Origin of the sequence: Paraburkholderia sp. EG304 (assembly GCF_046543485.1) — a bacterium.
GTDB lineage: Bacteria > Pseudomonadota > Gammaproteobacteria > Burkholderiales > Burkholderiaceae > Paraburkholderia > Paraburkholderia youngii.
The window spans coordinates 1-57,671 of sequence record NZ_JBKGUA010000006.1 but is presented as its reverse complement, the minus strand read 5'-3'; the positions used below and the strand labels follow the sequence as shown (position 1 = coordinate 57,671).

The 57,671-nt window shown below is 59.9% G+C and carries 46 protein-coding genes and 2 pseudogenes (1 of these 48 running past the window's edge); 35 read left to right on the top strand and 13 right to left on the bottom strand.

Annotated features, from left to right (window positions below):
* From ACLFKU_RS09460 to ACLFKU_RS09445, 4 genes and pseudogenes are all read left to right on the top strand, one after another.
* Positions 1-716: the final stretch of a PQQ-binding-like beta-propeller repeat protein gene (locus ACLFKU_RS09460; protein WP_410848892.1), read on the top strand. Its footprint begins 3,574 nt before the window's first position; 716 of the gene's 4,290 nt are visible here — the last part of the coding sequence; its start codon lies beyond the left edge, outside the window; its stop codon occupies positions 714-716.
* Between the two features lie 28 nt (positions 717-744).
* Positions 745-1,602 (top strand): MBL fold metallo-hydrolase, encoded by an 858-nt coding sequence (locus tag ACLFKU_RS09455; RefSeq protein WP_368582789.1) that lies wholly within the window; start codon positions 745-747, stop codon positions 1,600-1,602.
* Between the two features lie 438 nt (positions 1,603-2,040).
* A pseudogene (locus ACLFKU_RS09450) lies at positions 2,041-2,568 on the top strand (IS30 family transposase); the annotation flags it as partial.
* 7 nt (positions 2,569-2,575) lie between these two features.
* Positions 2,576-2,884 (top strand): annotated as a pseudogene (locus ACLFKU_RS09445) (integrase core domain-containing protein); the annotation flags it as partial.
* A 279-nt stretch (positions 2,885-3,163) separates the two neighbouring features.
* Here ACLFKU_RS09445 and ACLFKU_RS09440 read toward each other — a convergent pair.
* Both ACLFKU_RS09440 and ACLFKU_RS09435 read right to left on the bottom strand, forming a co-directional pair.
* Positions 3,164-3,430 carry a hypothetical protein gene (locus ACLFKU_RS09440; protein ID WP_410848891.1) on the bottom strand — a complete coding sequence of 89 codons (267 nt, stop codon included), beginning with the start codon at positions 3,428-3,430 and terminating at the stop codon, positions 3,164-3,166.
* A 152-nt stretch (positions 3,431-3,582) separates the two neighbouring features.
* The gene (locus ACLFKU_RS09435; RefSeq protein ID WP_410849077.1) at positions 3,583-4,350 is read right to left on the bottom strand and encodes a 3-hydroxyacyl-CoA dehydrogenase; all 768 of its coding nucleotides are present in this window, start codon (positions 4,348-4,350) and stop codon (positions 3,583-3,585) included.
* A gap of 364 nt (positions 4,351-4,714) precedes the next feature.
* Here ACLFKU_RS09435 and ACLFKU_RS09430 point away from each other — a divergent pair, with 364 nt between their 5' ends.
* The 3 genes from ACLFKU_RS09430 (at position 4,715) to ACLFKU_RS09420 (ending at position 8,288) form a co-directional block, all read left to right on the top strand.
* A complete protein-coding gene (locus ACLFKU_RS09430; RefSeq protein WP_410848890.1) occupies positions 4,715-5,731 on the top strand; it encodes an AraC family transcriptional regulator in 1,017 nt (338 codons plus the stop codon).
* Between the two features lie 155 nt (positions 5,732-5,886).
* On the top strand, positions 5,887-6,621 hold the full coding sequence (locus ACLFKU_RS09425; protein WP_410848889.1) for a nitroreductase: 735 nt from the start codon (positions 5,887-5,889) through the stop codon (positions 6,619-6,621).
* A gap of 14 nt (positions 6,622-6,635) precedes the next feature.
* On the top strand, positions 6,636-8,288 hold the full coding sequence (locus ACLFKU_RS09420) for an AMP-binding protein (RefSeq protein ID WP_410848888.1): 1,653 nt from the start codon (positions 6,636-6,638) through the stop codon (positions 8,286-8,288).
* A 296-nt stretch (positions 8,289-8,584) separates the two neighbouring features.
* On the opposite strand, the gene ACLFKU_RS09415 is transcribed toward ACLFKU_RS09420, so the two are convergent.
* On the bottom strand, positions 8,585-9,481 hold the full coding sequence (locus tag ACLFKU_RS09415; protein WP_410848887.1) for a LysR family transcriptional regulator: 897 nt from the start codon (positions 9,479-9,481) through the stop codon (positions 8,585-8,587).
* A 126-nt stretch (positions 9,482-9,607) separates the two neighbouring features.
* On the opposite strand from ACLFKU_RS09415, the gene dld reads away from it, so the two are divergent.
* From dld to ACLFKU_RS09390, 5 genes are all read left to right on the top strand, one after another.
* Positions 9,608-11,377 carry a D-lactate dehydrogenase gene (gene dld, locus ACLFKU_RS09410; protein WP_410849076.1) on the top strand — a complete coding sequence of 590 codons (1,770 nt, stop codon included), beginning with the start codon at positions 9,608-9,610 and terminating at the stop codon, positions 11,375-11,377.
* Positions 11,378-11,679: 302 nt separating this feature from the next.
* On the top strand, positions 11,680-13,020 hold the full coding sequence (locus ACLFKU_RS09405; protein ID WP_410848886.1) for a 2Fe-2S iron-sulfur cluster-binding protein: 1,341 nt from the start codon (positions 11,680-11,682) through the stop codon (positions 13,018-13,020).
* 58 nt (positions 13,021-13,078) lie between these two features.
* On the top strand, positions 13,079-13,681 hold the full coding sequence (locus tag ACLFKU_RS09400) for a M24 family metallopeptidase (RefSeq protein WP_410848885.1): 603 nt from the start codon (positions 13,079-13,081) through the stop codon (positions 13,679-13,681).
* Between the two features lie 138 nt (positions 13,682-13,819).
* Positions 13,820-14,254: an acyl-CoA thioesterase gene (locus ACLFKU_RS09395; protein WP_410848884.1), complete on the top strand. Its 435-nt coding sequence runs from the start codon at positions 13,820-13,822 to the stop codon at positions 14,252-14,254.
* A 46-nt stretch (positions 14,255-14,300) separates the two neighbouring features.
* Entirely contained in the window at positions 14,301-14,990 is a 690-nt protein-coding gene (locus ACLFKU_RS09390) for a TetR/AcrR family transcriptional regulator (RefSeq protein ID WP_410848883.1), read from the top strand.
* Positions 14,991-15,084: 94 nt separating this feature from the next.
* Here the strand turns inward: ACLFKU_RS09390 and ACLFKU_RS09385 are convergent, their stop codons facing one another.
* Both ACLFKU_RS09385 and ACLFKU_RS09380 read right to left on the bottom strand, forming a co-directional pair.
* A complete protein-coding gene (locus ACLFKU_RS09385; protein ID WP_410848882.1) occupies positions 15,085-16,020 on the bottom strand; it encodes an alpha/beta hydrolase in 936 nt (311 codons plus the stop codon).
* Between the two features lie 43 nt (positions 16,021-16,063).
* Positions 16,064-16,468 carry a RidA family protein gene (locus ACLFKU_RS09380; protein ID WP_410848881.1) on the bottom strand — a complete coding sequence of 135 codons (405 nt, stop codon included), beginning with the start codon at positions 16,466-16,468 and terminating at the stop codon, positions 16,064-16,066.
* A 175-nt stretch (positions 16,469-16,643) separates the two neighbouring features.
* Here ACLFKU_RS09380 and ACLFKU_RS09375 point away from each other — a divergent pair, with 175 nt between their 5' ends.
* A complete protein-coding gene (locus ACLFKU_RS09375) occupies positions 16,644-17,465 on the top strand; it encodes a citryl-CoA lyase (protein ID WP_410848880.1) in 822 nt (273 codons plus the stop codon).
* 64 nt (positions 17,466-17,529) lie between these two features.
* On the opposite strand, the gene ACLFKU_RS09370 is transcribed toward ACLFKU_RS09375, so the two are convergent.
* From ACLFKU_RS09370 to ACLFKU_RS09360, 3 genes are all read right to left on the bottom strand, one after another.
* On the bottom strand, positions 17,530-19,200 hold the full coding sequence (locus tag ACLFKU_RS09370; RefSeq protein ID WP_410848879.1) for a 4Fe-4S dicluster domain-containing protein: 1,671 nt from the start codon (positions 19,198-19,200) through the stop codon (positions 17,530-17,532).
* A gap of 108 nt (positions 19,201-19,308) precedes the next feature.
* Positions 19,309-20,244, bottom strand: a complete 936-nt coding sequence (locus ACLFKU_RS09365; RefSeq protein WP_410848878.1) for an electron transfer flavoprotein subunit alpha/FixB family protein — start codon at positions 20,242-20,244, stop codon at positions 19,309-19,311.
* 21 nt (positions 20,245-20,265) lie between these two features.
* Entirely contained in the window at positions 20,266-21,015 is a 750-nt protein-coding gene (locus ACLFKU_RS09360) for an electron transfer flavoprotein subunit beta/FixA family protein (protein WP_410848877.1), read from the bottom strand.
* Positions 21,016-21,546: 531 nt separating this feature from the next.
* On the opposite strand from ACLFKU_RS09360, the gene ACLFKU_RS09355 reads away from it, so the two are divergent.
* From ACLFKU_RS09355 to ACLFKU_RS09340, 4 genes are all read left to right on the top strand, one after another.
* The gene (locus tag ACLFKU_RS09355) at positions 21,547-22,338 is read left to right on the top strand and encodes an electron transfer flavoprotein subunit beta/FixA family protein (RefSeq protein WP_410848876.1); all 792 of its coding nucleotides are present in this window, start codon (positions 21,547-21,549) and stop codon (positions 22,336-22,338) included.
* Positions 22,338-23,321 (top strand): electron transfer flavoprotein subunit alpha/FixB family protein, encoded by a 984-nt coding sequence (locus ACLFKU_RS09350; RefSeq protein WP_410848875.1) that lies wholly within the window; start codon positions 22,338-22,340, stop codon positions 23,319-23,321. Before ACLFKU_RS09355 ends, ACLFKU_RS09350 begins: the two co-directional genes overlap by 1 nt.
* An 8-nt stretch (positions 23,322-23,329) precedes the next feature.
* Positions 23,330-24,835, top strand: a complete 1,506-nt coding sequence (locus tag ACLFKU_RS09345) for an FAD-dependent oxidoreductase (protein WP_410848874.1) — start codon at positions 23,330-23,332, stop codon at positions 24,833-24,835.
* Between the two features lie 66 nt (positions 24,836-24,901).
* Positions 24,902-26,059 (top strand): NAD(P)/FAD-dependent oxidoreductase, encoded by a 1,158-nt coding sequence (locus tag ACLFKU_RS09340; protein ID WP_410848873.1) that lies wholly within the window; start codon positions 24,902-24,904, stop codon positions 26,057-26,059.
* Positions 26,060-26,149: 90 nt separating this feature from the next.
* Here ACLFKU_RS09340 and ACLFKU_RS09335 read toward each other — a convergent pair whose 3' ends face one another.
* Positions 26,150-26,935, bottom strand: coding sequence for an SDR family NAD(P)-dependent oxidoreductase (locus tag ACLFKU_RS09335; RefSeq protein WP_410848872.1), 786 nt, complete (start codon positions 26,933-26,935; stop codon positions 26,150-26,152).
* A 72-nt stretch (positions 26,936-27,007) separates the two neighbouring features.
* Positions 27,008-28,432 carry an aldehyde dehydrogenase family protein gene (locus ACLFKU_RS09330; protein ID WP_410848871.1) on the bottom strand — a complete coding sequence of 475 codons (1,425 nt, stop codon included), beginning with the start codon at positions 28,430-28,432 and terminating at the stop codon, positions 27,008-27,010.
* A gap of 452 nt (positions 28,433-28,884) precedes the next feature.
* Between ACLFKU_RS09330 and ACLFKU_RS09325 the strand changes: the two genes are divergently transcribed.
* The 18 genes from ACLFKU_RS09325 (at position 28,885) to ACLFKU_RS09240 (ending at position 55,212) form a co-directional block, all read left to right on the top strand.
* Positions 28,885-30,573: a choline dehydrogenase gene (locus ACLFKU_RS09325; RefSeq protein ID WP_410848870.1), complete on the top strand. Its 1,689-nt coding sequence runs from the start codon at positions 28,885-28,887 to the stop codon at positions 30,571-30,573.
* Between the two features lie 79 nt (positions 30,574-30,652).
* The gene (locus ACLFKU_RS09320) at positions 30,653-31,801 is read left to right on the top strand and encodes an alcohol dehydrogenase family protein (protein ID WP_410848869.1); all 1,149 of its coding nucleotides are present in this window, start codon (positions 30,653-30,655) and stop codon (positions 31,799-31,801) included.
* Positions 31,802-32,067: 266 nt separating this feature from the next.
* On the top strand, positions 32,068-33,180 hold the full coding sequence (locus ACLFKU_RS09315; protein WP_410848868.1) for a nitronate monooxygenase: 1,113 nt from the start codon (positions 32,068-32,070) through the stop codon (positions 33,178-33,180).
* Between the two features lie 7 nt (positions 33,181-33,187).
* Positions 33,188-33,907, top strand: a complete 720-nt coding sequence (locus tag ACLFKU_RS09310; protein ID WP_410848867.1) for a nitroreductase — start codon at positions 33,188-33,190, stop codon at positions 33,905-33,907.
* 146 nt (positions 33,908-34,053) lie between these two features.
* Positions 34,054-35,484, top strand: coding sequence for an amidase (locus ACLFKU_RS09305; RefSeq protein WP_410848866.1), 1,431 nt, complete (start codon positions 34,054-34,056; stop codon positions 35,482-35,484).
* Between the two features lie 244 nt (positions 35,485-35,728).
* Positions 35,729-36,547 (top strand): polysaccharide deacetylase family protein, encoded by an 819-nt coding sequence (locus tag ACLFKU_RS09300; RefSeq protein WP_410848865.1) that lies wholly within the window; start codon positions 35,729-35,731, stop codon positions 36,545-36,547.
* Positions 36,548-36,576: 29 nt separating this feature from the next.
* The gene (locus tag ACLFKU_RS09295) at positions 36,577-37,071 is read left to right on the top strand and encodes a MaoC/PaaZ C-terminal domain-containing protein (protein WP_410848864.1); all 495 of its coding nucleotides are present in this window, start codon (positions 36,577-36,579) and stop codon (positions 37,069-37,071) included.
* Between the two features lie 25 nt (positions 37,072-37,096).
* Positions 37,097-38,608 (top strand): class I adenylate-forming enzyme family protein, encoded by a 1,512-nt coding sequence (locus tag ACLFKU_RS09290; RefSeq protein WP_410848863.1) that lies wholly within the window; start codon positions 37,097-37,099, stop codon positions 38,606-38,608.
* 109 nt (positions 38,609-38,717) lie between these two features.
* Positions 38,718-39,803 carry a tartrate dehydrogenase gene (locus tag ACLFKU_RS09285; RefSeq protein ID WP_410848862.1) on the top strand — a complete coding sequence of 362 codons (1,086 nt, stop codon included), beginning with the start codon at positions 38,718-38,720 and terminating at the stop codon, positions 39,801-39,803.
* Between the two features lie 308 nt (positions 39,804-40,111).
* The gene (locus ACLFKU_RS09280; protein ID WP_410848861.1) at positions 40,112-41,593 is read left to right on the top strand and encodes an APC family permease; all 1,482 of its coding nucleotides are present in this window, start codon (positions 40,112-40,114) and stop codon (positions 41,591-41,593) included.
* Positions 41,594-42,059: 466 nt separating this feature from the next.
* Complete coding sequence (locus ACLFKU_RS09275) at positions 42,060-44,075, top strand: methyl-accepting chemotaxis protein (RefSeq protein ID WP_410848860.1); 2,016 nt, start codon at positions 42,060-42,062, stop codon at positions 44,073-44,075.
* Between the two features lie 36 nt (positions 44,076-44,111).
* Complete coding sequence (locus ACLFKU_RS09270) at positions 44,112-45,095, top strand: NADPH:quinone oxidoreductase family protein (RefSeq protein ID WP_410848859.1); 984 nt, start codon at positions 44,112-44,114, stop codon at positions 45,093-45,095.
* Between the two features lie 470 nt (positions 45,096-45,565).
* On the top strand, positions 45,566-46,948 hold the full coding sequence (locus tag ACLFKU_RS09265) for a DUF1329 domain-containing protein (RefSeq protein ID WP_410848858.1): 1,383 nt from the start codon (positions 45,566-45,568) through the stop codon (positions 46,946-46,948).
* 267 nt (positions 46,949-47,215) lie between these two features.
* On the top strand, positions 47,216-49,003 hold the full coding sequence (locus ACLFKU_RS09260) for a DUF1302 family protein (protein WP_410848857.1): 1,788 nt from the start codon (positions 47,216-47,218) through the stop codon (positions 49,001-49,003).
* A 55-nt stretch (positions 49,004-49,058) separates the two neighbouring features.
* Positions 49,059-51,419 (top strand): efflux RND transporter permease subunit, encoded by a 2,361-nt coding sequence (locus ACLFKU_RS09255; RefSeq protein ID WP_410848856.1) that lies wholly within the window; start codon positions 49,059-49,061, stop codon positions 51,417-51,419.
* A gap of 13 nt (positions 51,420-51,432) precedes the next feature.
* The gene (locus tag ACLFKU_RS09250; protein ID WP_410848855.1) at positions 51,433-52,431 is read left to right on the top strand and encodes a WD40/YVTN/BNR-like repeat-containing protein; all 999 of its coding nucleotides are present in this window, start codon (positions 51,433-51,435) and stop codon (positions 52,429-52,431) included.
* 132 nt (positions 52,432-52,563) lie between these two features.
* Positions 52,564-54,255, top strand: coding sequence for a carboxylesterase/lipase family protein (locus ACLFKU_RS09245; RefSeq protein ID WP_410848854.1), 1,692 nt, complete (start codon positions 52,564-52,566; stop codon positions 54,253-54,255).
* A gap of 199 nt (positions 54,256-54,454) precedes the next feature.
* A protein-coding gene (locus ACLFKU_RS09240) for an IS5 family transposase (protein WP_342944260.1) occupies positions 54,455-55,212 on the top strand; the annotation gives its coding sequence in 2 pieces (ribosomal slippage) (positions 54,455-54,770 and positions 54,770-55,212; 759 coding nt in all).
* On the opposite strand, the gene ACLFKU_RS09235 is transcribed toward ACLFKU_RS09240, so the two are convergent.
* From ACLFKU_RS09235 to ACLFKU_RS09225, 3 genes are all read right to left on the bottom strand, one after another.
* A complete protein-coding gene (locus ACLFKU_RS09235) occupies positions 55,205-56,230 on the bottom strand; it encodes a TRAP transporter substrate-binding protein (protein WP_410848853.1) in 1,026 nt (341 codons plus the stop codon). The genes ACLFKU_RS09240 and ACLFKU_RS09235 overlap by 8 nt on opposite strands.
* A 114-nt stretch (positions 56,231-56,344) precedes the next feature.
* Positions 56,345-57,133, bottom strand: a complete 789-nt coding sequence (istB, locus tag ACLFKU_RS09230) for an IS21-like element helper ATPase IstB (protein ID WP_410848852.1) — start codon at positions 57,131-57,133, stop codon at positions 56,345-56,347.
* A 6-nt stretch (positions 57,134-57,139) separates the two neighbouring features.
* The coding region (locus ACLFKU_RS09225) for a Mu transposase domain-containing protein (RefSeq protein ID WP_410848851.1) at positions 57,140-57,671 on the bottom strand (532 nt) is incomplete at its 5' end.

Here is a 57,671-nt window from a genome sequence, read left to right as displayed (position 1 = left end):
TCAGCCCGGACGGCCGGCGGGTGGTGACCGCGTCCGCGGATGGGACCGCGCGGGTGTGGGACTCGGTCACGGGCAAACAGATCCTGGTGCTCAGCGGGCATCAGGAGCCGGTAGATTCCGTCGCCTATAGTCCGGACGGCCAGCGGGTGGTGACTGCCTCCTGGGATGGGACCGCGCGGGTGTGGGACGCGGCCACGGGCAAACAGATCCTGGTGCTCAGCGGGCATCGCGGGACGGTTTTTTCCGCCGTCTTCAGCCCGGACGGCCGGCGCGTGCTGACCGCTTCCGCGGATGGGACCGCGCGAGTGGGGGACGCGGCGACGGGCAAACGGATCGGCCAGTTCAGCGGGCATCAGGGGGCGGTGGGTTCCGCCGCCTTCAGCCCGGACGGCCAGCGGGTAGTGACCGCGTCCGCGGATGGGACCGCGCGAGTGTGGGACGTGGCGACTGGCCAGGTGATCGCGCAACTCACCGGGCATCACGGAGCCGTGAGCTCCGCCGCCTTCAGCCCGGATGGCGAGCGGGTGGTGACCGCGTCCGCGGATCAGACCGCGCGGGTGTGGCCGATCCCTTGGCTTATGCAAAATCGAGGGCGGAGTTTGGCGATGGCGGTGTGCAAGGAAAGGCTTGTGGGAGCAAACTTGCTCACAACCGGTGATGGAGCCGCCCTTTCTCCCGTGCGCGGGCGCCAGGGCGAAAACGTATGTGGATCCTGATTTGCCGACCGGACGACAGGAGCATCGAATGAAGCCGACACGCAACGCCGATTCCGTCCCAGGCGAGTGGTACATCGACACAGCGTGCATCAATTGCGGTGCATCGCGTCACGTCGCGCCGGGGCTGATCGTCGAACGAAACGACAAGAGTGTCTTCTTGCGGCAGCCGGTTACGCCCGAAGAGCACGTCGACGCCTGGCGCGCGGTGCTCGTGTGTCCTACGGCCTCGGTACGGAGTGAAACGAAGCAGCCTCGTCCGGGTGCCGTGATCTTTCCACAGCCGATCACGTCGGCGGTGTGGCGCTGCGGATTTAACGCGCGGTCGTCGTTTGGCGCGCACTCTTACTTTGCGAGGCGCCCGGACGGCAATCTGCTGATCGACTCACCGCGCTACGCGGCGGAACTCGTGAAATGGTTCGACGACAACGGTGGTATCGCGCATATCCTTCTGTCGCATCGTGACGACGTCGCGGACGCGGATAAATACGCCCGTCATTTCGGCGCGCGCGTCTGGATTCACCGGGAAGACATGTCGGCTGCGCCTTACGCAACGGACTTGCTCGACGATGCATCGGCGACGGATATAGCCGCCGGCGTGCGCGCGATTCCTGTGCCCGGGCACACGCGCGGGAGCGTCGTGTACCTGCTCGACGACAGTGTGTTGTTCGCGGGTGATTCGCTTGCATGGAGCCCGCGCGCGCGGGACCTCGTCGCGTTCAGGGACGCGTGCTGGTATTCATGGTCTGAGCTCACCGAATCGCTTGGCAAGCTAGCCGCGTATCGCTTCGACTGGTTGCTTCCTGGTCACGGCTGGCCCACGCACTTGCCGGCCGAGGAAATGCGCACCCGCTTGCTCGCGTTGGTTGTTCGCATGCGGAAGGATTGAGGTTGACGGGCTTTCGTGGCGAGAAGTGCCGCAACGCAGGTAGGGCTGAGAGTGTGGTCTCGCGCTCCGCGCAGACCAGCCGTGAAAAACAAAAAACCCCGTAAGACTTTGATCTTACGGGGTTTCTCGAACTACATCGGCTTACGCCGGAACAACTTGTGGTGCCCAGGAGAGGACTCGTATGTTATTTATAGATGATTGATTTAACGAGAGGTTTAGGAAAATATTTCTTGTCGGTGTACTCATTGATGTACTCATCTCGCACTGGCTTGCAAACGACGTTCGTTTGTCGCGTAAACGCAACCCTCGGAGCGGCAAATGATCTGATGCCGACGGGGAATCTGCTTTCGATGGGCGAAGCTTCGCGGTCATCCGAATCTGTGTGACAAAACGGGCGAGCACGATGAGTATGCAAGGATGCAGCGGGCCCCCTTGGTCCCGGCGGAGGTTGCCGATCGCGCTGTGCCAGGCCACTGGGAGTGGTGATCTCATTATCAGGCTGAATAGCTCGGCGATCGGTATTCTGGTTGAGCGAACGACTGGCTTCACAATGCTGCTGCACCTTCCCCCGATGCCAGGCCACGGTCCCGGCGCCGAAGCCGTTCGCAATGCCATCGCTGCGAAGATCACCGCGCTGCCTGAACATCTACGCAGATCGCTGACCTGGGATCAAGGTGCGGAGATGGCTCAACACGCGCAGCTAAAGATAGATACAGGGTTGGAAATCTACTTCTGCGACCCACAAAGTCCTTGGCAGCGTGGCACTGACGAAAACACCAACGGCCTGCTGAGACAGTACTTTCCTAAAGGAACAGACATGAGCAAGTATTCCGAGCGCGATCTCGACGCGGTCGCAAACGCGCTTAACTGCAGGCCTCGCAAAACCCTCGATTGGAAGACATCAGCCGAGGCGCTTGAAGGGTTACTATTCACAGCTTGAGTTGCGGTGTTGCGACGACCCCTTGAACCTAAGCAATACGTCAACATTCGCTACAGCGAACGGCTGGCCGGGGCCGGCATCGAGCCGTCGGTCGGCAGCCGGGGAGACAGCTACGGTAACGCACTGGCTGAAACGATCAACGGCTTGTACAAGGCTGAAGTGATTCATCGTCGTGCGCCCTGGAAAACGCGTAAGTCCGTCGAACTGGCAACGCACGAATGGGTCGCCTGGTTTAACCACCATCGGCTCATAGAACCGCTCGGCTATATCCCACCTGCTGAAGCTGAGGCAAACTACTACCGGCAACTCCGTAACGCAGCCGCAGTGCCGGCATTAACTTAAACCAACCAGCCTCCACGATTCCCAAGGCGGTTCAATCATATTAAAGTCGTTCGAGAAACACAAGGCGTTTAATCTTCGCCATCCGATCAAGGGCATGTTCATGCATAGGGTAGGCAAGCGCTATATGCGTTCATGTGGACGGCACACACAACGGCATCCAGGATGGTAAGCGCATCAACTTCCGATGGCGTCAGCGCCATCTCGGCGAATTCCTCCCAACGGTCCCGTTAGTCAATCACTTGGTTTGGATTCTCCGTAGCTCTCTGTACAATCGTTCGCCTAGGAGAGGACCATAGTTTCGTATCCACGTTTCGGCAGGGCTAGCCGCTGGTACAGCTCGATCCGCAGGCGTTGCGCGGCCTCAAGCTTGTCCATGCGCAAATTCCGACGGTTGACCAACGCCAGTATATGCGCGGTGACATGGCGGGCCACACAGGTGGCCCGCCATGTCACCGCATCGCGAAAATGGTTGGCAGTGGCTCTCAGTGGCGTACGGGCTGCAGCGACGATCGAGACGGGATCGTTGAAAATCGAAGAAGCGCGCATGCGAGTCTCCATCCGCCGCTTCGTGCCGGCGTTGCACGGGGTGATGAGTTTTTCGTCGCAGATGAATCATCTGAGCTGATCGGGGTTCGGCGCATCAGGGGGATCGAGGCAAGGCGGCAGCAGCATAACGATGCGCATTGCTGGCGCTGAGTTCATTTGGGTGCCATACGGATGGCGCCGTCAAGGCGAATCACTTCGCCGTTGAGGTAGGCGTTTTCGAGAATGTGCATCACAAGTGCCGCAAATTCTTCTGGCCGGCCAAGGCGCGGGGGAAAGGGGACCATTTTCCCAAGGGCTTCTTGTACTTCCGCAGGCATGCTTTTGAGCATCGGCGTCTCCATGATCCCCGGCGCGATGGCGAGCACGCGAATCCCGTGGCGGGCCAATTCCCGTGCAATAGGCAGCGTCATAGCCACGACCCCGCCTTTCGACGCGGCATAGCCTGCTTGCCCGATCTGACCGTCAAAGGCGGCGACCGAGGCAGTATTGATTATGACCCCTCGCTCGCCATCGTCCTCGGGCGTATTCTCGGCCATGCACGCCGCGGCGAGCCGTACCACGTTGAACGCGCCAATCAGGTTGATCTGAATCGTGCGTGCGAAGCTCTCCAATTGGTGCGGGCCTTCACGCCCGAGCACTTTCTCGGCCGGGGCCACGCCTGCGCAATTGATCAGGCCGTAGAGTGGGCCGAAGGTGTCGCGGTACGTGGCCAGCGCACCCTCGACGCTTGCTGAGTCGGATATGTCAGCTTTGACGAATAAGGCGTTGCGGCCCAATTCCGCCGCCACAGCAGTACCGCCTTCGTGGTTCAGATCTATGAGCAGCACGCGAGCGCCGCCTGCTATGAGACGACGCGCCGTGGCTGCGCCGAGTCCCGAACCGCCACCTGTGACGATGAAACCTTTTCCTCGAATCTGCAATTCTCTCTCCCGCAAGTGATCACCCTGGTGGACGAGGCACAGGGCGCGTGCTTCGCTGTAAGCACCGAATGCCGGATCCATGCATCCCGTTGGACGGTCGTGTGACGTGACCGCACGCTGCATGACCCGGCCGAACAAGCCGTGTCCGCAACGATCGACCAGCTGGTTATCGTAAGCTGCACACCGAAGTCCGCCTATGCCCGTAGACCTCTTCATGCATGCGCGTTTGGACATGTCGTGCCGGGTTGTGCCGGACGCCGGCCTTCGTTGGCCGATAGAAGCTTGCTCTCGGCCGTATGAAATTTCACTTGCGGGCTGCCGCGGTTAACATCGCTGGCATGCACTTCCGTCTGGAACCCTGGCCATGAATGATGCTCGAGACAAGGGCACAACCTCTATCGGCTTGGTACATGAAGCCATTCTCGTTGCCACGCAACGCAATCTCGATGTGCCGAGTGTTCTGCAGCGCGCGGGAATCGCGGCGGAATTGTTGAATGCGCCGAAGGCCCGGGTGCCGGCATTGGCGTTTTCCCGCCTATGGACGGCTCTGGCCGATTTGATGGACGATGAGTTCTTCGGTCTCGACAGCCACGCGATGCGGCGCGGCAGTTACGCGCTGATGTGTCAGGCCGCGCTGCATGCCGACAATCTGGAACACGCGCTGCGTCGCATGCTGAAGTTTCTGCGATCGGTTCTCGACGACATTCATGGCGAGTTGCGCTACGAAGGAGAGCATGCACTGATCATCCTGCGTGACGATGGAAGGACGCGCCGCCTCTTTGCTTACGGGACGTGGTTCATCCTCGTGCATGGGTTTGCATGCTGGCTCGCACGCCGACGGATTCCGCTAATCGAAATGAGGTTTCGTGCTGCGGCGCCGATCGATGACAGCGACTACCGTATGCGCTTTTGTGAGGCAGTGACGTTCTCGGCGGAGGAGACACTGATCAGGTTCGATCGGAAATTCCTCGACCTGAAGCTGTCCGAAACGGAAAAGACCCTGCGTGTTTTTCTGCGCAATGCGCCTTCCAATATCCTCGTCAAATATCGCAACGAAGCGAGCGCGACGGCCGTGGTGCGACGCCAACTAAGAAACCACAGCCCCGACGATTGGCCCGACCTCGAAGCGCTTGCGCGATTGCTGAATCTCTCCGCGGCTACGTTGCAACGCCGCCTGCTGGCAGAAGGCTCGAACTACCGGCAATTGAAAGACGAATTGCGTCGCGACATCGCCATCGAGTTGTTTTCCAATAGTTCTTTGACAGTCGCCGAAGTCGCTTCAAGGACAGGATTTCAGGAAACGAGCGCTTTTCATCGAGCATTCAGAAAGTGGACCGGCGCCAGCCCGGGGATGTACCGCCAGGGCAGGGCAAACCCTTAACGTGTCAACTCGCAGGGCCGTGAGCGGGACCACACGAGGCGCAACGACAAGGCAGCGTGGCTGTGCGCCTCATGCAATTTGAGGTCGGAGGACATGGATTGGTGTCGCAATCACGCTGACACTGCGAAGACCTCTATGCACGGCCCATTCCTAAGATGAAGACAGCGGACCGTCTATCTCCTTCTCCTTTCCACTCGTTGATCGACGTGAGTCGCGCTGTCGACTGGGCGCTCGTCAGCCGGCGCAGCGTCCGTGCCTTTTTGCCCACTCCCGTTGCCCGGGACGAAGTCGAATCCATCTTGGAGGTCGCTCGCTTCAGCGCAACGGGCGTCAACATGCAGCCCTGGCACGTGCATGTCGTCACAGGCACGGCTAAGTCCCGCCTATCCGCCGCCATTAACGCGATCGATGACGATCCGGCTCGAAGCTCGCACCTGGACGAGCCCTACGATTATTACCCCCGCGAATGGACCTCTCCCTATGTGGACCGCCGCCGCGAGGTCGGTTGGGCCCTGTATGGGTTGCTCGGCATCGAGAAGGGCGACAAAGAGCGGATGCATGTGCAGCACGGCCGTAACTATCGCTTCTTCGATGCGCCGGTCGGCCTGTTTTTCACGGTGGACCGAGTCATGCGCGAAGGAAGTTTGCTGGACACTGGCATGTTCCTGCAAAGCGTAATGCTTGCTGCCCGCGCACGCGGCCTCGGCACTTGCCCGCAGGCGGCTTTCAACAAATTCCATCGCGTCATCGCCGACGAACTATCGATTCCCGATAGTCAGATGCTGGTCTGCGGCATGAGTCTGGGCTATGCCGATCCCGACAGTATCGAAAATTCGCTCGTGACGGACCGAGCCGCAGTGAATGATTTCACCACTTTCTATAACGAATGAACGGAGACTGTGTCATGAGTGCCAACGCCTACTCTCGGGGGCTCGAGAAGAACCCGGCGAACCATGTTCCGTTGACGCCGTTAACGTTTCTGGATCGAACCGCCGACGTCTATCCGCACCGAACCGCGATCATTCATGGCGAATTCCGGCAGACATGGGCGGCGACCCGCGAGCGTTGTTATCGCCTCGCGTCGGCACTCGTTCAGTTGGGAATCGAGCCCGGCGATACGGTATCGATCATCGCACCGAATACGCCAGCCATGCTCGAGGCCCACTTCGGCGTCCCGCTCTCGGGGGCCGTGCTCAATGCCATCAATTGTCGGCTGGACGCCGAAGGTGTCGCGTTCATTTTGCGTCACGGCGAATGCAAGCTCCTGCTGGTGGATCGCGAGTTCTCAGCACTGGTCGAAAAGGCATTACAGTTGGTCCCCAATCCGCCGCGCCTCATCGATATCAACGATCATGAAGCGCCTGAAGGCGCTGCTATCGGCGAAATGGATTATGAGTCGTTGCTGGCGAGCGGTGACCCTGCATTTCCCGGTCGACGCCCAACCGATGAGTGGACGCCCATCGCCTTGAACTACACCTCGGGCACGACCGGCGATCCGAAAGGCGTCGTTCCTAGCCACCGCGGCACGTATCTAATGAGCCTCTTGCAGATGACGAACTGGCCTCTGCCGCGAGCGCCGATCTATTTGTGGACGCTACGCATGTTTCATGCGAACGGCTGGTGCTTCACATGGGCCATTACGGCGGCGGCGGGAACGCATGTCTGCATGCGCAAGGTCAATGCAGCCAATATCTTTTCGGCGATCGCAAAGCATGGCGTCGATCATTTTTGCGCGGCGCCCATCGTGCTCGCAGGCATCGCGAGTACGCCGCAATCGGAACGGCAGCCGCTGCCGCGTCGTGTGCGGGTCCTCACCGCCGGCTCGCCGCCGCCGGCAGCGGTTTTGGAGGCTGTCAGCACGATGGGTTTCGACGTCGATCACGTGTTCGGTATTACCGAAATCTCCGGCACGCCCATCAGCTGCGCATGGCAGGACGAATGGGATGAATTGCCGTCGGAGCAGCAGAGTAAATTGACGGCGCGCCAAGGTGTACGTGCGGCAGCGTTCGAGCAAATGTCCGTCGGCGATCTTGCGACGCTCCAACCGGTGCCGGCCGATCGCCAGGCCTGTGGTGAAGTGCTGGTCCGCGGGAATACGGTGATGATGGGCTACCTGAAAAACGCCGAGGCAACAGCGAAAGCTTTCGCAGGCGGTTGGTTCCATACGGGAGATCTTGCTGTCGTCCATCCGGACGGCTATGTCCAGATCACGGACCGCTCGAAGGACGTCATCATCTCCGGTGGAGAAAACATCTCGTCTGTCGAAGTGGAAGAAGTGGTCTATCGCATGCCGGGCGTGCTCAACGCAGCCGTGGTCGCGCAACCGGATGACAAGTGGGGCGAGACGCCTTGCGTCTTCATCGAAATGAAGCCCGATGCTGCGCCGCTAACGGAGCAGGACGTCATCACGTTTTGCCGAGAGCGACTCGCGCATTTCAAATGCCCGCGCCGCGTAATCTTTGGCGAATTACCTAAAACCGCCACAGGGAAGATACAGAAATATCTTCTGCGCGAGCGGGTGGGTAGCCGGGCTGCGATTACCCGCCTCGCCGGATGACCCAAGCGTTGCGGGCGAAGGCCGGCATCGACCACGGCGTCGATCGATGCCGGCATTGGCTGGTTCGGTTAACTGCGGGCTCGCTTCGGCGTACGCATCAGCGAAAGATGGTGTTGAACACGCTTGCGACAGCGCGAGGGCTTCCTGCGCGCGCTGCGCTCGCAGGAAGCCGCCGCCTTGGCGCAGGGCATATCGACGACGCCCGCGCCGAGCACGCTTCCCGACGAGCACTAAACGACGAAGAAGGGGATCATCACGCGCAGAGTAAGTGGCGCAGTCGGAAGCGCCGGCCCGAATTAATGGCGATGGCTCGCATAGTATTCATGCACGATTCGGGCGAAGTTCAATACCGCGGGCGCCTTTTCGTCGGGCCGGTAGACCAATGCGATGGCGGTCGATAACGGTTTGCCTCGCAGTTCGTGGTACGAAACGCCGGCAACCTGCACTTGGCGCATCGAGGACGGTACGAGCGCCACGCCAAACCCGGCGGAAACGAGATTCGCGGCCGATGATATCTGAGGCGACTCCATGCGGATGGAAGGTGCGAATCCCGCCGTTTGACACGCCCCAAGAATGGAATCGTAGAGATTAGGCCCGATCGATCTCGGGAAGAGGACGAACATGTCGTGAGCGAGATCGGCCAGCTTGATCTGCTTTCGCTGGCCCTTGGGGTGCTCTGATGGCAGCACTGCAAGCATCTCTTCCTTGACGAGCGGTTCGACGATGAGCTCGCCACAGTGCAGAGGCAAGCGTACCAGCGCGGCATCGAGTTGCCCCAACGCCACCTTGTCGAGCAGCGCGATGCTGTTGCTCTCCTCGCAATTGATCGTTACGCGCGGATAGGCGCGTCTGAATTGTTGCATCGTCAAGGCCATGGCGGGATGAAAAACCGTTGACCCCGCGAAGCCGAGAGACAGACGCCCCATATGTCCCCGGCCGGCATTTTGAGCGTCTGCCAGAGCCTGCTCCGCATCGCTGACGATTTTCCGCGCTCGCTCGCGGAACAGATGACCTGCTTCGGTCAGTTCGACGCAACGCGCGTGCCGGATGAAGAGCGCCGTCCCTATCTCGCGCTCGAGTTTCAATATCTGCTGGCTGAGCGGCGGCTGAGCGATGCCAAGATGAAACGCCGCTTCGGTGAAGTGGAGATGCTCGGCCACCGCGAGGAAGTAGCGTAGCTGTCGGAATTCCATATGTTTTTCGTCTTCAAGTCGGCCAATCAAGATATTGGACTAATAGCAGCCTGCATTCTAAGCTCCCGGCACTCGACGCATGCAACCGAATGTCGAATGCACGAATGGGAGGGAGCGATGGAACGTATGAGGGAAGTAGCAGCAGAAGCGGAAGCAGCGGGCCGCGAACCAGGCGAGGACCGACAGGCGTTGCTGTCTTCATTGCGCCATATCGTTGGCGGCAAACACGTTTTGACGGGCGACTACGCTACGCGTGCCTACCGAAAGGGCTTCCGTTTCGGAAATGGGCGCGCGCTGGCGGTGATCCGGCCAGGAACGCTCGTCGAGCAATGGAAGGTGCTAGAGGCTTGTGTTGCTGCAAACATCGTCGTGATCGTGCAGGCATCGAACACCGGCCTGACTGGCGGCTCGACGCCCGACGGCGACGATTATGATCGCGACGTCATCATTGTCAGCACCACCCGGCTAAAGAAGATCTACGTCATCGACGAGGGCAGGCAAGTGATCTGCCTGCCGGGGGCGACGCTCGACCAACTCGAAAAGATTCTGAAACCGCTCGGACGGGAGCCGCATTCGGTCATCGGTTCTAGTTGTATCGGAGCATCGGTTCTCGGGGGAGTGTGCAACAACTCGGGTGGGGCGCTAGTGCGCCGAGGGCCGGCGTACACGGAACTGGCGCTTTTCGGCAGAGTGGAGGCCGATGGCGAACTGCAGCTCGTGAATCATTTGGGGATCTCGCTGGGCACACGCGCACTCGAGATCCTGGAGCGCCTCGATCGCGAGGCGTTCACGGATGCGGACCTGCGGGATGACACCGGTAGGGCGTCCGATCACCGCTACGCCGAACATGTGAGAGACGTCGATGCGGATACGCCCGCGCGCTTCAATGCAGACCCACAGCGGCTGTACGAGGCGTCCGGTTCGGCGGGAAAGCTCATGGTGTTTGCCGTGAGACTGGACACCTTCCCGATCGAGGTCGATACCAAGGTGTTCTATATCGGAACGAACGAGCCAGACGAACTCACCGAGATTCGCCGACACATCCTTCGCGAGTTCGAACCGCTGCCGATCTCCGGCGAATACCTGCACCGGGACGCATTCGATATCGCACAGACGTATGGGAAAGATACGTTCATCGCTATTGATCGGCTCGGTACGCCACGCGTCCCTGCCTTTTTTGCGTTCAAGAGCCGTCTCGACGGGCTAATGGATCGCCTGCGCATATTTCCGTCGAACACGACGGACCGGCTCTTGCAATTGGCGAGCCGGCTGCTCCCCAGCCCGGTGCCGCATCGCATTAAGCAGTTTCGCGACGCTTACGAACACCACTTGATGTTGAAGGTCAGCGCGCAAAGCGTCGACGAAACGCGCACGTTTCTCGAGAACTACTTGTCGGCCGCTAGCGGAGCCTTCTTCGAATGTACCGCCGACGAGGGCCGAAAAGCGTTTCTGCTTCGCTTCGCCGCGGCTGGCGCGGCCGTGCGATATCGGGCCGTCCATGCGCGGGAAGTCGAGGATATCGTCGCGCTCGATGTTGCATTGCGTCGTAATGAGCGGGAGTGGGTCGAGCGGCTCCCGCCCGAATTGGACCGGCAGATATCCATCAAGCTTTACTACGGCCACTTCCTTTGCCATGTGTTTCATCAGGATTACATCGTGAAGAAGGGGAGCAACTGCATCGATGTCGAGCACAAGCTATGGAAGCTGCTCGACGATCGGAAGGCGGAATACCCGGCCGAGCACAACGTCGGGCATCTGTATCTTGCGAAACCCGCCCTCGCTAACTTTTACCGGGAGCTCGATCCTTGCAACTGCTTGAACGCGGGTGTCGGGAAGATGTCGAAGTTCGCGCACTATCGAGATCCGCCCGGAGATCCCGCCGATTGCGGTGTCTAGTTCGACGCGGCAGCGCAACGCAACGACGCTTCGCCGCCGCAACCTCACCAAAAAAGTTGACGCCGCCCGGATTTCGTTCATACTGACTGGTCAGTGAGAAATTTAGGTCTATTGGTATGGTCACGGTGGGAATTCCTCTGCTTCGAAAGAGGGGCTACATCAGAACCGGCCTGCCACTCGACTCGTCTAGCGATCAATGTTTTGTCTGAGGATGTCGTGGTTCGCCTCTGGGTTACGCTTGCATCAGCGGGTGGTTCCGGGGTCGATAGCCAGCTTATCGGCCTTGTAGGCCTTGTATCTGCATGAAAATTGTCAACGAACTGAACGGTGTCGAATTCGAAGCGCGCGGCGATGTGGACATCGTAAGTGCGTCGATTCAAGCGCACCATGTCCTGAGCCATTCTTGCCGTCGCGGTATTTGCGGGCAGTGTGCTGGGCTAGTGCGCGACGGCGCGTTCTCGAACGGTATCGACGGCGAGACCCAAATCGTTTCGCGGGACGGTAAGCCTGTCAGCGTGCTGATGTGCCAAACGTTCGCGCGCTCCGATTTGTCGGTGGAATGCAATGATTACGGGACCGCGCCCCCAACCCGGGCCGTGCAGGTGCGTTCCATCGCATTCCCCACGTCGGAGGTCGCTATCGTCGATCTCGACTTCATGGACGGGCAAGCGTTCGAATTTCAGGCAGGTCAATTCGTGTGGATTCGCTGGACCGGCGACCGCCAGAAGTATTTTTCGATTGCGAGCAAGGAACGCAGCTCCAACGGCATCCAACTACATATCAGACGACAGGCTCAGGGAGAGTTCACTGGTTGGTTGTTCGAGGCAGCGAGAGCGGGCGATGTCTTCGGGCTCGAAGGCCCTTTGGGTAAGTTCACATGGACGACGCCCGACGAGCGCCCCGTCGTCTTGATGGCCACGGGCACGGGGTTCTCCCCGATTCAGTCGATGGTCGAAACACACGAATTGTGGCGCCGCAGATCCCCGGTCTATCTGTATTGGGGAGGGCAAACGGAGCATGACGTCTATCGCCCGGACCTTGCTCGTCAATGGTCGGAGATGGGAGAAAATTTTCACTTCGTTCCGGTCGCCGCGGCGCCGATAGGCGAGTGGTCGGGAAGAATCGGCTATCTGCAGGATTGCGTCGCACAAGACCATCCGAGTCTCGCAAGCTTCGATGTTTACGCTTGTGGCTCGCCGATCATGATCGCGCATGCACAGCAAAAGTTGATTCGCGACCTTGGCCTCCCGAGCGAGCGCTTCTTCACCGATTCGTTTAACGTGAAGCCGCCTCAAACGGACGGCGCCCCGAAGCTCGTCGATTTCGTCGTGAAATTCAAGGGCGTCAAAGAAGGGCGTCTGCATGCCGAAAGCGGATGTACGCTCCTTCAGGCGCTGATGCGCGCGGGCCTGAACCTCGATCACTATTGTGGCGGCGGTGCGGTGTGCGGCACTTGCAGAGTCAGGGTCGAGCCTGCGCTCCTTGGCGGAATGAACGAAGACGAGAAGGATCTTCTCGAATGCTTGCCTTCCCCGTGCGACGAGCATCGGCTCGCCTGCCAGTTCGAGTTGACCCGAGACGTCGAGTCACGAACCGTTTATCTGCCGGGTACGCCCGGACGAGTTTCCGCTTTGAAGGATTGAGATGAGCAACGGACCCATTCAAAGCGAGCACGTCGGCAAAGCCTTCAAGCATGAGGGCATGCTCGAGGCGCGCGAGAGAACGTGGCTTGCCGTCGACGACATCGCGGCCGCGATCGAGCCCGGCATGACTGAACCTCAGGCCACCCAGCTCGCGCGCAAGACGCTCAAGAAGCATGGGCTGTTGCAGGGATGGCACGCTATCTGCATCCGGTTCGGCTGCAACACCATGCTCGAGTACGGCGCACCATCGAAGCCGGATGTCGTACTCGGAGAGAACGACATCTTCACGCTCGATATCGGTCCTTTGTGGGACGGGTACGAAGCGGATTCCGGCGATACGTTCGTGGTGGGAAACGATGCGGAAATGTTGCGCGCAAAGACGGACGTGAAGGTGTTATGGAACCGCGTGCAGGACGTGTGGCGAGAGCGGGAATTGACGGGCGTCGAGCTCTACGACTTTGCTGCGGCAGAGGCGGACAAGCTCGGCTGGATCTTCGATTCGGTCATGTCAGGCCACAGGGTAGGCGATTTCCCGCACCAGTATCATGGAACGCTCCGGTCGATGGACGGCGTGCCGACTCGCAACATCTGGATCTTGGAAACGCTCATCCGACATAAGACGCGACCGTTCGGCGCGTATTTCGAGGACTTGTTGACCTAGCGCCGGCGCAGGTCGTACAGCGGCATGCGGGGCAGCGCAGCGCCGGACGAACTGGTTGACTGATGGGTCAAAAAAAAAGACAATACATCGAGCTCGATGGGCGAGCGCGATGCGTCGGCGTATCCGTCAAGGAGACCAATGGCAATCCCAACGTTCAATGGCGTTGTCTATCCATCGCAAACGGATGCGATGGGGCATATGACCGTCCAGTACTACATCGCGGCGTTTGATCAAGCGATGTGGCATCTCGTGTCGCGCCTCGGGTATGACCCTGAGTGGCGAAATGCTAGAGACGAGGGTTGGGCCGACGTTCGCTATGAGATCGACTTTCGCTCGGAACTTCGAGTGGGCGATCTTTACACAGTAGAGAGCGAAGTCGTCGATCTCGGCAGGACCTCGCTCAAGTCCAAGCACCGACTGCTGGCAAGAAGCGGCGAATTGGCCGCCGAAATCCTGATGACTTCGGTCTACTTTCATCTGAAAGAGAGAAAGAGCATAGCGATACCTGATTCCGTTCGGTCGGGGGTTCGCGCGCTGACCGTATCGTCCGACGCAACGAATGTTTCCGCGTGACGCGAAGCACCGAACTAGAACTTAATGCTGATTCTGGGAAAACATTATGAAAATCGATCGTAGAGAACAGCTGAAGGCGAAGAAGCAGGCTTACGTACAGGACGAAATTATTGCTTCCGCCGTCGTTTTGTTCGCGGAGAGAGGTTTCCGCGCCGTCACGATCGATGATGTGGCAGCGAATCTCGGCTATACGAAATCGGTGGTTTATTACTATTTCAAAAGCAAGAACGAAATCCTGTGGCAGATTTTCAATCGTATCTACGATAGCTACTTCGAGATGATTTCATCGGTGGTGGCGAAGAACTTGCCTCCCGATCTCGCCCTGAGAGAGCTTTTGAAAGGCCACGCTCTGTTGGTCATGGAGCGCCGAGATTGGACCGCGATCTACAACCGCGAAGAGAGCGAGCTTGACGAGAAGCAGCTCAAGCTGCACGTTCAGCGTCGGCGCGAGTACGACGCCGTCATCAATGGCGTCTACAAGGACGGCGTGAAGAAAGGGGTGTTCCGCGACATCCCGCCCAGTGTCGCCGTCGCGGGATTTTTGGGGATGTGCAATTCTTTGTATCGCTGGTACAAGGAGCAAGGTCCTATTTCGGCGCCGGAGATCGCCGACTACTACGTGGATATCTTGACGAGCGGTTACATGGTCCCTGAAGCCGCTAAGCCGGCCGCAAACAAGGCGACAACCGCGCGCAAAACCACGACGAAGGTCGCGAGGGCTGCTACCACTGCGTAACTCCCTCGGTTGACGAGTAGGAGCACGTTCGAAGCTATCGTGCTCACGCTGAGGCCGAGCGCAATGAGCGCAGCTCGGCCTCGTTCTTGCAAGCTCAGTCGCCTACCGCCCGCTTCAGCGCCGAGATCGAATCGCGAACATAGGCTTGGGCGACTTGAGCGGTATCGACCAGATCGAACGCGTGCGGGGCGCCCGGATAGATGTGAAGCTCGGTGGGCACGCCCGCTAGCATCAGCCGGCGTGCGTACTCCATGTTCTCCAGTAGAAAAAGATCGATCGCCCCGCAGGCGATGAAGGTGGGCGGAAGTCCCTCGACATTGTCTGCGCGCGCCGCCGCGGCGTAGGCCGACACATCCGCGCCACCCGGCGGCCCGCCTAGCAGCGACGTCCATCCGAAGAAGTTGTTCGCTTGCGTCCAAACGAACTGGCCCAGATAGGGCGACGGTTCAAGGCACACGGCCGTTCGATCATCGAGCATCGGGTAGAGCAGATGCTGGAAAGCGACGGGGATTTCACCTCGGTCGCGGGCAAGGAGTACCAACGCCGCCGCAAGGCCGCCACCGGCGCTCTCGCCCGTAACCACGATCCGACGCGCGTCGGCGCCTAACGATTCTGCCTCGGCGTTGAGCCAGCGCAGCGCGGCGTAGCAATCCTCCACCGGTCCGGGATGCGGGGTCTCGGGTGCTAACCGATAGCTCACGGATACGACAGTCGCGCCTAATTCGAGCGCATATGCCGCGTCGGTGGCAAGGTTGATCTCCGGCAAGCCCATGACGTAGCCGCCACCGTGGATGTGAAGAAAAGCCGGGCCAACGCTACGGCCCCCTTTTGCCCGTGTGATGATCACACGCACATCCGGCGCACCGGCCGGCCCAGGGATCATGCGCTCGACGATTTCCACCGCATCCGGCGGCGGGGGAAACCACACGCCGATGCTTTCCGCCATCACGGCCCGCGACTGCGGCAGCGTGCCGAGATCCACCGGGGACGAAGCCTCTTCCCCAATTAGCGCACTCAGTTCCGGATCCACGAGATGTCTTGACGGCACGACCGGCCTCCTTTTGATATGGCGTTTAGCCGATGCGAGTCTTGCTGGGGACGACCGCAATGCCATCGACCTCGATTCGTGCTCGCGAATCGAAGAGCTTAGCAACGGGGATGAACGTGCTCGCCGGCGGATTTTGACCGGTGATGAACTCCGCGCGGACCCGCTTGAAGACCGGAAGCAGACGCTCTTCGAAATCCGGCACGTAGTACGTGAAGCGGGCGACGGCTTCAAAGCCCACGCCCGCGGCTCGCAACGTTCGCTCGAGCGCCCTAAACGTGTTTCGCACCTGCGTTTCGAAGTCACCATCGACAAAGTTGTCTTTTTCGTCCGACGAAACGTGGCCGCCCAACACCAGGACATCGCCGGAACCCTGAATCGCTTGAGAAATGCCGGGATAGGAGATCCCGGGCTGATTGATTGCCGTAAGCATTGCTTGCCCCTACGTTGATGAGAGAAGTCTTGGCGTGCCGCGCAGCCGATTATAGACCACGTGGACAAAAATTTGTCCAGGCAGTATATTTTAATCCTAGACAGTCTATTTGCCGGGATCGCTTAGAACCATGGCACATAGAATCGGCCAATCAAACTGAGGGATGGGATAGAGGATGACAAGTTCTGCAAAGCCGGCGTGGGAATCGTCGGTCAGCCACGTTGAAGAATCGAGCGTTTTCATTCGTGGCTACGATTTGGGGGAGCTGATCGGGCGACTGTCCTTTGCGTCGGCCTCCTATTTGCTGATCCGCGGCAGGCTGCCGACACCGGGCGAGTCGAAGATGATGGACGCGATTCTTTGCTCGGTGCTCGACTATTCGCTGAAGAAGCCCGGCACCGTGGCCGCGCGCTATTGCGTTTCCGGCAATCCGTCGATGGTGGCGGGGCTGGCGACGGCGGTGCTGTCGGCTGGCGAATACACGCTCGCGCCTGACGCCACCGGCGAGTTCATCTTGTCTACGTTCGCCTCATACAAACGGCAAGACGGCTCGATGGCGGATGCGGCTGACGTCATCGTCGCGGAGCTTCGGGCGAAGCAGCAGCGAGTCCCCGGCTTCGGGCATCCCAACTTCCGCTACGCGGATCCGCGAGCGCAAAAGCTGAAAGCCATTGCGCGGGAGAACGGTGTCTGGGGCGAGCTGTGCGATTGGTACGAAGCCATCCATGCGTCGTTTATCAAGCAGGCAAACAAGCCTGATCTCGTGATCAACGAGGTGGGGTTGATGGCGGCAATCTTGGCGCAGATGCAGTTCACGCCCGCTGAAATGACGGGGTTGGCGTTGGTGTCGACGATGCCTGGCCTCATTGCTCATATCTCCGAGGAGCTCAGGTCGAAGATCCGCATTCGCGGCGTGGCGGATGGCGACGCGTCGTATGCCCAGGAACGGAAGAACCTCAAGGAAGATCTGCTGGGCGCGGGCTGGCGAGCCGTTTAACCCCTGCTTGATGTGCGGGCCCGACATCTCGAGGAGGTGTCGGGCCCGTATCGCGTTTGCGTCGTCACATATTGGGGTAGTTGGGCCCGCCGCCGCCTTCAGGGGTCACCCAGACGATGTTCTGGGTCGGGTCCTTGATGTCGCATGTCTTGCAGTGCAGGCAGTTCTGCGCGTTGATCACGAGCCGTTCGCCGCCGTCGTCGTTTTTCGCGAACTCGTATACCCCGGCCGGGCAGTAACGGCTTTCCGGGCCTGCATACGTCGCGAGGTTCACGCTAATCGGTACCGTCGGATCCTTGAGCGTGAGGTGAGCAGGCTGATTCTCTTCATGGTTCGTGTTCGAGATGAAGACGGAAGAGAGGCGGTCGAACGTCAGCTTGCCGTCCGGCTTCGGATACTCGATCGGATCGCACTCGGACGCCGGCTTGAGCATCTCGTGATCGTGATGTCGATGACGCAGCGTCCACGGCACATTGCCGCCGAGCAGCTTCTGCTCGATGCCGACCATGAGCGTGCCCAGGTACAAGCCCTTGCTCATCCACTGCTTGAAGTTGCGTGCCTTGTAGAGCTCGGTGTGAAGCCACGAGTTTTCGAACGACTCCGGGTAGGCCGAGAGCTCGTCGTGTTCGCGCCCGGCCTGCACGGCGTCGAATGCCGCGTCTGCCGCCAGCATGCCGGTCTTGATCGCGGCATGCGAGCCCTTGATGCGCGAGGCGTTCAGGAAGCCCGCATCATCGCCGACGATGGCGCCGCCCGGGAACGTCAGCTTCGGCAGCGACAGCAACCCACCCGCGGTGATCGCGCGCGCGCCGTAGGAGAGCCGCTTGCCGCCTTCGAGGAATTTGCGGATTTCCGGGTGCGTCTTGTAGCGCTGGAATTCGTCGAACGGAGAGAAGAACGGATTCGAATAGCCGAGGCCGACGACGAAGCCCACCATCACTTGGTGGTTGTCGATGTGATAGAGGAACGAGCCGCCATAGGTTTGGGTATCGAGCGGCCAGCCGGCGGTATGAATGACGAGCCCAGGCTTGTGTTTCGCCGGATCGATTTCCCACAGTTCCTTGATGCCGATGCCGTACACCTGCGGATCGGCGGCATCGCGCAGCCGGAACTTGTCCTGGAGTCGACGGCCCAGATGGCCGCGCGCGCCCTCGCAGAACAGCGTGTACTTCGCGTGCAGTTCCATCCCCAACTGGAAGTTTTCCGTCGGCTCCCCGTTCTTGCCGATCCCCATGTTTCCCGTTGCGACGCCTCTCACTGAGCCGTCGTCGTTGTACAGCACTTCCGCTGCGGGAAAACCCGGGAAGATTTCGACGCCGAGCGCTTCCGCTTGTTGGCCGAGCCAGCGCGTGACATTCGCCAGGCTGATCACATAGTTGCCGTGATTCTTGAAGTTGCCAGGCAATGCCCAGTTCGGCACGGCCTTCGCGCCGGTTTCCGACAAAAACAGAAAGCGATCTTCGGTGACCTCGACGCTCAAAGGCGCGCCTTTTTCTTTCCAATCGGGGATCAACTCGTTCAGTGCGCGCGGATCCATCACGGCGCCCGAAAGAATATGCGCGCCGACTTCGGAACCCTTTTCGAGGACGCACACGCTGATCTCGGTGTCGAGTTCAGCGGCACGTTGCTTGAGACGAATCGCAGCTGACAACCCAGCCGGGCCGCCACCCACAATCACAACATCGTATTGCATCGACTCTCGTTCCTGAGCCTGGATGGCGGCTTCAACTGCCATGATTGAACAACTCCGTCGGTGAATGAGATTAGTAGGGGGCGGGGGTCTCCCCGCGTGAGATCGGTCGCACGCCGATGGCCGCCCCAGTTTGACGCTTTCGCTTTTCGCTTAATGCAATGCTTTCGCCAGTTCCGGCACCAGTGCGAACAGATCGCCGACGAGCCCGTAATCGGCAACACTGAAGATCGGTGCGTCGGCGTCCTTATTGATCGCAACGATGACGTGCGAGTCTTTCATGCCGGCCAAGTGCTGGATGGCGCCCGAGATGCCCACTGCGATATAGAGGCGAGGCGCCACGATCTTGCCCGTCTGCCCGACTTGATAGATGTTCGATGCGAAGCCGGCATCGACGGCGGCGCGCGATGCGCCGACCGCGGCGTTCAGCGCGTCCGCCAGCGGCGTCAGCACCGACTCGAAGTTTTCCTTGTTGCCAAGGCCGCGCCCGCCTGACACCACCACGCTCGCGGTCGTCAGTTCGGGGCGTTCCAGCTTGGCGATTTCGCGCGAAACGAACTTTGCACGGTCCGTCGCCGGGGCCGGCGTAATGGGCTCGATTGCGGCGTTGCCGCCCTCGCTTGCCGCCGCCTCGAACGCAGTGGAACGAACCGTGACGACCTTGATCGGATCGTGCGACTGCACGGTGGCGATCGCATTGCCGGCGTAAATGGGGCGTTGGAACGTATCGGGGGCATCGACGGCGATGATGTCGCTGATCTGCGCGACGTCGAGCTTTGCCGCAATCCGGGGCAGGACGTTCTTGCCGTACGCTGTCGCGGGTGCGAGCAGGTGAGTGTAGTTCTGTGCAATGCCAAGGACCGTCGCCTCGACGTTTTCGGCGATGCCCTCCGCCAAGTGCGGGGCATCCGCCAGCAACACCTTTGTCACGCCGGCGATTTTCGCGGCGGCGCTGGCCGCGGCTTGCGCATTGTGACCGGCGATCAACACGTGCAGATCGCCACCGATCTTCTGCGCGGCGGTGATGGCGTTCAACGTGGCGGGATTCAACGTTGCGTTGTCGTGTTCAGCGATAACCAGGATGGTCATGTCATTAATCTCCGCGTTGTCTCAGATGACCTTGGCTTCGGTCTTGAGTTTGTCCACCAGCGTTGCAACGTCCGCCACCTTTTGCCCTACCGCGCGCTTGGCCGGCTCGGCAACGCGCAGCGTCTTGAGACGCGGTTTGACGTCGACGTGCAGTTCCTCCGGTGTCGTGACCGCCAGAGGCTTCTTTTTCGCCTTCATGATGTTCGGCAGCGTCACGTAGCGCGGCTCATTCAAACGAAGATCCGTCGTCACCAACGCGGGCAGCGTGAGCTTCAGCGTCTCGGCGCCGCCGTCCACCTCGCGAGATACGGTCGCTTTGCCGTCTGCAATGGTGATTTTCGCTGCGAAGGTCGCTTGAGGGATTCCCGCAAGCGCTGCGAGCATCTGACCGGTCTGATTGGAGTCGTCGTCGATGGCTTGCTTGCCCACGATGATGAGGTCGGGTTTTTCTTCTTCGACGAGCGCATAGAGGAGCTTCGCGACGGCGAGCGGTTGGAGTTCTGTCTGCGTTTCCACGAGAATGGCGCGATCGGCGCCGATGGCAAGCGCGGTGCGCAATGTCTCCTGACATTGAGCCACGCCGCACGATACGGCAACGACCTCGATCGCGACGCCCGCCTCTCTCAAGCGCACGGCCTCTTCAACCGCAATTTCGTCGAAGGGATTCATCGACATCTTCACGGCGGCGATATCGACGCCCGTATTGTCCGATTTGACGCGAACCGAGACGTTGAAGTCGACAACCCGCTTCACTGCTACTAGTACCTTCATCCTGACCTCCAATGCACCGATGATGGGGTGGCTCGATGTCTTTATTTCGTTATCAGCGACAGGCGTATTGCTCGCCTGTGAAGCGGTGCGCTTTGATGCTCCTTAGCGCCTTGCCGATCGCTAGAGCGTGCGTCCGTTGACGACGTTTTAAAAACTGCTGATAATAAAAAACTGACCGCCTAGTATATCCCGCGGAAATTGCGATGCGCAAGGAGGGACGATGGCCTGGCGTACGCGACGAAGGTCGCCGTGAAGCGTCGCCGTCCTACGTACAACGTCCCACCCCCATGTGCCAATGTGAACGCCGGGCCGAGGGAAGAAAGTTTTTTGACTTTGCGGCCCGTTGGTGCATACTGACCGAAGGGTCGAATTATTCTATCTTTCGGTCGTATTTTGAGTGCGAGGGGCTCTCTCGTACCACGGCAACCGCAGGTTGTCGGTCCAGAGCAATCGGGGGTTCTTCGGGGGAATGCTGGACGGGCGGCTGGTTGAGATAGCTTGGCGGGGCGACTTATTCGGATGGAGAGACAAATGCATATCGTAGTAACCCTGAAGCAGGTCCATGACCCCAATACGCCACCGGAGCGCTTGGTCCTCGGTGCAGACGGAAAATCGCTGACCAATCCGGCCGGTGTGAGCGACGTGGCGAACGGGTACGACGTCAACGCCGTCGAAGAGGCGCTCAAGATACGTGAAGCGCTGGGCGGATCGGTTACCGTTCTGGGTGTGGGCGGCGAGGCGCTGAAGGGGCATCTTCGCCGTGCGATCGCCATGGGCGCGGATAAGGCGATCCACATCGAGGGCGCCGGCGGGATCGATTCCGATCCGGCCCCCGTTGCGACGCTGCTCGCGGCCGCGATTCGTACACTCCCGGCCGTGGACCTCGTTTTATGCGGCAGGCAATCGTCCGACACCGATAACGGGCAAGTGCTGTTTCGGCTCGCGGAGCAACTCGGGTTGAGCGCGGTATCGCCGTTAAAACGCATGGTCGAAGTCGCGGCGGATTCCGTTCAGGTCGAGCGTCTGACAGACGATGGCGTCCAGCGCGTTCGGTCGGCGTTGCCCGTGTTGCTGGGTATTTCGAACGAGGCGAACAAGCCGCGTTCTCCTTCGCTCAAGGGTGTCATGGGTTCGAAGAAGGCCGAGATACCAACGTTGAGGGCGGCTGATCTGGGCGTTGATCTGCCCGCCCCGAGTATGGTGCTTCGGCGAGTCTACTTCCCCGAGGTCAGCACGGCGCGCGCGGAAATCGTTTCTGCTGCGGACGGCGCGGCGGCAGGCAGAGCCCTGGCCGATCGGTTGCATGAAGAAGGAGTGATCTGATGGCGGGCGTCTTGTTTTTCGGTTGCGCGGCGAACGGCGTGTTGCTGCCCGGCGCTCGAGAGGTCGCTGCTGCGGCGCGGCAGCTCGCACAGGCGCTCGGTACGTCGGTGGCCGGAGCCATTTTGGGCACGGGCGTCGAGAAAGCGGCGTCCGAATTGGGCCAAGTCTCGGGTTCGGACGTTTATTTTGTCGATGATGAGCGCCTGAAGTCGTATCTTGGCGATGCATACGTCGCTTCCGTGAGCGCGATCGTCGACGCGGCGGCGCCGGAATTCGCGCTGTTTCCGCAAACCTCGGAAACGAATGAGTGGGTGCCACGGCTGGCCGCGCGATTGGATGCGGCACTGGTTACGTCGTGCAGCGGTCTTGTCGTCAGCGACGGCGAAGTCATCGCCACGAAGCCGGTCAGCGGTGGCGCTGCGAAGGCGGAGTACACCTTCAATCGTCCGTTGAGGATGGCGATTGTCGCGCCCGGTAGCTATGAGCCCATCGTGGAGGATGTGGTTGCGGGTCGGCTCCACCGAGTCACTGCGCCGGAAATCAACACGCGGGTTCAAGTCCTGGACGACATTGCAGACCCGGTTGGCGCCGGCCCGCAGTTGAAGAGTGCGCGAGTCGTGATCTCGGGCGGGCTTGGCATCGGCAGCAAGGAAAACTGGAAGCTGATCGACGACGCGGCGGCAGCCTTGGGCGCCGGCGTGGGAGGGAGCCGAGCCGTGGTCGAACTCGGCTGGATACCGCCTTCCAAACAGGTCGGCTTCAGTGGTGTGAAGATTCGGCCGGATGTGTACCTTGCCGTCGGAATCTCTGGAGCGGTTCATCACCTGGCCGGTATTTCGGGCGCAAAGACCGTGGTCGCGATCAACAACGATCCGGACGCGAACATTTACCGAATAGCGCGTTTCGGGGTAGTGGGCGACGCGAAGGATGTCCTGCCCGCATTCGTTGCGCGGGTGAAGGAACTGCGCGCTCAGAACGGATAAGTGTGGGTATGGAAACGAATAAGCACGTGATAGTGGTGGGCGCGGGCGCCGCGGGTTGTGCAGCCGCTCTTGAAGCCGCCAATGCGGGGTTGCGGGTGACGATCATCGACGAGCACCCTCAAGAGGTATCGGCGATGAGCCTCGACGCGCCTTATTTTTATGGCGCTCGGCTCCCTTCGGTCCTATCGGATCCGGGCCTCATCGCAGAGCGGGTTTTGGGCTCGAATGAGCCCCTGATGGCGTGTCTCGAAGCAGGCGTCGATGTGGTGACGGGCACCGCCGTTTGGGGCAGCTTCCGCCCGAGCAAAAACAACACGCATCAGAAGACGTATCAGATCGGGGTGGCGGATGCCGAACGCAGCTCGCTACTCGATTACGACTATCTGATCGTCGCGCCGGGGTCGCGCGATCTCGTGTTGTCTTTTCCCGGCTGGAATTTGCCGGGCGTTCTGGGCGCCAATGGCGCGAGCGCGCTGCTGTCGCGCTATGAAGCGCTTGGTGGTACGAAGATCGTCGTGCTCGGCAGCGGCAACCTCAGCCTGCGCACGGCTCAGCTGGCGCTTTCCAAGGGCATCGCTGTCGCCGCCATCGTTGAGGTCGCGGCCGAGATCAAAGGCGATCGGGAGTTGGCGCGGGAGCTCGAGAGCGCCGGTGTAGCCTTCCATCTCTCGACGGCAGTCCTGCGCGCGACCGGCGATACCGAAGTCAAAGGAATCGAACTCGTTGCCTTGGACGAGTCGGGGCAAGCTGTGGCGGGCGGCGCCGTCGAAGTGCCGTGCGACACCATTTGCATGGCGTTTGGCGCGGTGCCGAATATCGAGCTGGCGTCGATCACGGGCTGCAAAACCGAGTTCCATCGCGAACTCAACGGATGGGTGCCCGCCGTTAGCGCCAACATGCAAACGAGCCTGCCGAACGTTTTCGTCGTTGGAGATGGCGCGGGTGTGACGGACCGAATGGTGCTCGATCCGAGCGAAGCGGAAGCGCAAGGTCGCCGGGCCGCACAGTACATCGCGACACACGCCGATAGCGATTCGCTGCCGATCGATTCGCAGCCGCGAGCGCTGCCGTCGGAAGCGGCTGCCGACTACCCTGCCGACGCATGGCTCGACGCGTTCGTTCGCGTGCAGGGGCTCGATGTGACCGTGTGCCAGTGCGAAGAAGTGTCGCGCCAGGAATTGCTCGATGTCAGCCCCCCGGGCTACTTGAAAGCCGAAAACCGGGCGCCGTGCGGCGGCCTCAAAGGGTTGTCGGAAGTCGGACAGGCTAGCCAAGATCTCGTAAAACGACTGACGCGCGTCGGTATGGGCCACTGCCAAGGAAAGCGTTGTCGCGACCAGTCTTCGATGCTGCTCGCGAAGGCGGCGGGCAAGCCGCTCGAAACCATTACGCCCGGGTCCTATCGCTGCCCGGTTCGCCCCATTCCCTTGCAAGTCATTGCGGAATACGAAGAGACGCAGGAGATGCGCGCCGGCTGGCTGTACTGGCCCGCTCCGCCGGTCGACCACGAATGACGTGAGTCGAATCCGACTGATCGGCGCAGTAAAGAACGGTGCGAATGGATTAGCAAGAGGAGTTTCATGGAAACCGCTGACGTAGCTGTTGTGGGTGCTGGGGTCGTTGGCTTGTCGACCGCATACTGGCTGGCAAAGGCCGGGGCGAAGGTCGTCGTATTGGACAAAGGCAGGACTGCTTGGGAGGCCTCCGGCCGGGCGAGCGGGTACTTGAGCCTGCGCGGCGAGACGCCCATCGAAGCACGTGTCGCCGCGGAAGCGGAACGGATCTGGAATACGCTGGACGATGAACTCGGATACGTAACCGAGTGGTGCCCCAAGGGCCGTCTATGGGCCGCATTTCCCTACGAATGGGAAGAGATGCAGGCCACGTTTGAAGCGTTCAAGAAGACCGATTTCGAGTTCCGGCTGATCGACGGCAAAGAGGCGCGGGAGTTGTTGCCTTATTTGAGTGAATCCGTCGTCGGCGGCATTCACACGACACGCGCGGGGCATGCCAACCCGCAGCGAACCGCGCAGGCGTTTGCTTGGGCCGGCAACGATCGCGGCGTGAAAATTCTGGAGAATTCGCCGGTGTTATCGATCACGACCTCAGGCGGCGCGATAACGGGACTCAAAACCCCCAATGGCGAAATCTCCGCGCCGAAAATCGTGAACTGCGCCGGCCCTCAGGCGGGCATGATCGCCGACATGATCGGCGGTTATGTGCCGGTCGCCGCGGCCAGGCTCGAGGCGATGGTCACGGCGCCGCTGCCGCCGATGTTTACGTTCGCGATGATCGGGAACGGGGTATCTGTGCGACAGACGCATCGCGGCAACCTGCATTTCAACGGCGGCCCGCACGAGTGGATCGACGTCGATTTGACTTCGGAGCCCGACAAGCCCACTACACCGATCATCCGCAACGCCGCGCGTCGCGTCTCGGAACTGCTGCCGTCGGCCGCAAGCATTCCGCTGTTGCGATGCTGGGGTGGTGTGATCGATCTGACGCCCGATCACTCGCTGATCCTGGACAAGGTCCCGGGGCCTGAGGGCATGTACGTCGCGGTCACGTCGGGTCATGGCTTCGGCTTATCGCCTGCGATCGGCAAGGCCATGGCGGAATTGACGCTGACGGGAGAGAGCAGCATCCCCATCAAAGAGCTCGGCCTGTCGAGATTCGCGAAGCTTCCGAAGGACTGGCGCAAGCAATACAAATGGGATGCAGGCAATTACAACACCTGATCCTCGAAATATGAACGGCCAAGCATCATGTCTTGGCCGTTTTATTCTCTCGAACGAGAGCGAAATGCGGGCATGATGCCCGCATATTTCTTACTGGATCGTCCAACCGCCGTCGATCATGAGCGAGTGGCCGTTCATGTAGTTCGAGTACGGCGACGCGGCGAACAGGATCGCATTGGCGATATCGTTGGGCACGCCCTTTTTGCCGGCAGGGACGCGCTTCAGTGCATCGGGGTTGACGCCGACGCCGCGCATCGGCGGGGCATCGTCGGCCAGAATGCGCGTGGAATGCTTGCGCATGTCGGTTTGAATCATACCGGGGCACACGGCGTTGACTTTGATGCCCTTGGCGGTCAAATCGCACGCCATCTGACGCGTGAGACCGATCACGCCGAACTTCGACGAGGTATAAGCTAGGCCATCGGCGCCGCCGATGACGCCGCCGACGGAAGCGACATTGACGATGGCGCCTTCGCCACGCGGCATCATGTACTTCAAGACGGTGCGGCTCATCAAGAACGTTCCGCGCAGATTGGTGTTGATGACTTTGTCCCACAGGGCCGTAGTCGTTTCATTGATGCCGGCGAATCCATCGAAAATCGAGGCGTTGTTCACCAGAACATCGATTCGACCATACTTGGCGATGACCTTACCCGTAACGTCTTCGATCATTTCCTCGTTCTGAACGTCGGTCTTCATGAACTCGGCCTTGAGGTTTTCTTTCGCAAGCGAGGAGACCACATCGTCGCCCTCGTCTTCGAGAAAGCCCGCGATGACCACGGTACCGCCTGCGCGAGCAAACGATTCGACGGTGGCGCGGCCAATCCCGGTTTCTCCACCCGTCACTACGATAATCTTGTCTTTGAAGTCGAACATCATTCGCACCTTTGAGTTGAGAGCGGCTCGTGACATCGTGCCGCGGCCGCTCGTAGACATGTTTGCCCGCGATCAGCCGTGGCCGACCACCGATTTCACTTCGAGGTATTCCGTCAAGCCATACGCGCCGGCTTCGCGGCCATTGCCGGAGCGTTTGTAGCCCCCGAACGGCGCGCGCACATCGAAGTCCGGGCTGTTGACGAAGATGGAACCGGCACGCAGGCGCCGGGCGACACGTCGAGCGCGCTCGAGGTCGCCTGAAGAGACGTACCCGGCGAGCCCGTATTCCGTGTCGTTGGCGATCTCGACGGCCTCGTCTTCACTGTCGTAGGGAATCAAAACCAGCACGGGGCCGAAGATCTCTTCGCGTGCAATAGCCATGTCGGGCGAAACGTCGGCAAAGATCGTCGGCCGGATATAGAAGCCGCGGTCGAGACCTTCCGGACGTCCGGGGCCGCCCGCCGCTACCCGCCCGCCTGTGGCCACGCCATTCGAAATCAGGCGCTGAATCTTTTCAAACTGAACGCGATTGGCGACCGGCCCCACCATCGTTTTCGGATCGGTCGGGTCGCCCACCGTATGCTTGCGCGCTTCGTCCGCAGCAATTTCAACGGCTTTCTCGTACTGATGGCGCGCGATGAGCAATCGAGTCGGTGCGTCGCAGGTTTGCCCGCTGTTGGCGCAGATGGCTCGCACGCACGATCGAACCGCGGCATCCAGATCGGCATCGTCGAAAACGATGTTCGCGGATTTGCCGCCCAGCTCTTGCGTCACGCGTTTCACCGAGTCGGCTGCCGCCTTGGCGACGAGAACGCCCGCACGGGTCGAGCCGGTGAAGGACACCATGTCGATGTCGGGGTGACGCGAAATGGCTTCGCCGACCGTCGGGCCGTCGCCATTGACGAGATTGAACACACCGGCAGGAAGACCGGCTTCCTCGAGAATCTCCGCAAAGATCGTCGCATCGAGGGGCGCGATCTCACTGGGCTTCAACACGATCGTGCAACCGGCCGCGAGTGCGTAAAGCACCTTGCAGACGACCTGGTTCAGCGGCCAATTCCACGGCGTGATGAGACCGACGACGCCGATGGGTTCCTTGATGATTCGGGTGCTGCCGACCTGCTCTTCGAACGCGTACGACTTCAAGATGTCGATGACCGTTTCGGTATGCGCGATACAGGACGTGACCTGTGCTTCGTTGGCGAAGGTGATGGGGCAACCCATCTCTTGCGAGATCAACGAGGCGATCTCTCCATGGCGCCGCTTGAGGATCGGGAGCACGCGCTCGAAGAAGGCGACCTTATCCGCCGTCGATGTTTGCGCATAGCTCGGGAAGGCCGAGCGAGCGGCCCGGACCGCACGGTCGACATCGGCCTGCGATCCCATCGAGATATAGGCAGCCGGTTCCTCCGTCGCCGGATTGATGACGGCCGCCTTGCGCGGTTCGACGGGGTCGACCCACTGACCGGCGATGTAAAACTTCAAGAATTTATCCATGGTTGTCTCGTTAGCAATCGGAACTGGACAAGGAAGCCCGCGCTTCCCCGAGCAACGGAGCGCAAAGCGAATCTCGAGAGCAGGCTGTCGATACGACGCGGGCCGCAGGCATGGTGTTGGCGTCCATCATCTGGACGCCAACTTGGACAGCAATGGGACGGGTTTACCCGTGCCATGCGCCATGCGTGGGCGACTCGCTCCTGCCCCGCTCATAATATACCGCATAGTCAGATTTACGTCCTAGTCATTCAAATTTAAAGGAATGCAGGCGAGCGGCCCGTTTCCTCGGAATTGATGCGTTGCACCGAACGATCTAGGGAAATCCCTAGCACCCACGGCCTCTATATATGGAGCAAGGCTGCAAGCCCTGTTCGCTAACCCTCGAAAAAATTATACTAGGTAGTCATTTTTACAGTACCATCAGTCTAAACACCATCCGCGTTGTTGCTGCCATGAACATCAAAGACTTCAAATTGCCCGACCAGACTTTCGACTACATCGTCGTCGGCGCTGGATCCGCCGGATGCGTGATCGCGTCACGGCTGTCCGAGGATCGTTCGATCACCGTCCTTCTCGTTGAAGCCGGACCGGAAGACAAAAGCTGGACCATCGACATGCCCCTTGCTGTCGAAAGCCTAGTTTCCGGCAGTGAGTTCAACTGGCAGTACGTCAGCGATCCCGAAAAGTATTTGTCCGGGCGGCAGGTCGACCATCCGCGAGGGAAGGTGCTTGGCGGGTCGTCCTCGATCAACGGGATGGTGTATACCCGAGGCAACGCGCTCGATTACGACGGCTGGGAACAAACCTACGGTTGTACCGGCTGGAGCTACGCGGATGTTCTGCCGTACTTCAAGCGATCCGAGACGTTTTGCGGAGACGGCAACGATTATCGAGGCCGCCACGGCCCGTTGCGAGTCAGCCGCCCGGACGTGGCGAAGGACCCGCTCCAGGCGGCTTTCATGGAAGCCGGGAAACAAGCCGGCTACCCGACGACCGATGATTCCAACGCGTATCAGCATGAGGGTTTTCACCCCAGCGAATGCACGATTTACGGTGGGCGCCGCTGGAGTGCGGCCCGCGCATATCTTTCGCCGGACGTGCGCCGCCGCGCCAACCTCACCATCAGCACGAATACGCTCGCCGAGCAGATCGTTTTCGCGGGCAAGCGGGCGACGGGCGTCCGGCTTCGGAAGAACGGCGAAAGTCGGGTGGCGACTGCCCGCAGAGAAGTGATTCTCTGTTCGGGTTCGATCGGCTCGGCGCAACTCCTGCAGCTCTCGGGTGTGGGGCCGGGCGACGTGCTGCGCGCCGCCAACGTCGAGGCGGTTCATGAGCTACGCGGTGTCGGTGCGAACCTTCAGGACCATCCGGATATCACGCTGCAAGTCGAATGCCGGCAGCCGTTCGGGCTGGCTGCTTTCACGAAGTTTCCTCGCAAGCACCTTGCCGGCGCGCAATGGTTCCTGACGAAGACGGGCGTTGCGGCGAGCAACCAGTTCGAGGCTGCAGCGTACATACGGACGAAGGCGGGCGTGCGCTACCCCGATTTGAAGCTCGAGTTCTTGGGCTTGGCGTTTCAGCCGGAGACCTTTGCGCCCTACCCCGGATACAGCTTCCAAATTCATATGACGTTGATGCGGGCGCAGAGCCGGGGAAGTCTTGCCATCAAAACCAATCGCGCGACCGACCAGCCCTACCTCAAATTCAACTATCTCGAGTCCGAGGCCGATCGCGAAAGCTTCAGGAATTCGTTGCGTTTGACGCGCGAAATCGTCGCGCAAAAAGCATTCGATCCCTATCGCGGAAAAGAATTGGCTCCGGGGGATGACGTCCAAACCGACGAACAAATCGATGCTTGGGTCGCCTCTCGCGTCGCGACTGCTTATCACCCGTCGGGGACTTGCCGCATGGGCGCTGCAACCGACGACGATGCGGTGGTCGCACCCAATTTAAAGGTACGGGGCTTGGAAAACCTTAGAGTAGCCGACGCGTCGATCATGCCCCTCGTGGTCGCGGCAAATACGAATGCGCCTTGCATCATGATCGGTGAGATGGCTTCGGATCTTATCCGGGGCCGGAAGCTGGCGTCGGAACGGCGGCCGCATTACGTCGCAGAAAATTGGATGACGTCGCAGCGGTAGTAAGCCAGCGACGCCAGCATGAGCTCGGGAGACGCTTTTATATCGTCCCGAGCGTAATCAACACTAGGAAGACGGAACAATGAATTCTGCGGTTTCTGAATCGGCAATTCCTGACGCGATGCGCGCCGTGTTGCTTACCGGCTATGGCGGCATCGATAAGCTGCAATATCGAGAGGATGTCCCGGTGCCGCGTCCCAAGAAGGGCGAAGTGCTGATCAAGGTGGGCGCATGCGGCATCAACAATACCGACATCAACCTTCGCACGCAGTGGTACAACCGCGCCGCGGGCGCAACCCTGACCGAGGAAGTCGGTCTCCGCGGGGTTCAGGGCATCGCGGATAAGCAAGAAGAAGCGGCCGCTACATGGAAGCAGGAAGCGAACGTATTCCCTCGCATTCAGGGCGCCGCAATCGCAGGGCGGATCGTGGCCGTGGGCGATGCGGCGAATGCCGCGCGCGTCGGCGAGCGCGTGATTGTCGATCCGCAGGTGCGCGATTTGTCTTTGCCCGAGCGAGCCCAGCTCGTCGAATACATCGGCGGCGAGCGCGACGGTGGATTCGCCGAATATGTGGCGGTACCCGCAGAGAACGCATATGCGGTGACGTCATCGCTTAGCGACGCCGAACTGGCTACGTTTCCGACTTCGTATGACACCGCGGAAGAGATGCTGGAGCGGGCGCGTCTTTCGGAAGGCGAAACGGTCGTCGTCACCGGCGCATCGGGTGGGGTGGGCACGGCGCTCGTGCAACTCGCGTTGATCCGGAAGGCGCGGGTCATCGCGATTGCGGGCGAGTCCAAGGAAGATCGAGTTCGAGCGCTCGGCGTGCATGCCTTCATTCCGCGCGAATCCGAGAGCATCAAGGCCGCCGTCGAAAGAATCGTTGGCGCCAACAGCGTCGATGTGGTCGCGGACGTCGTCGGCGGGCAGGCATTTGGCGATTTTCTGAAGGTGCTTCGCCGCGGTGGTCGGTACACGACCGGTGGCGCGATCGGCGGCCCTATTCAACCGATGGATCTTCGAGACCTGATCTATAAGGACCTCGAAATGTATGGGATCACTTGCCCGACGCCGGCGACGTTCGCGCGCGTAATCGCGCATGTATCGTCGGGGAAACTGCGCCCGTTGCTCGATAAAGCATACCCGCTCGACCAACTTGCTCAGGCGCAGACGGATTTCGTCAAGCGTACGCACGTCGGCAAATTTGTTATCGAACCCACTACGCGGTAGCGACTTCGCACAAGCGGAGCGAATCTGCGTTCGCTTCGCGGCTTTCGCGGCTTTCGCGGACGTCGGCACGCGCTCGCATTCGGTGTTGTACTGCGGCAATCCGGCACGGGTCATCTTGCTTGTTGACCTGCAATACTGATAAGTATAGTTTACGTACTGAGTGGTCAGCGACCGACGATGCCGCGCTCCATGCAAGCATTGCATGTTCGAGACTGCGCAGCCGCGGACGATGGTCTCCGGGATACAACTGAAGATAGGATGCTTCGATGAAGACTGAACTTGGGTCCCAATTCGGGATCGATCTGCCGATCTACGCTTTCTCTCACTGCCGAGATGTCGTTGCGGCGGTCACGAAGGCGGGCGGTTTGGGCGTGCTGGGCGCGGCGTGGATGACGCCCGACGAACTCGCAATGTCCATTGACTGGATTGAAAAGCAAGTAGACGGCAAGCCGTTCGGCGTCGACCTCGTTTTCCCCGGCACGGGCGGCGATGAAAAATCGCCCGAGGAATATCTGAAGCAAATTCCCGAAAGCCATCTGTCGTTCGTCAAGAACGTCCTGGACGAAGCGGGTGTCGCCGACATGTCTGAAGCGGACCGCAACGCATACATGGCCGAGTATGCGACGAAGATGTCGATGACGAACAAGAAGAGCCAGGAACAACTCGATGTGGTGCTCAGTAAGCCCGTGAGTTGTGTCGTCGGCGCGCTGGGCGTCACGCCGGATTGGGTGGTGAAGCAAGCCCATGCTCGCGGGATCAAGGTGGGGGCGCTCGTGGGAAGCGGTCGCCACGCTAGCAAGCAAAAAGCCGCCGGCGTCGATTTCTTGGTGGCTCAGGGGACGGAGGCTGGCGGCAGTGTCGGCTCCATCGCATCGATGGTTTTGTGGCCGCAGGTGGTCGAAGCCGCAGCGGGCCTTCCCGTTCTCGCAGCTGGCGGCGTCACGCGCGGCTCGCACATCCTTGCGGCGCTGGCGCTCGGATGCCAGGGCGTTTGGATCGGCTCGTTGTGGCTCGGCACCGCCGAGAGCGATCTGAACATGGAAATGCGCGAAAAGCTGTTCCAGTCGGAATCGGAAGACGCCAAGTTGAGCTTTGCTATGACCGGAAAGCAGTGCCGTATTTTGAACACCGACTACATGAAGGCGTGGGCTGAGCCTGGCGCGCCCAAACCGCTGAAGTGGCCGATGCAGTCGATCCTTGGTGGCTACCCGTTCAAGCGGGCGGAGCGTGCGCACAACATGGACTATTGGAGCTACTCGGTCGGCCAAGCCATCGGCGACATGAAGGGGCACACCACGGTCAAGGGTGAGTTCGAACGGCTGTTGAACGAATATTTGGAGGCGCTCGAAGCGCTCAATGCAAAGACGTCTTACGAGTAAGTAAGAGATGAATCACAACCGCACGGCCTGCCACGAAGACAGCCAAGATCTAAGGCGGTTTGAGATGCTTGAATGGCTTCTCGACGAACGGCGGTCGTGCAGAGCGTTTAGATCGGACCCCGTCGCACACGATACGATCTTGCGCATCTTGTCCGCGGCGCAGAAGACTGCATCTGACTGCAACACACAACCGTGGAGAACGAGGATCATCAGTGGTAAGGCGCTCGATAGGCTTCGACATGCGATGTACGAGCGAGCATTGAGCGGAGTGGCGCCGGTATCGGACATACCGCCGATCGGAAGTTACTTCGGTATGTATCGCGAGCGTAGGCGCGACTGCGGTTGGCAACTGTATGGAGCACTTGGTATCGCGCGCGGCGATCGTGCCGCATCAGGCAAGCAGGCGCTCGAAAACTTTCGCTTTTTCGGCGCGCCGCATCTGGCGCTGATTACCACTCCGGCCTCGTTTGGCTCACGCGGCATATTGGATTGCGGCGGATATCTGACCACGTTCGTACTCGCCGCATGCGCGCTCGGTGTCGGCACCGTCCCTCAGGCGTCGATCGCCTATCGAGTGGACGCGATCCGCGAGCAGCTCGCGATCCCCAATGACGAGCATGTTGTGTATGGCGTGTCGTTCGGATGTCCGAACGAGTCGCACCCAGTGAACAGCTATCGAACTTCCCGCGCGCCCCTCGAACAGGTGGTCGATTTCATTGACTGTTGAGCGATCACTCGACTAGTGAAAGGAGGAGATGCCGGTACGGTTTGTCGCGCCGCACCAAGACGTGCCGCACGAGCAGCTGACGTTGTCTTCCGCCTATTAATTTGCAGGCCGGCTAGCCGCGAGTACGCCGGTTTCATGGGGCAGAAATGAAATTATCAGAGTACATGCAACACGACGCGCTCGGCCTGGCCGCGCTGCTCAAAGAAAAATCTGTTTCGCCCGAAGAGTTGATGAATTGCGCGATCGAGCTTGCAATCAAGATCGATCCCAAGATTCATGCGCTTTGTTATCCGGACTTCGACGGCGCGCGGGCGCGCGCGACAACGGCGGCGGTCAAGGGCGTATTCGGCGCCGTGCCGTTCTTGCTCAAGGATTCTGCTCTGGCGTCGAAGCAATTCCCGACGAGTATCGGGTCGAATCTGTTCCGTGATATCCCGTTCAAGTACGACGCCACGCTCGTGGAGCGCTTCAATGACGCGGGGCTGCTTTCGTTTGCTCGCACGACGGTGCCTGAACTATGCATGGCGCCGACAACGGAAGCCACTGCGAACGGGAACCCTACGAAGAATCCTTGGGATCTGAGCCGTTCGTCGGGCGGATCGAGCGGCGGTGCGGCAGCTGCAGTGGCCGCCGGAATCGTTCCAATCGCGCACGGCAGCGACGGCGGCGGATCCATTCGGATTCCCGCGTCGTGTTGCGGGGTATTCGGATTGAAGCCGTCGCGTGGACGGATTCCGATGGGGCCGTCTCGTGGCGAAGGCTGGGGCGGACTTGCCGTCGAGGGCGTGCTGTCGAAAAGCGTACGTGACACCGCGGCGGCGTTGGATGCGGTCGGAGGCGACGAGGCGGGAGCTCCTTACGCCTCGCCTTGCGCGCCCGCATCCCATATGGACCTTCTCGGCCGCGATGTCGAAAAGCCGCTACGTATTGCGAAATGGACGTCCGCCTTCAACGATATTCCGGTGGCTCAGGAGTGTCTCGACGCCGTCGAGTTTGCGGCGGCGCTGCTAAAGCGCGCAGGCCACGAGGTGGTGGATGCACCGCTACCGTCAGTCGACTACGACGAATTGGTTCATGCCCACGTCACGGTATTGATGGCGAATGCCTATGCATCGATCGCGGGCATGGTCAAGGGTCGGGACGAGGCTAGCTGGAAGTCTAGCGTCGAGCCCGCCATTTTCGACGCCTACAAACTAGGCAGCGAGTTGAGCGCCGCGCAGTACATCGCAGCGATCAATACGTTCCACAGCGTTGGCCGCCGCATGGCCAGGGGCATGAAGGATTTCGACCTTGCCTTGACGCCCACGCTCACGCAGCTTCCCGCGCCTTTGGGGCAGTTCTCGATGACCACGGATTTCTGGTCGTTTCGTCGGGCGGTTTCGAAGTACACCGCGTTCTTGACGATCATCAACGCATCCGGGCAGCCCTCGGCTAGCGTTCCGTCTTATTGGACGGCGGCGGGATTGCCGGTCGGGGTCCAGCTCATCGGGCACTTCGGAAGGGAAGATCAAATCCTCGCGGCGGCAGCGCAAGTCGAGAAACTCGCGCCATGGTCCGGGCGAATGCCTGATCTATAAAAGCGCGCCAGCACGCCGTTCTTCTACGCTGTTCAGGTTTTCCCCAACGATGTCATTCCGGCTTTCGCTAGCGGAGCGTTATCCGAATTTTGACTTGTCGGTCTAATTTTTGTGTTGTAGAGTACATAAACATTAGCCGGACTGGAAGGTCCGAGCTTGGCGCGGGATGTCTCTTGCGGGCGATAGCATCGATGAGGTGTCGACCGCGTTCTGATTAGGATTTAGACCAATGACGACTGTTTGCTTGACGTTCGATTTCGACGCACTCTCGATCTGGTTCAGCACGTTCAAGCAGACCACCCCGACGGCGCTGTCTCGGGGCGAGTACGGTGTTCGCGCGGGACTGCCGCGTATTCTGGCCATGCTCGCGCGCCAAGGGCTGCAGGCGACGTTTTTCACGCCTGCGCATACGGCACGGAATTTTCCCGCCGCGCTCGAGGCGATCGTCAGCGGCGGCCATGAAGTTGCTGCGCACGGTCTTCTCCACGAGAGCCCGGTGGGCCTCCCGCTCGACGAAGAACGCGATCTGCTGCATCGCAGCCTGGACGAGCTGAAGGCAATGACGGGCAAGCGCCCGCGCGGATATCGCTCGCCCGCGTGGGACCTGAGCGACAACAGCATCGTGCTGCTCCAGGAAGCGGGCCTTCAATACGACAGCAGCATGATGGCCAACGACTTCCAGCCGTATTTCGCGCGGCGGGGCGACGTGATGTCGGACGACAAGGTGACGTTTGGCGTCGACAGTTCGATCGTCGAGCTCCCGGTGGCATGGGAGCTCGATGATTACCCCTATTTTCATTGGTCGGCTCGCCCGTACAACGCCGGGTTGCGTGCGACAGACGACGTTTTTGAGGCGTGGAAGGGCGAGTTCGATACGGCGCACGCCGAAGGCGGCTTTTTCACGCTGACGTGCCACCCTGAAATCATCGGCAGAGGCCCCCGGGTAGCGATGCTCGAACGCCTGATCGGGCACATGCGGGCCCGATCAGGCGTGAATTTTGTGACGATGGAAGAAGCGGCGAAGCAGTTCAAGGCAGCGGCGTTATCCAAGAACGTCAAGTAAAGCAAATCAAACGAAGTGAGGAATTAAATATGTCTACGATTGAGGCCCCGGTCGCCGATCAGCTTGGCCCGAATGCAAAGTACTACGAGGATTTGGAAGTGGGACGCGAGTGGGTGACGCCGCGCCGCACGATTACAGAGGCCGACATCGTGCTGTTTACGGCGGTAACCGGCGACCAAAATCCCGTTCACACCGACGAAGAATTTGCCAAGAATAGTGTCTTCGGTGCGCGCCTGTTGCACGGCCCGGCCGTGTTTGCGATTGCAACGGGGCTCGAATTCCGCCTCGGCCTGAAGGAAGGCACCGCAATCGCTTTCCTGGGCATGACCTGGGATATGAAGGGGCCTGTGAAGGCTGGGGATACGCTGCACGTGCGTCAGCGCGTCACGTCCAAGCGCGAGACCAAAAAGCCCACGGCCGGTATCGTCTTCTTCCACGTTGCGGTGGAGAATCAACGCGGGGAAGTGGTGCAGGAAGGCGAGTGGAAGGTCATGATGAAACGCAAGCCCGGTTTCGCCTCTTAAAAATACGCCAGACGGTCATGCAGGCATGAATAGCAACCTGATAACAGCGGAAATCGAAGCGCACGCCAAGCGCGATAGTCAACGCGTCGCGCTGCGGAGCGCGGATGCGGTGTTGACCTATGGGCAACTCACGAAGCAGGTGGGCACCCTGGCTGACCGCCTCGAGAGCATCGGCGTCGGGCCTGGCAACACCGTTGCAGCGCTTTGCGAGAATCGCCTCGAAGTCATCTTGCTTTATTACGCGATGGGCAAGATTGGCGCGACCTTCGTTTCGGTGAATCCGAGCTTGACGGCGCATGAGGTCGAATACATCCTCGACCACGCCGGTGTCGCGCTCTTGTTGCATGACGAGAAAATGCGCGACGTTGCGCAATCGGCTGCCGGGCGTGTGCCTGCTACGCGCTTGGCGTCTTTCGATGATCTTGGCAAGCTCGGCGCCATCGGCGAATCGCAACCCCGCCACGCGCAAACTGACATTTTTCAGATTGCGTACACGTCGGGTTCCACCGGGCGTCCGAAAGCGGTGGCGTTCGATCAGGCCGCGGAGGTTGACGGCAATCAATCGCTGATCGAGTTGTGGGCGATGACACCGGCGGACGTGACGGTCGTCGCATTACCGCTCGGGTTTCTCTACGGTCTTTCGACGGCCTCTTCCATGACGCTGCAGGCTGGCGCGGAAGTCGTGCTGATGCGGCGATTCCACCCGCGCGGAGTCCTGGAAGCGTTTTCGGTCCATCAAGCGACCGTGTTCCACGGCGTGCCGACGATGTTTGCCATGATGCTCGAGTACGCCGAACAGAACGACTTGCGCATCGATTTGTCGTTCATGCGCTTGTTGGTGTCGGCCGGCGCCCCGTTGTCGCGCGAGCTACGCAATCGCTTCGAAGCCAGGTTCAACAAACGGATCGATGACTACTACGGGCTGACGGAAGTGCGGCCCGTTTTCGGTCGTTTCGCCAATGATCCCGCGCCGGTGCCCGAGAGCGCAATCGGGAAGGCTGCGCCAGGCGTCATCATCAAGATCGTCGACGCCGACGGCAACGAAGTGAAGCCGGGGGAAGTGGGCGAGTTGCTGGTGCGCGCGCCCTCGACTACTTGCGGTTACTACAAGAACCCCGAATTGACCGCGGCTACCTTCGAGCACGGCTTGATGAGAACCGGCGATCTCGGCTATCGAGACGCTGAGGGGTTCTACTACCTCACGGGCCGAATCAAGGACATCATCATTCGTGGCGGTGCGAACATCGCGCCCGCGGAAGTCGAAGAAACCATTGCATCGCATCCCGAGGTTCAATCCGTCTCGGTGATCGGCGTGCCGGATGAGAAGTTCGGCCAGGTCGTCGCCGCTTACGTGGTTTCCCGCGATGCCGAGCACGTCTCGGCCGAGGCGTTGATCGAATTTTGCAAATCGAGACTCGCCGATTTCAAGGTTCCCAGCCAGATCTTTTGGGCCGACGAACTGCCGCTAGGCATCACCGGCAAGGTCGATAAGAAGGCGCTCCTCGCGCGTTGGACCGAGGAGCACGCGCAGGCGTAACGCTGGGTCGCGGAAGGAAGCGTATGCACGGTTCGGACATGCGAGCGCGCAGTCGGGATCAGCGTGAAATTGGGCCTGATGCATGAGGCCGTTTTGATAGACAGTAACCATGACGACGCACAAGATCGCGGTAATCGCAGGCGATGGGATCGGCAAGGAAGTGATGCCCGAGGGCCTGCGCGTGCTGAAAGCCGCCGCAGAGAAGCATGACATTCACCTCGAGTTCGAGACGTTCGATTGGGCGAACTGCGATTACTATGCCCAGCACGGCGACATGATGCCCGCCGACTGGTTCGAGCAACTGCGCGGTTTCGAGGCAATTTACTTCGGTGCGGTCGGCTGGCCTGAAATCGTTCCGGACCATATCTCGCTGTGGGGCTCGCTGCTGAAGTTTCGGCGCGAGTTCGACCAGTATGTCAACCTGCGTCCCGTGCGCCTCATGCCGGGCGTGCCGTGCCCGCTCGCGGGAAAGAAGCCGAGCGATATCGACTTCTACGTCGTGCGGGAGAACACGGAAGGCGAGTACTCCTCGGTTGGCGGGCACATCTTTGCCGGTACAGATCGCGAGGTCGTCCTCCAAGAGGCTGTGTTCTCGCGCCATGGCGTCGACCGAATCGTCAAGTTCGCCTATGAGCTCGCGAACAGTCGCCCGAAAAAGCATCTCACGTCCGCGACCAAGTCGAACGGTATCTCGATCTCCATGCCGTTCTGGGACGAGCGCGTTGCCGCGATCAGCGCGGCGTATCCCGAGGTGCGGACGGACAAATATCACATCGATATTCTCTGCGCGCGTTTCGTTCTCTCGCCGGAGCGTTTCGATGTCGTCGTCGCGTCGAATTTGTTCGGCGATATCCTTTCGGATCTCGGGCCCGCATGCGCCGGCACGATCGGCATCGCGCCCTCGGCGAACCTAAATCCGGAACGAACGTTTCCGTCGCTGTTCGAGCCCGTGCATGGCTCGGCGCCCGACATTTACGGCAAGAACATCGCCAATCCGCTCGGCATGATCTGGACCGGCGCGATGATGCTCGATTTTCTCGGGCGCGGGCAGGGCAAATATCGCGTTGCCCACGACGCCATTTTGCGGGCCATCGAGGAAGGCATTGCGCAGGGGCCGCGCACGCCGGATTTGGGCGGAACCGCCAATACGACACAGGTGGGTATTGATGTGAGCGAGCGCGTAACGCAAGCGTAATCACAGGCGAAGGGGACTCCGAGGCATCAGGCGGCGACATAGGGTAACTCCTATGTCGCCGCTTCGCTTTGATGGGCCTGGCTTCCGCAGCCGCCTAGCGGTGGCCGGGCACAAAGTCCTTGTTTCAAAATACTCGACGTACTAAAGTTTCGACATACCAGTCGTTCTTCTAATTTGACCGAACAGTATAAGCGGCGGCGGTGCGGTAACCCTGGCGATACGAACCTGATGCAAAGGACGGAAGCATACTGTATCGCGGTGAGTAGAGCGCGCTTCCCGCCACGAACCATCGAGGAGTGGGTGGAAGTATGGAAACGTTGAGTAACGGTGCGAATGGCATGGCGGCGAGTTCCGAACCTGAAAGCATGACGGACGGGCCGCGGCCCGTGACCCTATCAGGGCATCTGGGGACGTTCGACATTGTGTTTACGGTGCTCGCCTATAACGCGCCGCTCACGGTCGTTACTGGCTTTATCGGCCTGATGCTGTCGTTAGGGAATGGCTTGGGCGCACCTGCGACGTTTTTGATCGCCGGCAGCCTGATGTTGTTGTTCTCGATCGGCTTTACAACGATGTCGAAGCACGTACGCAACGCTGGAGCGTTTTACGCGTATATCACGGCAGGCCTAGGCCGGCCTATCGGATTCGGCGCCGCGTTGATGGCGATGCTCGCCTATGGCTTCATGATGGTCGGCATTTATCTGTATGCCGGGGTCGCCTACACCTCATTGTTCAAGCATCTTTTCAACAGCTCCCCGCTCGTCTGGTGGGGGTATTCGCTGATTTTGCTCGGCGTCGTCGCCGTCTTCGGCTACCTGCGTATCACTTTCTCCGCAAGGGTGCTCACGCTCGCACTGATTTGCGAGGTCGTGCTCGTGTTCATCTGGGAGATAGCGGTTGCGTTGGTTAAGGGGCCGCACGGAATCTCGCCGGTTTGGGTGACGCCGGGTGCGGTGACATCGGGCTCCCTTGGGCTCGGTCTTCTTTTTGCCGTGACCAGTTTCGCCGGGTTCGAGGCGACGGCCGTTTTCCGTGAGGAGGCGCGAAACCCCGACGTCACCGTTCCCCGCGCCACCTACGCGGCCGTGATCGTTTTGGCGGTGTTGTTCGCCTCGGCGTCTTATTTCCTGATCTGCAGCTACGGGCCCGCCGCGGCACTTGCCAAGGCGAGCGCGGATCCATCGACCGTAGCCCTTGACAGCATTGGCACGTATTTGGGCAAGGCCGGTCTGGAGGCTGTCAATGCGCTCTTGTGCTCGAGTATCTTCGCGTGTCTGTTGGCGCTGCACAACATTCTGTCGCGATACATCTACTGCCTCGGCATTGACGGCACGGCCCCGCGCGCATGCGCAGCGGTGCATGCGCGTCACGGATCGCCGTACCGCGCGTCGATGATGGTGAGTGTCCTCATGCTCGCGATAATGGGGATCGAGATCAAGCGCGGTGTCGAGCCGTACGCCGAGTACGGCGCACTCACTGGAGTTGGAGGTTATGCGCTTCTTATGCTCTTGATTCTGACTTCGCTTTCCGTATTGATGTTTTTCGTGCGCAAGCCAAGCGGCGCGAACGTTCTCAAAAGCAAGGTGGCGCCGTTCATCAGCTTCGTTTTGTTGTCGGTGGTCGGCTATTTGGCGACGGTCAATATGAATGTGCTGACGGGCGACATGAAGACTGCTGAGACATTGCTGGCGCTCATCTTCGGCACGCTGATCGCCGGGTGCCTGTACGCGCGCCGTTTGAAAACGACGAAGCCGGAAGTATACGCCGCGATCGGCCGCCAAAAGATATGAGTCGACCGACTGGTCTGCAGTGCCTGAATCAAAAATAACGTTGCGGGCTAGCTTGCATCGTTGCGAGCTAGTCGGAACTCTGACGTGCCGATCGATTCGTGATGGCTGTCGGAGATGCTTGATAGATGTACGTGACACCTGGTGACAATGATGGACGCCGAACGGAAATCCTTACGTTCACTGGTCGACAAATGGCTCGCGCCGACAGCCGCGAGGCCGGCGCGGCTAACGGGATTCGGGCGTACCGCACAGGGTTGGCGTTTCGTCCGACTGGAGGCGCCGCAGTTGGCCAATCCGCTGACGATATTCTTCTTCTATCACGGAGACGGCGGGTGGGGCGTGTTTCCACCGGAAAGGAACCCGCTTGCAATGGCTTACACCAGCCTGAGGTCAATGCCCGCTCTACAAGATAAAGAAAGCCCTTGCCATACGTAATCGACACAACAAAAAAGCGGAACGCTAAAAGGTGAGCAAGATCGTGACATCGGGGAAGGATGAGATTTTTGCGAATCGCAGTGCGACGGCGTTCGTCAGTCCGTCGTCGTGGAGCCTGCGGACGCGGTTATTGGCGGTCACGGTTGTGACCGTCTTGATGGGTTTCGTGATCAGCATCTCGTTGCTGACATGGCAGTCCACGGAAGCGCAACAGGCTTCAGCGCTGATGTACACCGAGCAATTGGCTGACTCGACCGCGGCAAGTATCGAAGCGCAGTTGAACGGCGCAAGCAGCACGGCCCATCAACTCGCGGAGTTTCTCGCCGCCGATCGCGCTCAAGGCGGGGCCAGCCGGCAATTGGCGGTGGACTTCATGCGGCGTATCGCGGAAGCGAATCCCGATTATCTGGCGGTGTGGACGATTTGGGAGCCCAACGCCTTCGACGGCCGCGATAGTGAGTTCGTGAGAAAGACGGCGGCCGATGACAAGGCCGGCCGCTTCGTTCCGACGTGGGGCCGATACACGGGGAAACTTGCGCTCGAGCCAGCGCTCAACTATGACCTCGACACAGCGGATGGTGAGTATTACCGCCTGCCCCAGCGCACGGGGCACGATATTGTCATGGAGCCGAGCATGTACAAGACGGGGGGGCTCGATGTCCTGCTGTCGTTCATCGAGGTTCCGATGTTCGAGAACGGAAAGTTTCTCGGCGTGACGGGCGTTGATCTCTACTTCCCGAAGCTGCAGGCGGAACTCGAGCGCATCCGCCCCTTCGGCGCCGGATTCATCAGCTTGGTATCGCAGACAGGCAAGGAGATCGCCGATGGACGAGGCGCGGGCAAGCTCTCCGTGAGCGAAAGCTTCGACCCCGAACAACGTGCGGCCGCTCGTGAAGGGAGGCGGCTCGTGACCGACACCACGTTCGACGGCGAGAACGTGCTGAGAATGATGATTCCGGTTCCGATCGGCAAAACTGGCACGTTTTGGTCGCTTGTCGTCACGGTCCCCGAGCGGGCGGTGCTAGCGGGCGTGGCGAAGCAACGCGCGTGGGCTGCGGCGATGTGCGTGCTCAGCATACTGGCTGTCTCGATGTTGCTGGCGCTTAGCATCGATCGCTCCGTCCTACGGCCGATGGGCGGGGAGCCCGAGGCCGCTCAACGCATTGCGTCGCGCGTATCGGCAGGTGATTTGACAGGAAGCGTTTCCTTGGCGCAAGGGGATACATCGAGCGTGATGGCGGCGATGGCGACCATGCAGCAGAGCTTGCGGCGCATCGTGTCGACGGTTCGCCACAACGCGGAGAGCATCGCTGTTTCATCGACGCAAATTGCCGAGAGCAACGAGGATCTGAGCGGACGGACGTCTCAGCAGGCTGCCGCGGTAGAGGAGGCCAGCGCATCGATGGAAGAGTTCGCGGCAACGATTCAGGAGAACTCGTCGAACGCATTCGAGGCGAATGCACTAGCGTCCGACGCCGCCGTCGCCGCAGCGAAAGGGGGCGACGCAGTGGGGCAAGTGGTGACGACCATGCGCCGCATCCGCGAGAGTTCGAAGGAGATTACCGACATCGTCGGCTTGATCGAATCCATTGCCTTTCAGACGAACATTTTGGCGCTTAACGCAGCGGTAGAGGCCGCGCGTGCGGGCGAGAACGGTCGTGGATTCGCTGTCGTTGCCGCGGAAGTGCGTAATCTGGCGCAGCGATCCGCGTCGGCCTCGAAAGAAATCAGAGAACTCGTTGCAACCAATCAAGACTTGGTGACCCACGGAACCGGTCTGGCCGACGAGGCTGGTACGACGATGAACGATATCGTCGAGAAGATCCAACGGGCCGCTGCAATCGTTGGGGAGATCTCGGCTGCGAGTGCGGAGCAAGAGAAGGCGGTGACGCAGCTCGATGCGGTCGTACGAGGTATCGACGACAACACGCAACGCAATGCCGCCCTCGTGGAACAGAGTGCGGCGGCGACGCAAGGCCTGAGGGACCAAGCGCAAGATCTCGTCAAGTTGGTGTCGGTGTTCAGGATGCCGGCGCATGAGACCTGAACCTGCTGACGATCAGACGACGTTTGGGAGAAGAGAATGCTGCAATTGTCGGCGGCGCGTCTCGGAGGTATCGACGAACTGGCGTTTGAGGAGGTGGGCGTTCCGAAACCGCACGAGGACGATGTCGTCATCAAGGTGGAGGCCACCGCGCTGGGATTTGTTGACGGGCTTATCTTGGCTGGTCGATATCAGATCAAGCCTACCGTGCCGTATGTCCCCGGTGGGGAGATTGCCGGCGTGATCGAGGCGGTGGGCGATCGCGTAACGACGTTTCGGCCTGGAGACCGCGTTTCGACTTGGCAGTTGGGTGGGGGCTTGGCTGAATTTGTACGAGCGCCGGCTCGCGACGTGCAGCCCATCCCCACACAACTGAGCGCCGTGACGGCTGCCGCCATGCTGGTCGATTATCAGACAGCGCATTATGCATTGGTCGAACGGGGCAAGTTGATGGCCGGCGAGCGCGTCCTCGTCCTCGGCGCCGCGGGTGGAGTCGGAGCGGCCGCTGTCGAGATCGCCGCAAGTCTCGGCGGTAAAGTCATTGCCGCCACGTCTTCGGCCGAGAAGGCCGGCCGCGCAATCGCACTTGGCGCAAGCGATGTCATTTCGTCCAGCTGCTCCGGTTCGGAGATGCGGGATCAGCTCAAGAGCAAGGGCCCAGCGGGCGTTATCGATGTCATCGTCGACCCCGTGGGGGGAGAACAGTTCGAGTCGATGTTTCGCGCGTTGGCAAAAGGCGGCCGCCATTTGGTGATCGGCTTTGCAGCTGGTGCGATACCCGCGCTTCCCGTGAATCTCGCGCTTTTAAAGAGCGCAAGTTTGATAGGCGTAGACATCAGACATTTCGTTGCCGCATCGCCCGATCATGCTGCGCGCAACCTTCGCGAGCTGTTTGACGCCGTTGTCAGCGGGGATCTCATCGGGCCGGCGGTAAGGCGATACACGCTGGCGCAAGCAAAAGAGGCGATGATCGCGCTCTCCGATAGGAACAGAGTGGGCAAGGTAGTCGTGACACCGCAGTAGGACTTGCCCGGCGATCGACGTGCTAATCGGCCTCGCTAGATAGAGGATCGAGCGTCACTAGGGCAAGTACTAGCAGCGTGCGCGCCCTTTGCCAGAGCCGGTCTGCAGACGCATGACGGGCGAGTGAAAAAAAAGCTTGTATCAAAATATTCGTTGTCGTAGATTTTGAGTAAGGGGCGATGGGTACGTACGCTACAGTCGCGCCGTAAGCTGGAGCATCGGAGGCGCGAGGTTTGTGGGTCAGGCACGAAGTGTCGAGCCGGTGGTGAGGGCACTAAGGACAGCCAAAACGTTGCGCTGTTTTTTTTGGTCGATTTACATACTCACCAGTCAGTCTAAATGCATACCAGTCAGAATAAACGGCGTGATCGGATTGTCGGCGAGGCAGCGGTGATGGTGCTTGCGGGCGCCGCGATCGACGTGGGCCAGTCTGATGATGGGATTAGGGTTCTTAAAGAGGAGAGAAGGCCATGAAGATCAGGAAGTCGGTGTTTGCGCTCACAGCGCTGGCGCTTTTTTCGATCAGTGCGGTGCCGGTCACGGCGGCTGACGTCGCGCAACCCGGGCAAGATTTGACTGTCACTGGCGCCGAGAAGGCGGGAAGCAAGGACGGGCAGATCCCGGCTTTCGAAGGGCAGTCCAAGCCGGTGGGGAACTGGAGCTACGGGAAAAACCGTGAAGACTTTTGGAAATACAAGGACGAAAAGCCGCTGTTCGTAATCGACTCGTCCAACGTCGATAAGTATGCAGACAAATTGACGCCCGGCCAGATCGAGCTGCTCAAGAAAGTGCCTGGCTACACGATGCCCGTTTATCAGACGCATCGCGATTGCGGCGTGCCTGACAACGTGGCGGAGAACACGAAGGAAGGGGCGTCAAAGTCGGCAATCGCCAGTGACGGGTGGTCGCTGAAAACGGCGGTATTGCCGGGCGTGCCGTTTCCGCAGCCTCAGAACGGCATCCAAGCCATGTGGAACTTCTTGACGCATTACCAGGGCGCCGGCACCGTCTACCCCGACATTTTCACGTATCTCTCTCCGCGCGCCGGATCTGACCAGTCGATCGACTTTCATTCGGAAGCGGTCGGCTACTTCCCGTGGGGAGATGTCGGAAAGCACAGCCCTAGCGACAGCGGCGGGTTCCAGTACGGCGCGTACTACGTCTACAGCACGCCGGCCGCTCTCGCGGGGCAGGGAACGATCCAGCGCTATTACTTCGGTAAGGACACGGATACGTTCTATTACTTCACAGGTCAGCGACGGGTGCGACGCCTTCCTGCCTACGCATACGATGCTCCGATGATTGGGTACGAGAACGAGTACACGATCGATTCGCCGGGCATCTTCGGCGGCAACCCCGATCGCTTCGATTGGAAGTTGGTGGGCAAGAAGGAGATCTACATCCCCTACAACGTCTTTGCCATGCAGAACGTGCGGGCCAAGTTCTCCGACGTCGCCAAGCCCCATTTCGTCAGCCCTGAGTTCCGCCGCTACGAACTCCATCGCGTGTGGGAGGTTGTCGGGACGGTCAAGAGCGGCATGCGGCATTCGACGCCGAAGAAGGTCATCTATATCGACGAGGACAGCTGGATGGCAGCCGTCGGCGACGACTACGACGCGCAAGGCAAGGTGTGGAAGGCCAAGGAGAACGACATTACGCCGCAGTGGGATCTTGGCGCTTGCAATCTGAACGGGTTCGTACAGAACGACTTGGTCAACGGGCGGTACGTTATCGATATGACGGTTGTGGGCACCGGCAAGGACTTCAAGAACATCAGGGACGCGAAAGAAGATCGTCGCCTCACCGACAGTTTCTTTACTGGGGAAAACTTGCAGGCCGTCAGCGCGCAGTGAATCGATAAATGCAAAGAAACCCAAGGAGGCGGCCAGTTCTAGCTTCCTTGGGGAAAATGTCTGCAGTGCAGAGATGTCTTGCCTTAGATGAATGCGTGAGTGATGAATCAGGGTGAAGCAAGGCGGAGACGGGCGCGAATGGGTATGTGTTGAGCGTATAAACTCAGAGTGCCGCTCAGCAAATAGACAGCACTCGGGTATCTAGAAAATTCGCAACAAAACAACTGGCAGGGGAGAAACGTGAAACGGAAGGTATTAAGCTTAGGCATGCTGATTGTATTTTCTGCCTTAGGTAGCAGGCAGGCATCTGCGTATTCATTTAGTACAGGGTTTGGCGATCTGACTGGTCAGTGGAATACGAACGCGACCGGGGGCATTTCGGTGCGGACCAAAAATCCTAGCTGCTCACTGACGGGAGACCCCAACTCCGCTAATTGTGCTGGTGCGGCAAACACTGCTCAATGGTCGAATGGTGACGACGGCGACCTCAACTACCGAAAGTACCAGCCGACGAGTGCCTACCTGAGTCTCACGTCCGAGCTGCTTTTGACGATGCCGTCAGAAGGATACAAATTCATGATTCGCGGTACCGGCACGTATGATTTCGCGGCCGCACATACGGAACGGACCGAGCTATCTCCCGGTGCATATAACCAACTCGTCCGCGACGTGCGACTGCTTGATCTGTGGGGGCAAAAGGACTTTCACCTTGGAGATCAGCGAGCGCACGTCCGTGTCGGTAACCAGGTCATCAACTGGGGCGAGAGCTATTTCGCCTCTGGCGGCATTAATGCGACAAACGGGTTGGACATACAAAAACTGCTTGTTCCAGGCACGCAGCTGAAGCAGGCGCTGTTACCCGCCCCGATGGTTAGCTTTGCGAGCAGCCTACCTGCGGGATTCTCGACCGAAGCCTATTACCAGTGGCAGTGGGTTGGGAACCGGTATCCGCCCGTTGGCGGTTTTTGGTCCGCTTCCGATGTGTTTGGTCGTGGGGCGCAGCCAGCATCGATCAGCGGTAGCAATTTCAATGTGGGCGCTATTGACGCCGCGACGATTGCGGGCGGCAACCACGTTAGCAACGGCACCCTGGATGCGACCAATGCAAACCTTGTTAATGGCGCGTATACGAATCTCCCGACTAACCCGATTGGGGTTCCTTTTACCAACAATCTGCCAAGCAGTAAGCCACAGTTCGGCGTGAAGGTGGGATACCGACCGAGCTTCATCGACGCGACGTTCGCGTTCTATTACGAGAACTACACGGACAAAACGCCGGTTCTCACCAATCTGGCAAATGGCACGGCACAATTCTCCTATTTGCGGAATCGTCAGCTCTTCGGGGTAAGCACGAATTTCTCGCTGGGCGACTGGGCGATCGGCAGCGAGCTTTCCTATCGTCCGCGTGATGCTGTCGCGCTCACTGGCTGCTACGGGGTGGGTGGTCCGGCCGATGCGAACACAAACGGGGTCGCGGGAACGTGCAACGCGTACACCGACATGAAGAAATTCCAGTTTGACATCAACGGCCAATTGAACCTGACGAAATCGTCGTATCCGTTCCTTCGGTATCTGGGCGCGGACATGGCCGTCTTTACTGCCGAATTCACCGCAATCGACTATCCGGGCCTTAGTCCGGATTCGAAATTCTACCGCACGGTGAACGGCGTTCCGGCATACCAGCTTCCCGCTGCTGGGTATGGGACATGGCTGACAAGTTCGAACCTGGGCTACCCTATCGCGACCGGCAAGGGGACCGCGCTTTCGACGGGGGTGACGCTTGATTTCAACTGGACGTATGACGGCACTTTGATTCATGGTTGGCAAGTCACGCCAGGTGTGACCTTCTCTGCTGCCCTAACAGGGAATACGCCAAGTTTGTCCGCAAACTATGAGCAAGGAGCTAAATCTGTGAATCTATACGTGCTTTTTAACCAGAATCCGACAGTCTGGCAGGCTGGCCTGAACTATACGATGTTTTTTGGTGGGAACGCGATCAGTCAGCCTTACGCAGACCGAAACTTTGTCGGCCTGTTCGTGACGCGGAACTGGTAAGCGCTGGAAGGGCACGACGGGCCCGCGTTCGTTGGGCCCGTCTTAGGAGAGCATAGTGTTAAGTCGACGTATCAAACGAATCGAAAATTGGCTGTTTCGGCGCCGCGGGCTTGTCTTGGGCGTGTTTCTGCTTTTTACAGCCGTCATGGCGTTCTTTGCGACTCAGCTAAGAATGGACGCCGGTTTCGAAAAGCAGATACCAGTGGGTCACGAGTACGTGAAGACCCTAAATAAATATCGCGCGAATCTTTTCTCCGCGAATCGTCTAACCGTCGTGCTGCGCGCGCGTAACGGCACGTTTTGGACGAAGGAGGGGCTCTCCCAGTTAGCGGCTATCACGCAAGCAGTGGTGTATCTGCCGAACGTCGACCGGCTTGGCGTCCAGTCGCTCTGGACGCCGAATAGCTTCGTCAACGAAATCACGGAAGAGGGTTTTCGCTCGCAGCCGTTGATCCCGGGAACGATCACGCCGGATGGGCTGACGCCGGAAATGATCTCGCAGATCCATCGTTCGACGGTCGAGGGTGGATTTGTCGGTTCGCTGGTATCCCGTGACGGCAAGGCGGCGATGATTACGGCCGAGCTCGCGGAGATCGGGCGGGACGGGAAGAAGCTGGACTACATCGCGTTCAATCATCTTCTGGAACGCGACATTCGCAAACCGTTCGAGAACGCGAACTACGAGGTCCAGATCATCGGCTTCGCGAAGCAGATCGGCGACATCGCCGATGGCGCCAAATCGGTGCTGGTTTTTTGCGCGATCGCCCTGCTGCTGACGGGTCTTGCCGTCTACTGGTATTGTCATTCGATTCGCTTCACCATTTTGCCGATTGCCTGTTCGCTGAGCTCGCTGGTGTGGCAATTCGGCTCGTTGAGGCTATTGGGTTTCGGGCTTGACCCATTGGGCGTGCTGGTCCCATTCCTGGTCTTCGCCATCGGCGTGTCGCACGGCGTTCAGCAGATCAACTACATCACCCGCGAACTCGCGCATGGAAAGACCTCCATGCAGGCTGCACGAACGAGCTTCAGCGGTCTGCTTATCCCGGGCACGTTGGCGCTGGTCACGGCGTTTGTCTCGTTCGTCACGCTGTTGCTGATCCCGATTCCGATGATTCGTGAATTGGCCATCACGGCGGCGCTGGGCGTGGGATACAAAATCCTGACCAACCTTGTCATGTTGCCGCTGGCGGCTTCGTACTTCGACTTCGATCAGAACTACGCCGACTCGATGATGAAGCGGCGCGAGCAGCGCTCGAATTGGTTGCGAGTCCTTTCCCGCGTCGCGGAGCCGCGCAACGCAATCTGCACGCTGCTGATCCTCGCGGGGGTGTTCTCGGCTGCAGTTTGGGAAAGCCGTGATCGGGTCGTCGGGACGCTTCAGCCCGGTGCGCCTGAGCTGCGGCCCGATTCGCGGTTCAATCGCGATGCGGTGTCGATTGCCAACAACTTCGACATGGGTCTCGATTGGCTTTCTGTCGTAGTCGAGGCGCCGGAGAATTCGTGTGAAACTCCGGGCGTCGGCATGTTCGACGATAAGCTGACCTACGCGCTGCAAACGGTGCCCGGTGTCGTTTCGATCGCCTCTTATCCTGGCATGTTGCGGTCCTATAGCCAGGGGTACAACGAGGGTAATCCGAAAATGAGCGTGATTCCGATCGATGCTGGCAACTACGCCAGCCTCAGTTCGGAAATCGGGCGGGTGCGGGGATACCTCAACCAGGATTGCAGCATGACGGCAATCCATCTCTATCTCTCCGATCACAAAGCCGCAACGATCAATCGTGTGATCGACGCAGTGAAGCAATTCCGTGACGCACATGCGACGCCGGGCGTGCGGATTCGCCTAGCAGCGGGCAACGCGGGCGTACTGGCTGCGATCGACGACGAAGTCGCCAAGAGCGAGCTGCCGATGATGCTTTATGTGTACGCCGCGATCATCCTTCTCGTCTTCTTCGTGTATCGGGATCTGCGGGCGGTGGTGGCGTGCTGCCTGCCGCTCACCGTCGGTACGTTCATCGGCTATTGGTTCATGAAGGAGTTTCAGATCGGCCTGACGGTGGCGACATTGCCGGTGATGGTGCTGGCCGTGGGGATTGGCGTCGATTACGCGTTCTACATCTACAACCGCCTTCAGTCGCACCTGGCGGAGGGAGAAAACATCGTCGATGCGCTCGAGCACGCGATCCTCGAAGTGGGGATGGCGACGATCTTCACCGCCATCACGCTCGCAATCGGTGTGGCCACCTGGAGTTTCTCGAGCCTCAAATTCCAGGCGGATATGGGCAAACTACTGGCGTTCATGTTCATTGTTAACCTCATTATGGCGATGACCGCGCTGCCCGCACTGGCCGTGGTTCTCGAACGGATTTTCCCGCGTCGCAAGCCGGTCCGTGCCCCTAGTGTCGTCGGCCACTGACGAGAGGCGAAAAATGTTTAGTGAATTGAAAATTAAGACGGTTGCGGTAGGCTTTTTCGCTCTCATGGCCAGCGGCTTCGCATTGGCAGCCCAGGATGACTTGCCCCCCATCAAGGGCAAGGCGGAAATTCAAATCCATGCTGCCGAGCCTAGCCCCTCACTTCAGACGACGCAAATGCTCGGTTCAGCCCGGACATCGTCGGGGCGCATCGTCGCCGTCGGCGATCACGGCGTTGTCGCGCTGTCGGACGACAACGGCGCCACGTTCCGGCAGGCCCGGGCCGTGCCCGTCGACACTACCCTGACGGCCGTGTCGTTCGTCGATCGCGACAATGGCTGGGCAGTCGGCCACGGGGGCGTGATCATTCACACCACCGACGGCGGCGAGCACTGGGCGCTTCAGCGAAAGGATCTCTCCGTTGATCAGCCTCTTTTCAGCGTGTATTTCAAGGACCGTCAAAACGGGTGGGCGGTGGGCCTATGGTCGTTGATGCTTCAAACGATGGACGGCGGCTCGAGTTGGGAAGTGATCAAGGCTCCGATACCGCCCGGCGCCAAGAAGGCCGATCGCAATTTCTTCTCCGTCTTCGGAGACGACAAGGAGCGGATCTACGTGTCCTGCGAACAGGGGCTGATTCTTCGATCCACCGACGGCGGCGCAACGTGGTCGTATGTCCAGACAGGCTATGAGGGCTCACTGTGGGCCGGCCTAGTCCTGCCGGACGGCGCCGTCCTCGTTGGAGGACTGCGGGGAAATATTTATCGAAGCGATGACGGCGCGAGTACGTGGACCCATTCGACGGTCGATTTCAAAAGTTCGGTCACAGATCTTTCCACCGGGCCTAACGGCACTGTTTTCGCCTCTGCTTTGGATGGCGTCGTGCTGGAGAGTCATGACGATGGCAAAACCTTTCATGGAGCTCAGCGTACCGCGCGCGAGCCGCTTACCGCTGTGAGCGTGACGAGCGGCGGAAAGCCGGTGCTTTTCTCGCAGGCGGGCATTCTCAAATGACGTGGCGCTCCGTTCCGTGCTGACGACCAGGCGGGGCGGAGGCCGGAGTGTCGCAGGCCGCTTTCAATGCGATGGCTCAATCGTTTTCTCATGAAAGTGAGCGGCGCAAAAACATAGAAAAAGGACAACGCAATGACAGACCCGCATCGGAAGAATGCCGAGGATGCTCGCCGGGGCGGCGCGCTTACCCGCCGCGAGTTTTTGCAGGTGGGTGGGGCGATCGCGGCGGCCGGTGTCGCGATGGCAGTACCCGGCTTCAGCGTAGCGGCAACCCACTCGGAGTTCCGTACCGTTACGACCGCGAATGGGAAGATTCGGGGCCGAGTGAGCCGCGGTGTCGCCGAGTTCAAAGGCGTCCACTATGGCGCCTCGACCGCCGGAGCTAACCGATTCCTGCCGCCCCAGCCTGTCGTTCCGTGGACGGGTGTGCGCGACGCGCTGGCGCTGGGTAACAAGTGCCCGCAAGTCAACCTGGACTATCCGGCATGGCTCGATAGCAGCCCATCGAGCGAGGACTGCCTGGCGCTTAACGTGTTCGCCCCCGAAGGGGCAAACGCGCAATCGCGCCTGCCGGTGATGGTGTGGATTCATGGTGGGGCCTATATTTTCGGGTCCGCATCGTCGCCCCTCTATAAATGCGAGAACCTCGCTCGATTGGGGAACGTGGTGACCGTGGGGATTAACCACCGGCTCAACCTCTTCGGCTACACGTTCCTTGGCGATGACGCCGGCCATGAGTTTGCGACCTCGGGAAACGCCGGCCACTTGGATATTGTTGCTGCGCTGAAGTGGGTCCAGCAAAACATCGCCGCGTTCGGGGGAGATCCGGACAACGTAACGCTCTTTGGCGAATCGGGTGGCGGCGGCAAGATCACCGCGTTGCTCGGCATGCCGGCGGCCAAAGGGTTGTTTCACAAAGCGATCATTCAGAGCGGTTCGCTACTCCGCCAGAAGGATCCGAGCGAGGCAACGGAAGTCACTGACAAGATGTATTCGGCGCTAGCCATACGGCGTGGCGACGTGCGGGCGTTGCAACGTTTGAGCACCAACGCGCTGCTCGATTGGTACAAGCAGTTCTTGACGAGTGCCGAGCTCCCCGACGGACTGCTGATGCACGGACCCGTTGCGGATGGAATCGTGATCCCGCCGCACCTGTGGGATGGTCATGCACCGGCGTTGTCGAAGGACATTCCCATCATCGTGGGAACGAACACTCACGAATCAGTCCTGTTCATTGATCAGGAGCTGTCCAAGCCAATCCCCGATGACGGTGTGTTGGCCACGAGAATCGCGAAGTTTCCGGTGCTAGGGAAGGCGGACGAGCAGCAGGTACGTCCGCTCATTCCCCTCTACCGCGAAAAGATGCCTGGCCTTAACGACCGGGAATTGCTGGTCAGAATTTCGACGGATATCGGCTTCTGGAAGCATGCGGTGCTGCAAGCGGAGATGCTCGCCCGTGCGGGCGGCGCGCCTGTCTACATGTACGAATGCACATGGGAGACTCCGTGTTACGGGGGGAAATGGGCGCCGCATGCAATTGACATCCCATTCGTATTCGGCGTGCAGCACTACCCCACAGCCTGGGACGGGAAAGACACCGATGCCGTTAGATCCGCGGCGGATCCTGAGCATCGTTGGAGCGTAGTGAGCAAGCAGATGATCGGAGCGTGGACTGCCTTTGCTCGAACGGGAAATCCTTCGGCTCAAGGGCTCGAGTGGTCACCGTACGACCTGACCAAGCGCGCGACCATGATGTTCGGCGAACGTTCTGGTATAGCCGATGATCCGCGATCGAGTGTTCGCGAAGCGGTGCTCGCCATCTGACAGGGCGATGGCCTATGCGAAAGTGACAGAGGCGGTCGGTTCCGCCGCCTGCATAGGTAACGCGCGGCGCGGTGAGTGCGCCCGGGAGCGGCCGCGCATATCCGGCCGCTCCACTTGCATTGGCGGAGCGCTGTCAGGCTATCGAGCTTTCATGCTAGGGCCTGTTCACACTAATCGTACTTGATCGTATACTTCGGTGATGGAAATCACCGAAGCCCAATATCAGCGGATTGAGCATTGCCTGCCGCGACAGCGCGGCAATGTCAGCCTGACAAACCTGCAGGTGCTCAATGCGATTCTTTATGTGGCCGAGCATGGCTGCAAATGGCGCGGACTGCCCAAGCGCTTTGGCCGATGGCACACGATCTACACGCGAATGAATCGCTGGTCCCGCAACGGCGTGCTGGATCGTGTGTTCACTGAATTGCAGCGTGAGCAGATCGTTCGCATCAGGATCGAGGCGGTCTCGCTGGATAGCACGATGGTAAAGGTTCATCCTGATGGCACCGGTGCATTAAAAAAAACGGACCTCAAGCAATCGGAAAATCCCGGGGTGGATGGACCACCAAGATTCATATGGTTGCCGCGGATGCTCGAACAGCCATAACGTTCGCCCTGTCTGCTGGCCAGGCAGGTGATGCGCCAGAGGGGCGAGCCCTGTTGCAAAGCCTTGGCTCGCCCAATCGGCCACTGCATCTGCTGATGGACAAGGCGTACGAAGGCGACGAGACGCGACAACTCGCACTCGACCTGGGGTTCATTCCGGTGGTTCCGCCGAAAAGCAATCGGCTTGAACCGTGGGAATACGATCGCGAAATGTACAAGCGCAGAAACGAAGTGGAACGCCTGTTTCGCCGCCTCAAAGGCTTTCGCCGCATCTTTTCCCGCTTCGACAAATTGGACGTGATGTTCCTCGCGTTCATCAATTTCGCCCTCATTGTCGACGGGCTCAAATAGTGTGAACAGGCCCTAGTTTGCCGGCGTAGCTCTCCAAGACACTCCAGGCAGGAGCGCCAAGCTTATCCTTCCACGCACGGTAGAAACCTGCCTTCGCGAGTCGCGCGCGAAACGGCGCCGGATCGGGGCTCGTGAACTTCAGGCCGAGCGCGGCCAGGTCTTGCTGCAGGGTCTTATTGGACAGCGCGACATCTTCCCGCTGCTGCACGGCTGCCGCGTTGATATGAGTGGCAATCACATTGCGCAGGTTTTCCGGCAGCCGCTCCCATGCGGCCTTATTCGCCAAAAACCAAAAGCCGCTCCACATGTGATTGGTCAGTGCGCAGTACGATTGCACCTCGTAGAGCTTGGCAGCTTTGATCAACACCAACGCATTGAGCTGGCCGTCGACCAGGCCGGTTTGGAGTGCGGTATAGAGCTCGTTGAAACTCAAACTCGTGGGAGAGGCGCCGAGGGCCGTACACATCTGGACCTGCAGCGCGCTAGGGCCCGTGCGAATCTTCAAGCCGGGCATATCGTCGGGCGTATGGATCGGCTTCGATCGCGTGGTGATCTGGTGAAAGCCGTTGTCCCACTGCCGTTCCATCGCGATCAGATTGAACTTCGCGATTTCCGATCGAACGGTCTGGCCGAGCTTGCCGTCAACCGCTCGCCAGACGGCCGGATAATCGGGAAAGGCATAGGGGATGCCGTCGATGTTCGCAATCGGCACAAGGGACGCGAGCAGAAGGCCGCCCATCAAGAAGAACTCCACGCCTCCCGTGCGAACTTGGCTCAATACGTCCGGGTCGGTTCCGAGCGCCGAATTGGCGAAGATTTTGATGTCGACACGTCCCCCGGTCTCCTCGCGAATTTTGTCCGCGGCTTGTTTGGCGCGGATATTGACGGGGTGATTGAGAGGAAGGTTATTCGCGAATTTGTAGGTGAATTCGGCAGCGTTCGCGAAACGCGGCAGAAGAATGCTCGAGGCCACGGCCCCGGCGGCGCCTGCAATCCATGCACGACGAGTGAGTGCCATTGGATGTCTCCTTTGTAATTGGAATCCCCTGTCACGGATCGGCGTAATCGAGCCGGGGATGATCGGCGTAATGAGGCCACCTGGAATGGCCCCGAAACGCGATTTCGAAGGGACTCAAGAATGCGTTTTTTTGCCTGATTTTGCAACCACGTTTTCGCCGTTTTCGGGCATCGGTTTCGGCTTGCGGAAGCTCTCACCCTCAATGACGACACGGTAGGCGCCGTGCCGTAGCCGATCGAGCGTGGCAGCACCGAGGATGCGGTTGTCGGGGAATGCGTCGCCCCATTCGCTGAAGTCGAGATTCGACGTCAGGATAGTTGCCGCGCGCTCATACCTGGCGGCGATCAGGTCGTGGAAGCCTTCGTCGTGGGGCGCACGCAGGGGTTTGAGTGCAAAGTCATCGACGATCAGCACCGGAACGCGCACGAACTGCTGCAACTTGCGTTCATAGAGCTCAGTCGCCCGTGCTGCATGCAGCTTCTTGAGCAATTCGGTTTGCGTGATGAACAGGACATCGCGGCCCTGGCGTGCGGCGCAGTGGCCCAGGGCCTGCGCGAGATGCGACTTGCCGACGCCGGTTTGGCCGACCATCAGCACGCAGACCTTCTCGTCGATATAGCGGCCGGCGGCGAGATCATAGATGTGAGCGCGGTTGAGTTTGGGCACGCGGTCGAAGTCGAAGTTCTCGAGCGTCTTGCCTAGGGAGAAGCCAGCGCGGGCGAGCCGCACCCCGAGCTTCTTCTGCTCTCGCCGCGCGACCTCGTCGTGCAGAAGCGTGGCGAGGAACTCCGTGTAGGCAAGTTGCCCGTCGATGGCTTGACGGTTGCGTTGCTCGAGCGAGTCGAGGATGCCCGAGAGGCGCAACTGCTTGAGGATCGTGTTCAGTTCTGGACTGGGATGCATAGGCGTTCAATGGATCAGAAGGGAATGGAGGTCACGGCCGAAGCGGCCGCCGTTCAGATAGGTGTCGGCAGGCGCCGGCGTCGGCGCTGGTGCTGCGGTGGGCTGGCTGTCCAGCCCCTTGTCGAGGATCGCCTTGACAGTGCGGTACTTGGGGCTGGCGAACACGAGCGCACGCTCGCACGCAGCCTCCAGCCGTTGATCGCCGACCTTCTCGCGAAGCCTCAAGACGCCCTGCGCGCCGCGCAGGTTGACGAGCACCTTGTCGTTGAACATCGCGAGAACGAGCGCGTGGCAGGCTGGCCCGATATCCTTTGCCCGCGCCAGGCACCACTGTGGATCGTGCTCGAGCCACGCTTGCGCTTCAGGCGGCTGGTGGTCACGCACCGTGTGGCGATCGCCGGGCTTGCGCAGGCGCGGATGGGTCGCGACGAGCTCATGGCGGTGGAACACCTGCACGACCGTGTCGGTCGCCTTCAGCCACAGCTGCTTGCCAACGAGCGTGAACGGCACCGAATACAGTGCCTTCTTGTAGACGACG

Excerpts from the sequence above, each read along its gene's own strand:
- ACLFKU_RS09315 (WP_410848868.1), top strand. The coding sequence starts at position 32,068 with ATGAAGACTGAACTTGGGTCCCAATTCGGGATCGATCTGCCGATCTAC.
- ACLFKU_RS09280 (WP_410848861.1), top strand. The coding sequence starts at position 40,112 with ATGGAAACGTTGAGTAACGGTGCGAATGGCATGGCGGCGAGTTCCGAA.
- ACLFKU_RS09365 (WP_410848878.1), bottom strand. The coding sequence starts at position 20,244 with ATGACCATCCTGGTTATCGCTGAACACGACAACGCAACGTTGAATCCC.
- ACLFKU_RS09260 (WP_410848857.1), top strand. The coding sequence starts at position 47,216 with ATGCTGATTGTATTTTCTGCCTTAGGTAGCAGGCAGGCATCTGCGTAT.
- ACLFKU_RS09305 (WP_410848866.1), top strand. The coding sequence starts at position 34,054 with ATGAAATTATCAGAGTACATGCAACACGACGCGCTCGGCCTGGCCGCG.
- ACLFKU_RS09235 (WP_410848853.1), bottom strand. The coding sequence starts at position 56,230 with ATGGCACTCACTCGTCGTGCATGGATTGCAGGCGCCGCCGGGGCCGTG.
- ACLFKU_RS09440 (WP_410848891.1), bottom strand. The coding sequence starts at position 3,430 with ATGCGCGCTTCTTCGATTTTCAACGATCCCGTCTCGATCGTCGCTGCA.
- ACLFKU_RS09360 (WP_410848877.1), bottom strand. The coding sequence starts at position 21,015 with ATGAAGGTACTAGTAGCAGTGAAGCGGGTTGTCGACTTCAACGTCTCG.
- ACLFKU_RS09405 (WP_410848886.1), top strand. The coding sequence starts at position 11,680 with ATGAAAATTGTCAACGAACTGAACGGTGTCGAATTCGAAGCGCGCGGC.
- ACLFKU_RS09290 (WP_410848863.1), top strand. The coding sequence starts at position 37,097 with ATGAATAGCAACCTGATAACAGCGGAAATCGAAGCGCACGCCAAGCGC.
- ACLFKU_RS09355 (WP_410848876.1), top strand. The coding sequence starts at position 21,547 with ATGCATATCGTAGTAACCCTGAAGCAGGTCCATGACCCCAATACGCCA.
- ACLFKU_RS09350 (WP_410848875.1), top strand. The coding sequence starts at position 22,338 with ATGGCGGGCGTCTTGTTTTTCGGTTGCGCGGCGAACGGCGTGTTGCTG.
- ACLFKU_RS09270 (WP_410848859.1), top strand. The coding sequence starts at position 44,112 with ATGCTGCAATTGTCGGCGGCGCGTCTCGGAGGTATCGACGAACTGGCG.
- istB (WP_410848852.1), bottom strand. The coding sequence starts at position 57,133 with ATGCATCCCAGTCCAGAACTGAACACGATCCTCAAGCAGTTGCGCCTC.
- ACLFKU_RS09420 (WP_410848888.1), top strand. The coding sequence starts at position 6,636 with ATGAGTGCCAACGCCTACTCTCGGGGGCTCGAGAAGAACCCGGCGAAC.
- ACLFKU_RS09245 (WP_410848854.1), top strand. The coding sequence starts at position 52,564 with ATGACAGACCCGCATCGGAAGAATGCCGAGGATGCTCGCCGGGGCGGC.
- ACLFKU_RS09425 (WP_410848889.1), top strand. The coding sequence starts at position 5,887 with ATGAAGACAGCGGACCGTCTATCTCCTTCTCCTTTCCACTCGTTGATC.
- ACLFKU_RS09340 (WP_410848873.1), top strand. The coding sequence starts at position 24,902 with ATGGAAACCGCTGACGTAGCTGTTGTGGGTGCTGGGGTCGTTGGCTTG.
- ACLFKU_RS09295 (WP_410848864.1), top strand. The coding sequence starts at position 36,577 with ATGTCTACGATTGAGGCCCCGGTCGCCGATCAGCTTGGCCCGAATGCA.
- ACLFKU_RS09395 (WP_410848884.1), top strand. The coding sequence starts at position 13,820 with ATGGCAATCCCAACGTTCAATGGCGTTGTCTATCCATCGCAAACGGAT.
- ACLFKU_RS09430 (WP_410848890.1), top strand. The coding sequence starts at position 4,715 with ATGAATGATGCTCGAGACAAGGGCACAACCTCTATCGGCTTGGTACAT.
- ACLFKU_RS09380 (WP_410848881.1), bottom strand. The coding sequence starts at position 16,468 with ATGCTTACGGCAATCAATCAGCCCGGGATCTCCTATCCCGGCATTTCT.
- dld (WP_410849076.1), top strand. The coding sequence starts at position 9,608 with ATGAGGGAAGTAGCAGCAGAAGCGGAAGCAGCGGGCCGCGAACCAGGC.
- ACLFKU_RS09265 (WP_410848858.1), top strand. The coding sequence starts at position 45,566 with ATGAAGATCAGGAAGTCGGTGTTTGCGCTCACAGCGCTGGCGCTTTTT.
- ACLFKU_RS09325 (WP_410848870.1), top strand. The coding sequence starts at position 28,885 with ATGAACATCAAAGACTTCAAATTGCCCGACCAGACTTTCGACTACATC.
- ACLFKU_RS09455 (WP_368582789.1), top strand. The coding sequence starts at position 745 with ATGAAGCCGACACGCAACGCCGATTCCGTCCCAGGCGAGTGGTACATC.
- ACLFKU_RS09370 (WP_410848879.1), bottom strand. The coding sequence starts at position 19,200 with ATGGCAGTTGAAGCCGCCATCCAGGCTCAGGAACGAGAGTCGATGCAA.
- ACLFKU_RS09310 (WP_410848867.1), top strand. The coding sequence starts at position 33,188 with ATGAATCACAACCGCACGGCCTGCCACGAAGACAGCCAAGATCTAAGG.
- ACLFKU_RS09285 (WP_410848862.1), top strand. The coding sequence starts at position 38,718 with ATGACGACGCACAAGATCGCGGTAATCGCAGGCGATGGGATCGGCAAG.
- ACLFKU_RS09375 (WP_410848880.1), top strand. The coding sequence starts at position 16,644 with ATGACAAGTTCTGCAAAGCCGGCGTGGGAATCGTCGGTCAGCCACGTT.
- ACLFKU_RS09415 (WP_410848887.1), bottom strand. The coding sequence starts at position 9,481 with ATGGAATTCCGACAGCTACGCTACTTCCTCGCGGTGGCCGAGCATCTC.
- ACLFKU_RS09335 (WP_410848872.1), bottom strand. The coding sequence starts at position 26,935 with ATGTTCGACTTCAAAGACAAGATTATCGTAGTGACGGGTGGAGAAACC.
- ACLFKU_RS09400 (WP_410848885.1), top strand. The coding sequence starts at position 13,079 with ATGCTCGAGGCGCGCGAGAGAACGTGGCTTGCCGTCGACGACATCGCG.
- ACLFKU_RS09250 (WP_410848855.1), top strand. The coding sequence starts at position 51,433 with ATGTTTAGTGAATTGAAAATTAAGACGGTTGCGGTAGGCTTTTTCGCT.
- ACLFKU_RS09320 (WP_410848869.1), top strand. The coding sequence starts at position 30,653 with ATGAATTCTGCGGTTTCTGAATCGGCAATTCCTGACGCGATGCGCGCC.
- ACLFKU_RS09390 (WP_410848883.1), top strand. The coding sequence starts at position 14,301 with ATGAAAATCGATCGTAGAGAACAGCTGAAGGCGAAGAAGCAGGCTTAC.
- ACLFKU_RS09330 (WP_410848871.1), bottom strand. The coding sequence starts at position 28,432 with ATGGATAAATTCTTGAAGTTTTACATCGCCGGTCAGTGGGTCGACCCC.
- ACLFKU_RS09345 (WP_410848874.1), top strand. The coding sequence starts at position 23,330 with ATGGAAACGAATAAGCACGTGATAGTGGTGGGCGCGGGCGCCGCGGGT.